The organism is Rossellomorea aquimaris (assembly GCF_003315075.1).
GTDB classification, from domain to species: Bacteria; Bacillota; Bacilli; order Bacillales; family Bacillaceae_B; genus Rossellomorea; species Rossellomorea aquimaris_C.
Genome location: NZ_QNRJ01000027.1, coordinates 1 through 41,961, shown reverse-complemented (window position 1 = coordinate 41,961; position 41,961 = coordinate 1). Strand labels below are relative to the sequence as shown.

Annotated in this window: 40 protein-coding genes, 1 other RNA gene and 2 other annotated features; of the genes, 4 read left to right on the top strand and 37 right to left on the bottom strand. The window is 43.1% G+C overall.

Annotation, left to right across the window (positions count from 1 at the left end; all coding sequences use genetic code 11):
• Positions 1 to 101: 101 nt before the first annotated feature.
• Positions 102 to 308 carry a DUF2536 family protein gene (locus DET59_RS19700; protein WP_113971303.1) on the top strand — a complete coding sequence of 69 codons (207 nt, stop codon included), beginning with the start codon at positions 102 to 104 and terminating at the stop codon, positions 306 to 308.
• A gap of 52 nt (positions 309 to 360) precedes the next feature.
• On the opposite strand, the gene DET59_RS19695 is transcribed toward DET59_RS19700, so the two are convergent.
• The 22 genes from DET59_RS19695 to cymR form a co-directional block, all read right to left on the bottom strand.
• Entirely contained in the window at positions 361 to 1,080 is a 720-nt protein-coding gene (locus tag DET59_RS19695) for a YrrS family protein (protein WP_113971302.1), read from the bottom strand.
• Positions 1,081 to 1,217: 137 nt separating this feature from the next.
• Positions 1,218 to 2,975: a peptidoglycan D,D-transpeptidase FtsI family protein gene (locus DET59_RS19690; protein WP_113971301.1), complete on the bottom strand. Its 1,758-nt coding sequence runs from the start codon at positions 2,973 to 2,975 to the stop codon at positions 1,218 to 1,220.
• A 99-nt stretch (positions 2,976 to 3,074) separates the two neighbouring features.
• On the bottom strand, positions 3,075 to 3,551 hold the full coding sequence (gene greA, locus DET59_RS19685; protein ID WP_113971300.1) for a transcription elongation factor GreA: 477 nt from the start codon (positions 3,549 to 3,551) through the stop codon (positions 3,075 to 3,077).
• Between the two features lie 178 nt (positions 3,552 to 3,729).
• The gene (gene udk, locus DET59_RS19680; RefSeq protein ID WP_044339568.1) at positions 3,730 to 4,365 is read right to left on the bottom strand and encodes a uridine kinase; all 636 of its coding nucleotides are present in this window, start codon (positions 4,363 to 4,365) and stop codon (positions 3,730 to 3,732) included.
• 5 nt (positions 4,366 to 4,370) lie between these two features.
• Positions 4,371 to 5,648 carry a peptidase U32 family protein gene (locus DET59_RS19675; protein WP_113971299.1) on the bottom strand — a complete coding sequence of 426 codons (1,278 nt, stop codon included), beginning with the start codon at positions 5,646 to 5,648 and terminating at the stop codon, positions 4,371 to 4,373.
• A gap of 37 nt (positions 5,649 to 5,685) precedes the next feature.
• The gene (locus tag DET59_RS19670; protein WP_113971298.1) at positions 5,686 to 6,615 is read right to left on the bottom strand and encodes a peptidase U32 family protein; all 930 of its coding nucleotides are present in this window, start codon (positions 6,613 to 6,615) and stop codon (positions 5,686 to 5,688) included.
• Positions 6,612 to 7,259 carry an O-methyltransferase gene (locus DET59_RS19665; RefSeq protein ID WP_113971297.1) on the bottom strand — a complete coding sequence of 216 codons (648 nt, stop codon included), beginning with the start codon at positions 7,257 to 7,259 and terminating at the stop codon, positions 6,612 to 6,614. The genes DET59_RS19670 and DET59_RS19665 overlap by 4 nt, the downstream gene beginning before the upstream one ends.
• A gap of 200 nt (positions 7,260 to 7,459) precedes the next feature.
• Entirely contained in the window at positions 7,460 to 8,599 is a 1,140-nt protein-coding gene (mltG, locus tag DET59_RS19660; RefSeq protein ID WP_113971305.1) for an endolytic transglycosylase MltG, read from the bottom strand.
• Between the two features lie 165 nt (positions 8,600 to 8,764).
• Positions 8,765 to 9,058: a DUF1292 domain-containing protein gene (locus DET59_RS19655; protein WP_113971296.1), complete on the bottom strand. Its 294-nt coding sequence runs from the start codon at positions 9,056 to 9,058 to the stop codon at positions 8,765 to 8,767.
• Positions 9,059 to 9,072: 14 nt separating this feature from the next.
• Entirely contained in the window at positions 9,073 to 9,489 is a 417-nt protein-coding gene (ruvX, locus tag DET59_RS19650; protein WP_113971295.1) for a Holliday junction resolvase RuvX, read from the bottom strand.
• A 3-nt stretch (positions 9,490 to 9,492) separates the two neighbouring features.
• Complete coding sequence (locus DET59_RS19645; protein WP_064092452.1) at positions 9,493 to 9,759, bottom strand: IreB family regulatory phosphoprotein; 267 nt, start codon at positions 9,757 to 9,759, stop codon at positions 9,493 to 9,495.
• A gap of 83 nt (positions 9,760 to 9,842) precedes the next feature.
• Positions 9,843 to 12,476 (bottom strand): alanine--tRNA ligase, encoded by a 2,634-nt coding sequence (alaS, locus tag DET59_RS19640; protein ID WP_113971294.1) that lies wholly within the window; start codon positions 12,474 to 12,476, stop codon positions 9,843 to 9,845.
• 66 nt (positions 12,477 to 12,542) lie between these two features.
• Positions 12,543 to 12,771, bottom strand: a binding site (T-box leader).
• 76 nt (positions 12,772 to 12,847) lie between these two features.
• Entirely contained in the window at positions 12,848 to 13,924 is a 1,077-nt protein-coding gene (locus DET59_RS19635) for an AI-2E family transporter (RefSeq protein WP_113971293.1), read from the bottom strand.
• Between the two features lie 108 nt (positions 13,925 to 14,032).
• Positions 14,033 to 14,173 carry a YrzQ family protein gene (locus tag DET59_RS19630; protein WP_113971292.1) on the bottom strand — a complete coding sequence of 47 codons (141 nt, stop codon included), beginning with the start codon at positions 14,171 to 14,173 and terminating at the stop codon, positions 14,033 to 14,035.
• A gap of 6 nt (positions 14,174 to 14,179) precedes the next feature.
• Entirely contained in the window at positions 14,180 to 14,365 is a 186-nt protein-coding gene (locus tag DET59_RS19625; RefSeq protein ID WP_034757353.1) for a hypothetical protein, read from the bottom strand.
• A 203-nt stretch (positions 14,366 to 14,568) separates the two neighbouring features.
• Entirely contained in the window at positions 14,569 to 15,570 is a 1,002-nt protein-coding gene (bioB, locus tag DET59_RS19620) for a biotin synthase BioB (RefSeq protein ID WP_113971291.1), read from the bottom strand.
• Between the two features lie 17 nt (positions 15,571 to 15,587).
• Positions 15,588 to 16,184 carry a biotin transporter BioY gene (locus DET59_RS19615; protein WP_113971290.1) on the bottom strand — a complete coding sequence of 199 codons (597 nt, stop codon included), beginning with the start codon at positions 16,182 to 16,184 and terminating at the stop codon, positions 15,588 to 15,590.
• Positions 16,185 to 16,359: 175 nt separating this feature from the next.
• A complete protein-coding gene (recD2, locus tag DET59_RS19610) occupies positions 16,360 to 18,753 on the bottom strand; it encodes an SF1B family DNA helicase RecD2 (protein ID WP_113971289.1) in 2,394 nt (797 codons plus the stop codon).
• Between the two features lie 17 nt (positions 18,754 to 18,770).
• On the bottom strand, positions 18,771 to 19,442 hold the full coding sequence (locus tag DET59_RS19605; protein ID WP_113971288.1) for a tetratricopeptide repeat protein: 672 nt from the start codon (positions 19,440 to 19,442) through the stop codon (positions 18,771 to 18,773).
• 172 nt (positions 19,443 to 19,614) lie between these two features.
• The gene (gene mnmA, locus DET59_RS19600) at positions 19,615 to 20,730 is read right to left on the bottom strand and encodes a tRNA 2-thiouridine(34) synthase MnmA (RefSeq protein ID WP_113971287.1); all 1,116 of its coding nucleotides are present in this window, start codon (positions 20,728 to 20,730) and stop codon (positions 19,615 to 19,617) included.
• 47 nt (positions 20,731 to 20,777) lie between these two features.
• Positions 20,778 to 21,920, bottom strand: a complete 1,143-nt coding sequence (locus DET59_RS19595; RefSeq protein WP_113971286.1) for a cysteine desulfurase family protein — start codon at positions 21,918 to 21,920, stop codon at positions 20,778 to 20,780.
• A 13-nt stretch (positions 21,921 to 21,933) separates the two neighbouring features.
• Positions 21,934 to 22,353 carry a cysteine metabolism transcriptional regulator CymR gene (cymR, locus tag DET59_RS19590; RefSeq protein WP_044339554.1) on the bottom strand — a complete coding sequence of 140 codons (420 nt, stop codon included), beginning with the start codon at positions 22,351 to 22,353 and terminating at the stop codon, positions 21,934 to 21,936.
• A gap of 211 nt (positions 22,354 to 22,564) precedes the next feature.
• Here cymR and DET59_RS19585 point away from each other — a divergent pair, with 211 nt between their 5' ends.
• Both DET59_RS19585 and DET59_RS19580 read left to right on the top strand, forming a co-directional pair.
• Positions 22,565 to 23,839: a replication-associated recombination protein A gene (locus tag DET59_RS19585; protein ID WP_113971285.1), complete on the top strand. Its 1,275-nt coding sequence runs from the start codon at positions 22,565 to 22,567 to the stop codon at positions 23,837 to 23,839.
• Between the two features lie 147 nt (positions 23,840 to 23,986).
• A complete protein-coding gene (locus tag DET59_RS19580) occupies positions 23,987 to 24,706 on the top strand; it encodes a protein-glutamine gamma-glutamyltransferase (RefSeq protein ID WP_113971284.1) in 720 nt (239 codons plus the stop codon).
• A 60-nt stretch (positions 24,707 to 24,766) separates the two neighbouring features.
• Here the strand turns inward: DET59_RS19580 and DET59_RS19575 are convergent, their stop codons facing one another.
• From DET59_RS19575 to DET59_RS19530, 10 genes are all read right to left on the bottom strand, one after another.
• Complete coding sequence (locus tag DET59_RS19575) at positions 24,767 to 25,717, bottom strand: ABC transporter permease (RefSeq protein ID WP_113971283.1); 951 nt, start codon at positions 25,715 to 25,717, stop codon at positions 24,767 to 24,769.
• Complete coding sequence (locus DET59_RS19570; protein ID WP_113971282.1) at positions 25,710 to 26,636, bottom strand: ABC transporter ATP-binding protein; 927 nt, start codon at positions 26,634 to 26,636, stop codon at positions 25,710 to 25,712. Before DET59_RS19570 ends, DET59_RS19575 begins: the two co-directional genes overlap by 8 nt.
• Positions 26,636 to 27,346, bottom strand: a complete 711-nt coding sequence (locus DET59_RS19565) for an ABC transporter ATP-binding protein (RefSeq protein WP_113971281.1) — start codon at positions 27,344 to 27,346, stop codon at positions 26,636 to 26,638. Before DET59_RS19565 ends, DET59_RS19570 begins: the two co-directional genes overlap by 1 nt.
• A 2-nt stretch (positions 27,347 to 27,348) precedes the next feature.
• Positions 27,349 to 27,723, bottom strand: a complete 375-nt coding sequence (locus DET59_RS19560) for a GntR family transcriptional regulator (RefSeq protein WP_113971280.1) — start codon at positions 27,721 to 27,723, stop codon at positions 27,349 to 27,351.
• A 3-nt stretch (positions 27,724 to 27,726) separates the two neighbouring features.
• Positions 27,727 to 28,506: a hypothetical protein gene (locus DET59_RS19555; protein ID WP_113971279.1), complete on the bottom strand. Its 780-nt coding sequence runs from the start codon at positions 28,504 to 28,506 to the stop codon at positions 27,727 to 27,729.
• A gap of 209 nt (positions 28,507 to 28,715) precedes the next feature.
• Positions 28,716 to 29,480: a tRNA threonylcarbamoyladenosine dehydratase gene (locus DET59_RS19550; RefSeq protein ID WP_113971278.1), complete on the bottom strand. Its 765-nt coding sequence runs from the start codon at positions 29,478 to 29,480 to the stop codon at positions 28,716 to 28,718.
• A gap of 200 nt (positions 29,481 to 29,680) precedes the next feature.
• A non-coding RNA gene (gene ssrS / locus DET59_RS19545) (6S RNA) lies at positions 29,681 to 29,870 on the bottom strand.
• A 70-nt stretch (positions 29,871 to 29,940) separates the two neighbouring features.
• Positions 29,941 to 31,707 carry an aspartate--tRNA ligase gene (gene aspS, locus DET59_RS19540; protein WP_113971277.1) on the bottom strand — a complete coding sequence of 589 codons (1,767 nt, stop codon included), beginning with the start codon at positions 31,705 to 31,707 and terminating at the stop codon, positions 29,941 to 29,943.
• A gap of 32 nt (positions 31,708 to 31,739) precedes the next feature.
• Complete coding sequence (gene hisS / locus DET59_RS19535; protein ID WP_113971276.1) at positions 31,740 to 33,014, bottom strand: histidine--tRNA ligase; 1,275 nt, start codon at positions 33,012 to 33,014, stop codon at positions 31,740 to 31,742.
• Positions 33,015 to 33,089: 75 nt separating this feature from the next.
• Positions 33,090 to 33,318, bottom strand: a binding site (T-box leader).
• Between the two features lie 70 nt (positions 33,319 to 33,388).
• Positions 33,389 to 33,571: an RNA polymerase subunit sigma-70 gene (locus DET59_RS19530; protein WP_397540966.1), complete on the bottom strand. Its 183-nt coding sequence runs from the start codon at positions 33,569 to 33,571 to the stop codon at positions 33,389 to 33,391.
• 195 nt (positions 33,572 to 33,766) lie between these two features.
• On the opposite strand from DET59_RS19530, the gene DET59_RS19525 reads away from it, so the two are divergent.
• On the top strand, positions 33,767 to 35,509 hold the full coding sequence (locus tag DET59_RS19525; RefSeq protein ID WP_181778245.1) for an N-acetylmuramoyl-L-alanine amidase family protein: 1,743 nt from the start codon (positions 33,767 to 33,769) through the stop codon (positions 35,507 to 35,509).
• 76 nt (positions 35,510 to 35,585) lie between these two features.
• Here the strand turns inward: DET59_RS19525 and dtd are convergent, their stop codons facing one another.
• The 5 genes from dtd to DET59_RS19500 form a co-directional block, all read right to left on the bottom strand.
• Entirely contained in the window at positions 35,586 to 36,026 is a 441-nt protein-coding gene (gene dtd / locus DET59_RS19520) for a D-aminoacyl-tRNA deacylase (RefSeq protein WP_113971274.1), read from the bottom strand.
• Between the two features lie 13 nt (positions 36,027 to 36,039).
• Positions 36,040 to 38,229 carry a RelA/SpoT family protein gene (locus DET59_RS19515; protein WP_113971273.1) on the bottom strand — a complete coding sequence of 730 codons (2,190 nt, stop codon included), beginning with the start codon at positions 38,227 to 38,229 and terminating at the stop codon, positions 36,040 to 36,042.
• Between the two features lie 290 nt (positions 38,230 to 38,519).
• Positions 38,520 to 39,032, bottom strand: a complete 513-nt coding sequence (locus tag DET59_RS19510) for an adenine phosphoribosyltransferase (protein ID WP_113971272.1) — start codon at positions 39,030 to 39,032, stop codon at positions 38,520 to 38,522.
• The gene (gene recJ / locus DET59_RS19505) at positions 39,023 to 41,386 is read right to left on the bottom strand and encodes a single-stranded-DNA-specific exonuclease RecJ (RefSeq protein WP_113971271.1); all 2,364 of its coding nucleotides are present in this window, start codon (positions 41,384 to 41,386) and stop codon (positions 39,023 to 39,025) included. Before recJ ends, DET59_RS19510 begins: the two co-directional genes overlap by 10 nt.
• Positions 41,387 to 41,507: 121 nt before the next feature.
• Positions 41,508 to 41,843: a LapA family protein gene (locus DET59_RS19500; protein ID WP_113971270.1), complete on the bottom strand. Its 336-nt coding sequence runs from the start codon at positions 41,841 to 41,843 to the stop codon at positions 41,508 to 41,510.
• Positions 41,844 to 41,961 lie beyond the last annotated feature (118 nt).

Genomic DNA, 41,961 nt, shown 5'->3' with positions numbered 1-41,961 from the left:
TATCTTGAGACGTCCAAGTAATAAAGAGAAGTTTCATTTATATGGAAGATTACCCGAGCTCTGAAATAGAGCCTAAACATAATATACGAGGAGGATAAAATATGAATATTTCATTTGACTTAATAGAAGATAAAGTAGAGTTTTTTGAAGCAGATAGCTTACGAACGTTGGAAAAGAAGGTGGATGAACAAATCCAGCATAATAAAGCGATCATGCTGAGCGTTCATCATGTAAATCATGCCGTTTCCATTGATGAGAATGGCAGAAGATTGTATAGCGCGGCGGTTCACTTTAAAGTAAAAAAATGATACAAAAAAGGCTCTTCCTAATTAGGAAAAGCCTTTTTCATTTCATCACATATTAATCTTTATCATTTTCCACTAATTCCTGTACTTTGGTAGGCTGCCATCCTTTGCCGTCCACCCATTGCAGATACACTCTGTATGGGGTTTTTGTATCTTTCGCTGTTACGGTAGCCATGGACTTCTGAGGTCCGCCATTTCCTTCGATAAACCAAACCGTCATATTCTCTTCGGGAATGCCCGTTGCATACGAGGTGGCCTTCACCTTTTCCTGCCAGTCGGCAGATCCCATATCATATGACGATACGTGCTCGCCTGATTGCTCAGTACCAATCGGCTTCCAGTTAGGATGCACCATGGTTTTCTTCACATTGGGTTCGTCACTATCTTCCACTTTTAATTCGCTTTGTTCTTCACCTTCTAATTTAACAGTGTCCTCTTCATCAGAAGCTTTGTCTTTTTGATTTTCTTCATCGCTTTTCTTTTCTTCGTCTTTTTTATCTTCATTTTCTTTTTCCTCAGATTTCTTATTCTCATCTAAAGAAACAGATTTATCGTCTTTTTCAGCATTCTTATTGCTTTTGTCTGAATCTTTTGTTTCAGTATTCTTTGTTTCTGTATCAGCAGCGTTAGATGATGCCTTCTCATCGCCGCCTCCCATCACTATTGTGGCTCCGACAACGACAATCAATAAAAGTACGACTGCAATCATAATGTTCAGTATTTTATTTGAATTCTTCTTGGATCGTTTATCTAATCGAGATTGGTATTTCGCCATTACGTTCCCTCCCTATTATCCTAAACATTTTAACATGACTAGAGGAAAAGAATAAAGCGAAACATTATCCAGCCCAGCTCGTTTCAGTTACTTTCATAAGAAAGGGAAAAAGGTCGCAGGACCATTGTACATCTTGGTTAATCATTCTCTAGATTATAAATGGCATCCACACTATCTTTGAATATCGGATAAATGCCGCCTTCATTTATTTTCACGTCCATGTTGACGGCAACGAGGGAGTATTTAGGATTTTCAAAAGGGAAATATCCTGCGAACCATTTATTGTACAATTCATTTTCCTTCGTTTCTTCTCCACGATAATTCCCTGTCTGGGCCGTTCCCGTTTTACCGGCAATGGTGTAGGCAGCTGTTTGCAGGTATGGGGCTGTTCCCTCTGGGGAGTTCACCACTCCTCTTAAATACTGCTGAAGCTTCATGGCCGTATAAGGAGTGATCGTCTCACCCTTAGCCTCCTGTTTAGGGAAGGAAAACATCTTCGTTCCATTTTGATACTCGACTGCCGATACGGCACTTACCTGATATTTTTCCCCTCCCCTCGCGATGGTGGCCATCATATTGGCCATGCCAAGGGGGGTGACTCGAACTTCTTTTTGTCCGATACCTGTTAAGGAAACAAGATTCGGATCCTCTCTGTCTGTCTCTGAGGTAAAGATTCTTCCAGCGCTTACTTGAAGCTGAGGAAAACTTTCATAATGAAAGACGTTTCCTTTCCAGGCAATATCCCCGAGCAGCCCAACCTTTTCAGCATATTCATCCAGAAGATGATCATCCTTTTCCGTTAGTTCATTCGCCAAATCCGCAAACGTTCGGTTACAGCTGACGGCAAGACTCGTCTTAATATTGATATTACCGTGTGGCTTTTCGGCTGGAGCCCCCCTGATGCCTTCATCACATGCAAACAGCCTGCTTTCATCCACCATTCCTTCGTCCATGGCTGCAGCGGCAACCACGGTCTTAAACACGGATCCGGGAATCAACGCTTTCAGCATGTAATTCGTTGCCCCTCCACTAAACGGGTCACGGCTTTTCATGGAAGGTCTTGATACACTGGCAACGATTTCACTCTTTTCAATATCAAGGAGCAGTAATCCTCCCTTTTGAATGTTATACGTATCGGCGACCTCTTCCAATGCTTTCTGCATCCTGGCATCGATTGTCGTTTTCACATTAAGGGGGTAGAAGGGATTGGCAGGGGCCAGATACTTCACGTCTACACCGAATAGCGGACCACCGATAGCATCCACATGATAGATCAGCTTTGCTTCTTCCTCTGCGACCAGCCACTCGTCAAAGCTTTCTTGAAGGCCGGACACGCCAATTTTCTGATTCGCTCCTTTTACTTTATCCGGATACCGCTTATGAAAGACCTCTGTATTTTCTCCTGTTACTCCGATCAGTTGTGAAGCAGGAACTTGAGTACTTTTGAACTTTTTTGTCAGCGCAAATACTCCCTGGATTTCAAGGCCATTAATGTCACTCATTTGGCTTTCCGTCAGCTGTAACGGCTCTTTTCCGCCAAAGATGATGGGTCCTTTCGCTTCCGCAAGCTTAGATAGGATGGTTTGAGGTGGCACATGGAGTATATCTGCCACTTTTTCTGCTGGCCAGTCCATTTTCTTCAGGAAAGGAAAAAGAACAAGAACATTTTTCTCCGCATACGTAAGTGGTTCCCCGTTCCGATCGAGAAACTCTCCCCGACCTTCATCGATCACCAATTGTTGCGTTCGTTGAGAGACACTTTCTTCCAGAAGATTGATTTGATGTTTCGAATAGGATTCTGTTTGAAATAATTGCAATTGCATCAGTCTACCTGCCAGCGCAAAAAGGGCAAGTAATAAAAAGATACTGAGTAACCTGATTCGTTTTCGTTTCATTTTGTCACCTCGTCCCCATTGTTGACGAGTTTTATGTGAAATAATCTTATTCGCACCATAAAAAAAGAAGAGACTCGATAATGAGTCTCTTCTACATGATCAGCTTACTTCTACAATCTTCACACTCATTTCTCCACCTGGAGTTTGAACGCTTACTTTCGCGCCTACTTTATGTCCCAGAAGGCTCTTCGCGATTGGTGAATCATTTGAAATTTTCCCTTCAAATGGATCCGCTTCTGCACTACCGACGATTGTGTATGTTTCTTTATCTCCGTCCGGCAGTTCAACAAACGTTACTTTTTTCCCTAATTGTACTGTATCTGAGTTCATATCATCTTCTTGAATGATTTTCGCATTGCGAATCATGTTTTCTAAAGTAGAAATACGACCTTCAACAAATGCTTGTTCATCTTTCGCTGCGTCATACTCTGAGTTCTCGGATAAATCTCCAAAGCTTCGGGCGATTTTAATACGCTCAACGACTTCTTTACGTTTAACCGTTTTCAAATTCTCCAGTTCTTTTTCTAACTTCTCTTTACCTTCTGCTGTCATCGGAAATACTTTATCTGTACTCATGACCCTCTTCACTCCTTCTTCTATCTAAGAGTTCCCCATACTCTTTATGTAAATGTTCCTTTGTTAACTATGTAAAGGTAGGGAATGGAGAGAGAATTCATTCTCTCTCCATTCCCTGCTTCTTTACAATGTGGGAAAATGTAAAATCTACCTATATGTCTTTATCTATGCTATCGTATTACAAAAATGACTTTTGTTCAAGAATAGTTTGAATTTTTGTTACCATTAAATCGATTGCTACGTGATTATGACCACCTTCAGGAATGATCACGTCAGCATATCGCTTCGTCGGTTCGATAAATTGATTATGCATAGGACGAACAACTGTAATGTATTGATCAATGACGGAATCAATGGAACGACCCCGCTCTTTAATATCGCGAAGCATTCTTCTGATGATGCGAAGATCGGCATCTGTATCTACATATAGCTTAATATCCATTAAGTTACGCAATCTTTCATCTTCTAATACTAAAATTCCTTCTAAAATAATAACATCTTTCGGTTCAACTAGAATCGTATCGTCAGAACGGGTATGCATTTTATAATCATATACCGGTTTATTTACGGGTTGATGATCTAAAAGACCGTGAAGATGTTGAATCAATAGATCATTATCAAAGGCCAATGGATGATCATAATTCGTTTTCAGACGTTCCTCAAAAGGTAGATTCGATTGATCTTTATAATAATAATCCTGCTGCAGCATTAAAATCGAATGACCTTGAAATTGCTCATAAATGGCTTTGGTAACACTTGTTTTACCTGAGCCGGATCCTCCTGCTACACCAATCACAACGGGTTTATGCTTCATAAGTATTAGGTGTTCTCCTTTCGCATCATGTTATCAGGATATACTCTCTGATGAACCTTGAATTTCACAATTTGTAATGGGTGACGTGCAACATCAAGCTCATTTCCTTTTTCATCCCACATCTTCTCGACAACTTGCGTAAAGTTTGAGATTTCAGGACCGAAAAATTCTACTTCTTGTCCTGTTTTGAAATGGTTTCTCTGTTGCAGGGTGACGATTTGCGTTTCTTCGTCGTAATCTAACACAAGTCCGACAAATTCATAATTTGTGTTTTTCTTATTATGAACACCAAACATTTGCTCCTTGAAGCCTGGCACTCCCTCAAAAAATGCTGGAGCTGTATCACGGTTCGCACATTTATCGAGTTCTTCGAGCCATTGTTGCTGAATCGTAAAATTATCGGGATCTTTACAGTATTCGTCAATCACTTTACGGTATACGCTTACGACAGTGGCTACGTAGTGAATGGACTTCATACGTCCCTCGATTTTCAGGCTGTCAATGCCCAATTCAATCATTCTCGGAATGGATTCAACCAGCTTTAAATCTTTCGGACTCATGGCAAAAGGAGCATCACCGTTTTCGTAAAGAGGATTCTCATTCCCTCCGTCCGCTTCATATAAGTCGTAATCCCAACGACATGATTGACAGCACCCGCCACGATTTGAGTCACGGGCGGTCATATGGTTACTTAATGTGCAGCGGCCGGAGTAGGCAATGCACATTGCCCCATGGATAAAGGTCTCGATTTCAATATCCACCTTTTCTTTCATTTCACGGATTTCGTCGCCGCTTGCTTCACGTGCCAATACCACTCGATCGAGTCCTTCTTCCTTCCAGAACTGAACCGCTTTCCAGTTTGAAAGGGACTGCTGGGTACTTAAATGCACCTCCACTTTTGGTGCGACCCTCCTGCATGTTTCAATGATGAGTGGGTCAGCGACAATAATTCCCGCAACTCCCGCTTCCTGAAGTCCACGCAGGTAGTCTCCGAGACCATCCATATTCTCATTATGGGCATAGATGTTGGTTGTTACATAAATTTTGGCGCCATAACCTCTCGCAAACTCCACACCCTCTTTCATTTGTTCGAGGGTGAAATTCCCGGCGTTTGAGCGCAGGCCGTATTCCTGTCCGCCAATATAGACTGCATCTGCACCGTAATGGACAGCGATCTTCAATTTCTCCAGATTACCGGCAGGAGCCAGTAACTCAGGTTTCTTCACAATGACACGTCTTCCATCTACTATCTTGGATATGGGTTTTTTCACAACCGTGGTCATCGTAACTCCTCCGTTCTGATCTATCTTCATTTCGTTCTTAATACACCGTTTCTTTAAAGAAAAATCCAGTATCCAATGGACGATTTTCAGGTTGCAGGCTCTTCGCTTCTTCCAAAAATCCGTCTTTTTTCTCGTCATATTGATCTTCGTCTTCTATATATAGATCAATGGCTTTACGATATAGTTTCGTTACTTCCAATATATATTCTGATGATTTCCGGACCCCATCGATTTTGAAAGAATCAATGCCGGCTTCGATCATTTCACCCAGTTCATCGACGATGCACATATCATTCGGACTCATAATATGGGTGCCGTTCTCATCTTCATAGATTGGGTATTTATTATGACGTTCTTCATCGTGCAGGAACATATTACGTTGTTCTTTACGGTTTTCAATCTCCATCGCCTTGCCTCTATACTCAAAATAATTACCTAGTAATGAGCGTTTTGATTGGAACATGCAGGTCATTCCGTGGACCTGGACCTCGATTTCAACCTCAGCATTTTCTTTCATCTCCACGATGGTATCCATGCTTAATTCCCGGGCCAGAACAGCGCGTTTCGCCCCTTTTCTGCCCCAATAATTACATGTATACCAATTGGTGGCGGTCGTTTCCGTGTTCCAATGAAGAGGCATATCCGGCGCCACTTCACGGGCAGCCATTAACACAGCAGGGTCACCGAACACGATCGCATCCGCACCGGCGTCTTTTAGAAAGGCAATATAGTCGTCAAGTTCAGAAATTTTATCATTATGGAAAAGGGCGTTCATGGCGACATACACTTTTTTACCAAGTTTGTGGGCCGCTTTGATCGCTTCGGCTACATCTTCTCTTGAAAACTCTCCTGCAAGCCTTAAGCCATACCTTTGTTCACCAACCATAAACGCATCCGCTCCCGCCAATGCCAACGGTTCAATATCACAAACAGAGACAGGGGTCACGAGTAATTCTGGTTTTTTCATGAGCGATCACCTCTTTTTTTACTGATGGCAATACCGTCTCCAACGGGTAAAATACTCGTATCAAATTGCCCATGATTCATGAGCCATTCATTATAATTCTTTAATTTTTTCACCATGTTCCGAATTCTTTTCTGTTCTACTTCTTCTTGGGCGACAAGTCCCTTAAACAAGACATTATCCGAGTAGACGACCCCTTCTTCTGACAGCATTTCAGAGTAGAGTTCAAAGAATTTAAGGTATTGTCCCTTGGCAGCATCGATAAATATCGCATCAAAAGGGCCGTGCTTTTCTACTTCTTCGCCGAGCTCCAAGGCATCACCGAATAAAGTTACGATCCTCTTACGGTCCTCTGAACGAGACAGAAAGCTCTGAGCTGCGTCGAACCTTTCTTCGTCCCGTTCAAGAGTGACGATCGTCGAGTGGGGAAGAGCCTCCGCCATCCTGAGAGCGGAATAGCCAATGGCAGTCCCGATTTCCAAGATGCGTTTCGGTTGTTGTATACGTAACATCCCCAGCAATGCTTCAATCCCTACCAGCTCCATAATCGGAACATTATGAGCTTCTGCATATTGCTCCATCTCAGCAAGTAGAGGGGGACGTTCTTTCACGATTGATTCTATATAGTGAATAACCTGTTCGTTCATAAATAAGCCTCACGATCATGTTCAAAAGTGGTCTCGGGAAACGATCCATTCTTTAGACAACATGAAAAGAAGAAAGCTACAATGAGCTTTCTACTTCACACACATCTTCATAAAGATATCGCCCGTATATAAAAATAACTTGTACTATTTTATCACATAGAGAAGAGGAAAGCGAATATTTCTTTCCTCTTCTCACCAGGCTATTCTTCTTTGTTTGTAATATACTTCGCCTTTTTCTCGTTATGTTCTTCTAATGTTTCAGAATAATAAACGGATCCATTGGAAGAAGCCAGGAAATAGTAATATTCTGTATCCTCTGGTTCTAAAGCCGCTTCAATCGAAGAGACACCGGCATTCGCGATCGGGCCGGGTGGTAACCCCTTCACTTGATATGTGTTATAAGGTGAATCCACTTCCAGATCTTTGTAGACGGTTCTTTTTTTATGTTGACCTAGTGCATAAAGCACCGTAGGATCGGTTTGAAGAGGCATACCTTCTTCCATACGATTATAGAAAACACTTGAGATTTTCCCTCTGTCTGCTTTTTCTGTTGCTTCTTCTTCAATGAGGGAAGATAACGTAAGAAGCTCATGAGCCGTGTATTCCCTATCTGCCATCGCTCCCTCATATTGAGCGAGGACTTCATTCGTTTGGGCAATCATCTTCGTTAAGATGGCTTCTAAAGAAGGCTTTTTCTCATAGAAAGGGTACGTCGCAGGATAGAGGTATCCTTCCAACGGACGTTTAATACCATCCTTTAATATTTCATCAGTTATCAATGCCGGATATTCCTGTTTTAATTGCTCGAGCCATTTCTTATCTTTTAATTTTTCTTCAATTTCGTCTTTTTTGTATGGGGACTTATCAGCAATAAGCTCAGCGATTTGGTCTAATTGCAGTCCCTCGGGTATGGTAATCTTGAATTCTGCTTTTCTCATTACCTTCCCTGTTTTTAAGCTATTCACAATTTCATTTAATGTCATGGAAGGTGTCAAGTCATAAGAACCTGCCTGAAAACCGGATTCATTGTTGAATTTGACATAGTATTTAAAAATCGTAGAATTCTTAACGATTCCTTCTTCCTCGAGAATGTTCCCGATGGATGTCACTCCAGAGCCTATGGGTATTTCGACTTTTACTGGTTTCGTATTGTCCGGATCGACGGGTTTTAATGCTGAATTCACATAAAGGTATCCACCAATGGCCGTTCCTCCAATAATAATGACAAGACAAAGAATGACAAGTCCTACTATTTTTCTAATGACCTTTGCCTCCTCTTGTCTTTCCAGCAGTTTTTTCATAAGTGTTTCTTTTATGTTTTTCTTTTTATCCAAAGCTATATTTCCCCCTTTCGAGCAAAAAAGCGGGATATCCGTCAAACGTAATTCGACATCATCTCCACTATTATACAATATTTTGCACAAAGTGAAACAGGGACCTGCAAAAAGGTGAATTTTTTGTCCCTTTTTGCGGTCCCTGTTCTGTATGAAACTATAGCTTACTGCTTATTCTGCGTCTTCTTCTTCTTCGTCTAAGAAAGTGTTTAACATTTCTTCGATCATGTCCCACTCTTCTTCTGTTTCAATCGGCTTTAATTCGCCTTCTTGTCCTTCGTCTCCCGGAAGGAAAGCAGAAGCGTGAATTTCGATTTCTTCTTCGTCGTTCTCATCTGCTCCCAGTGGATAGTATAGGACATATGATTTATTGAATTTATCTGATTCAAACGTGAAAAGAACCTCGCATAATTGTTCATTTCCTTGTTCGTCAACTACTGTAATTTGTTTTTCTCCGTGTTCCATGAACATTCACCTCATTATTTTTGGCTATCAAGATATCCTTGAAGGATCATCATCGCAGCCATTTTATCGATTACTTTCTTCCGTTTCTTCCTACTTACATCGGCTTCTAAAAGGACTCGTTCCGCAGCCATCGTACTCAGTCGTTCATCCCAGTATTTAACGGGAAGGGATAACTCTTGCTGAATTAAATCTCCATAAGCTTTAGACGCTTCTCCCCGGGGACCAATGGAGTTGTTCATGTTTTTAGGCAATCCGACTACAACTGTATCCACCTGGTACTCTTCGGCAAGTTCCTTTAATCTGTCGATCCGGAACACACCTTGATCTTCGTCAATCTTAATCGTTTCAATTCCTTGAGCGGTCCAACCAAGCTCATCGCTAATTGCGACTCCCACTGTTTTAGAGCCGACATCTAAACCCATTACACGCATGTATTATCCCTCTTTGTGCTGTTTCAAATACGATTTGACTAATTCTTCGATGATCTCATCACGTTCTAAACGGCGGATGATATTTCTGGCGTCTTGATGTCTGGGAATGTAAGCAGGATCTCCAGATAATAAGTACCCTACGATTTGATTGATCGGGTTGTACCCTTTTTCTTGAAGAGCATCATGAACCTGCAGGAGAACTTCCCTCACGTCATGCTCGAACGGCTCCTCTGAAAAATCAAACCGCATCGTTTTGTCAAAAGAACTCATTTTTAGCACCTCTCTTTAGGCTTGTCTTTTTGACAACCGAATTGTTAATCGTTACCTACATTGTACACCACTTTCACAAGGAGTTAAATGGATTTGACCCATTCTTCTACAATTTGCAGTGCTTCTTCAACTTTTTCCGGGTGTTTACCCCCGGCTTGAGCCATGTCCGGACGGCCACCGCCTCCTCCACCACAGCGTGAAGCTACTTCTTTAACAAGTTTTCCAGCATGATATCCTTTTTCGACTAAGTCCTTCGTAACTCCTGCAATGATCGTAACTTTATCGTCCCCAGTTGTTGCCAATACAATAACCCCGGAGCCCAATTTCAGTTTAAGATCATCCATCATGGTACGCAATCCATTGCTATCTCCAGCAGCCACTTTCGCGGATAGAACATTCACCCCGTCAATGACTTTGACTTGATCCGTTAAGCTACCTGCTTCTATGTTAGACAACTTTGCGGATAATGATTCATTTTCTCTTTGAAGCTCTTTCATTTCTACTAATAAAGAGTCAACGCGATTGATGACTTCTTTAGGATTCGCTTTAAGTTTGCCTGCTACTTCCTTCAGTTGAGAAACCTGTTCATTCAACACTTTATAAGCATTCTCTGCTGTAACAGCTTCAATCCTTCTCGTACCTGCTCCAATCCCGCTTTCAGACAGAATCTTAAATAACCCGATTTCAGACGTGTTCGATACATGACAACCACCACATAGCTCTAAACTATATTCTCCAATCGATACGACACGAACTTCTTCGCCGTATTTTTCTCCGAATAAAGCCATGGCACCCATCGCTTTAGCCTCTGATAAGGATTTAAGGGCTGTGTTCACTGAAATAGCCTTCCAAACCTTCTCATTGACGATGGTTTCGATTCGCTCAATCTCTTCCTGGGAAACAGAACCGAAATGAGAGAAGTCGAATCGCAGACGATCTGGTTCCACTAAAGAACCTGCCTGGTTTACATGATCTCCGAGAACATCTTTCAATGTCTGATGAAGGATGTGAGTAGCTGTGTGATTTTTCTCCACTCTTGTTCTGGATTCACGGGACACTTTAGCCAGCACCTGTGCATGCTGCTCTAACGTACCCTCTTCAACGATGGCAGAGTGAAGGTTTTGGCCATTAGGCGCTTTCTTGACGTTTGTCACCAACACTTTCACACCCATAGCTTCAATGTACCCTTTATCGCCGATTTGTCCGCCGCTCTCTGCGTAGAAAGGTGTCTGGTCCAGAATGAATTGACATTCCTGTCCTTTATCTACTTTAGGCTGACGCTCATTGTCAACCAGCAGTTCAAGAATAGTAGCAGTCGTTTCTAGAGTGTCATACCCTACGAAGCGACTTTCTACCGTGATGTCACTAAGGACTCCGCCCTGCACCTGCATGCTTCCTACATCCTGGCGAGCCGATCTCGCTCTTTCACGCTGGGCTTCCATCTCTTTATCAAAACCTTCATGATCCACTGTTAATCCTTCTTCTTCTGCATATTCTTCCGTTAACTCAACCGGGAAGCCGTACGTATCATACAAACGGAAGACATCCTCACCTGGAACGATCTTATTACCTGCAGATTTTTGTACCTTGATGATGGAAGAAAGAATTGCAAGCCCCTCGTTCAATGTTTCGTGGAAGCGATCTTCTTCATTTTTCACTACTTTTTGGATGAATTCCGCTTTTTGTTTCACTTCCGGATAGAAATCCACCATGATTTCAGAAACAACCGGGACCAATTCATACATGAATGGACGGTTGATTTCGATTTGTTTCGCAAATCGAACCGCACGGCGAAGCAGTCTTCTTAATACATAGCCGCGGCCTTCATTGGATGGAAGAGCTCCGTCACCGATGGCAAAGGAAACCGTTCTGATATGATCGGCGATGACCTTGAACGCTACGTCGAGGTCACTGTCTGTTCCGTAAGACTTACCGGAAATTTCTTCTGTCGCCTTTATAATTGGAATGAATAAATCGGTATCAAAGTTTGTCGGTACTTCTTGTACGACACATGCCATACGTTCAAGTCCCATACCGGTATCGATATTCTTCTTAGGGAGCGGAGTGTACGTTCCATCAGGGTTATGATTGAATTGTGAGAACACAAGATTCCATACCTCAAGGTAACGATCATTCTCTCCACCCGGATATAATTCAGGGTCTTCAGGATTGTCCCCGTATTCCGGCCCACGATCGTAGAAGATTTCTGTATTCGGGCCACTTGGACCTTCCCCGATATCCCAGAAGTTCCCTTCGATGCGAATGATCCGTTCAGCTGGTACGCCAACTTGTTTGTTCCAGATGTCAAATGCTTCGTGATCTTCAGGATGAATGGTAACAGATAGGTATTCAGGATCAAAGCCGACCCATTTTTTATCCGTTAAGAACTCCCAAGCCCATTCAATCGCTTCTACTTTAAAATATTCTCCGATCGAGAAGTTTCCAAGCATTTCGAAAAACGTGTGATGGCGTGCAGTTTTCCCTACGTTTTCAATATCATTTGTACGAATCGACTTTTGGGCATTCACGATCCTAGGATTTTGAGGGATGACACGTCCATCGAAATATTTCTTTAATGTCGCTACCCCACTATTGATCCATAAAAGGGACGGATCCTCATGTGGGACTAATGGTGCACTTGGTTCCACCCCATGTCCTTTTTCCTGAAAGAAATCTAAAAACTTCTGACGAATTTCTGCGCCTGTTAATTTGTTCACTTGAAACTTCCTCCTTTAATGATTATGTATGGTTAAAAAAGAATACAAAAAAGCCCTCATCCCTAAAACAGGGACGAGAGCTGTTTCTCGCGGTACCACCCTGGTTATGAATAAAGGAAAGCCCTTCCGCTTTTCTTATATTCATCCCTCAAAACACCTTAACGCGGATAGACGGCAGGCTTTACCTGCACTCAGGATTAGCATTCGGTTATCCTTCATCTGAAATCCCTTGCAGCCTGGGGGATTCCTCTCTGGTAGATGGGCTATAACCTACTCGGTCCTTCATAGCTTTCATTTTATACGAATACTTGTATATGTTGGATTATAGAAATATTCACTGTATTTGTCAATGTTGATTGTTATTTTTCCAGTTAATCTTCCCCTGCTGTATGAATGAAATGGGTTCGTCCATGTAAAATCGCTACTTTTACCACAGCTAAAAAAGGTACTGCCACAATCATGCCGATCACACCCCCTACTTCACCGCCAATGATAAGGGCAGCCATAATAAACAGTGGATGCATATGAAGGCTTTTTCCGACAATGAGGGGTGATAAGATATTCCCCTCCAGAAATTGAAGAATGACGACCATGATGACGACATATATCATCATATTGACGGAAATCGTACTTGCCACGATGGCTGCTGGAACGGCTCCGATAATCGGTCCGAAATAGGGGATTACATTGGTTACTCCAATGATCAATCCGAGGATCAGGGGATACTTCATACCAATCAACCAGAGCGTCAATGCTGAAAGTCCCCCAATGATCAAACATACTAAAAGCTGTCCCCGGATATAGCCTCCCAGCGATTCATCCACATCCTTTGAGAATGAAATAGCGCTGTTCCTCCATTTTTTAGGAGTAAGCTGCCACAGAAATTTTTTCACTTTCGTAATATCCTTTAATAAATAAAAGGACACGAAGGGAATGATCGCAACAAGCAGCAGGCTGTTCATAAACTTCATGACAGTAGCCAGAACGACTGCCACCAGTCCCGTCAACCAGGCTTCGACCCCGTCGATTCTTTCCTCTAATTGAGATTGTATTCCGTCAGGCCAAGTGGAGGTCTCACTTTGTACATAGTCCAGCCACCTCTGGTACTGTTTTGTAAATAGTGGCGCATTCTCTGATAAATCTTTCAGCTGATGTATGATGATCGGAGTTCCCTTATAGACCGCGTATCCCAATCCTCCGAAGAATAGGATGTAGATGAGCATGATGGCTATTCCTCTATGAATGCCCGCCTCATGGATTTTTTCTACTATAGGATGAAGCAAGTAGGCAATGAAGCCCCCTATCAAGAAAGGCAGGAGCGAAAAAAACAATACTTCGAGGACCGGATGCCATACAGGCTTTAATAAATAGAGAATATATAGGAATAAAGCAAGAATAAGGGCAATTGAAAGTCGGTACAACCATTTGGCATAGGGTCTCTTTTCCATCATCAACACCTCCTTCTCTTCTCTATTCTTCGAAGATAGAAGGGTGTTTTATTCATTCAGGTGTAAACATAAAAAAAAGACTGACCCGAAAGTCAGCCTTTTTAGCTGTTAAAAAAGTTTCTTTACTTGTTTACGAATTCGTTTCATTTGTCTTTGGTTCATCATATTGGATCTTTGTGAATAGATGGAAGCCGCAATTCCTGCTCCAAAACCAACGATGGATGCAAATGTTTTGTTCAAGAAAGACACCTCTTCCTAGCTTAGTCGGCGTTCTTCCTCATCAAACAAGTCGTCTAAGGAGCTCAGTGATCCATCCTCTTCCACTTGATGAGTATGAATGACTCCCTTTGACAAGGAAAGCTCTATATAGCAACCCCAACAATAATATTGGTTGATGCCGATCTTTCCGATATCTTTGCTCTGACAATTTGGACACTTCATCGGTAAGGTTCACCTCTATTACACCAAACCTGGTGTGTATTCCCTACCATCATGACCAATCCGAGCCCGTTTTATACTTGTTCAATGAGAATATCAGCCCAAACGATGTTTAATCACCGTTCTTATATAGTGTGGGATATTTTCTTGATTTCATAAGGAGTAACCTTTTCCAAAGCACCCACCTAAATTTACTTATTCGATTTTCATGATGTGGCCTGCTCCCTTACTTCCTTCACATAATCAACCTCAAACCCCAGATCTTCAAGCATTTGGTGGTCTGCTGTGCCTTCCTGGCCGGCTGTCGTTAAGTAATCACCAACGAAAATCGAGTTGGCCGGATAAAGTCCCAGTGGCTGTAAACTGCGAAGATTCACTTCCCGGCCCCCTGAAATCCGGATCTCTTTAGTCGGGTTGATGAAACGCATTAAACAAAGAACCTTCAAACAATATCTCGGATCGAGGTCGTTTGTTCCTTCAAGAGGTGTACCATCTATAGCATGCAAGAAGTTCACGGGAATGGAGTCGGCATCCAGCACCTTTAAACTGCGGGACATATCAACCACATCCTGCAATGTCTCTTTCATGCCGACTATGATTCCGGAACAGGGAGAAATCCCTTGTGCTTTCGCTTGTTCAACGGTATTCACCCTGTCTTCATATGTATGGGAAGTGGTGATGTTTTCGTGATGGTTCTCTGAAGTATTGATGTTATGGTTATAACGGTCCACGCCTGCTTCTTTTAGCCGTTTCGCCTGATCGTCTTTTAGTAAGCCTAAACATGCACATACTTTTAAATTATATTGCTCTTTGATTTCCTTTACTGCTGAAACCACATGATCGACTTCCCGATTGCTCGGGCCTCTTCCACTCGCCACAATACAATATGTTCCCACATTTAGCTGATGAGCATTTTCAGCTCCTTTTAGAATGGTCTCTTTATCCACCATTCGATATTTCTCGATCGGAGCATTTGAAACAATGGACTGTGAACAATAGCCGCAGTTTTCAGGGCATAACCCTGATTTCGTATTGATGATCATATTTAATTTCACTTTGTTCCCATAATAATGCTTACGAATCAAATAAGCGCTATGCAATAATTCCAGAAGCTCGTCATCCGGACTTTGTAAAATCGATAAAGCTTCTTCATTTGTGATTTCTTCTCCCTCGATCACTCCAAGTGCCAGTTCCTTCCACGTTCTCATGTGAAATCCCTCCCTTTTTAAGCCGCTCTTTTTATATTCTTAAATGTACTCTTCGATAGGACCGATTTCTCCAGGCGATGAGCCATCATTCCAGCACAAACGGCTAATATGATATCCTTCGGTAAAGGAACCACCATCCAGGCCCAGGCAAGTTTATAGGTGAATCCTTCAGGAGCTGCAGCCCAAAGCTTGTACGCTGCATACATCCAGTTCGTTCCGACCACGTAATTGACAGTCATCCCGACTAGTGCCGCGAAAATGTATACCTTGACTCCTTTATGTTTTTCTACGATTTTTCCTGTAATGTAAGCTGTGAAAATAAATGATACGATGAACCCGAATGTCGGACTCACAATAGAAGATAACCCTGCTCCAAATCGTGCAAATACAGGAACACCCACGAGTCCCACCAATGCGTACACTATCATGGAAATCGCCCCGATCCTGCTGCCAAGGATCGCTCCTGCTAAAATGGCGAAGAATGTTTGTAACGTAATGGGAACACCGCCCACTACCATAAAAGGTACGAATGTCGTGATGTTGGCACCAATCGCCATAAGTGCCACAAACATCCCTGCCAGTGTAAGATCGATTGTCCTTAATTTTCTGTTCATCTGTCTTCCCCCATCTCTCATTTTTCTACAAGATAAGGATATCGCTTTCAACAAATATATGTCAACTTTAATTTACTTCAAGTTAACATTAATCGTTATTATTAGAGACAGTAAACCAATAGAAAAAGGTCAACGAATGAATGGTTTCTACAGGAGAAATATTCATTCGTTGACCTTATGCTTTCATGAAATCATAGGGGCTGATGCCTTCCATTCCAATCATTGGATCCTCATTCAGCAGGGTTTCTTCAATGGGTAAGCCTTCATCAGGAGAGCCTGCTGTGTTCTCTTCAGCAGCGCTTAAACCTTTCAGTTTTTCGCTCAGGGTGGTTTTGCGGAGAAAATCATCTTCTCTCTCCACTCCAAGGGTAAAAGCATCAAGCTCTCCACAAAGAATGAGGAATTGCTTGCTCCTGGTGATGGCCGTGTATAGAAGATTTCTTCTCAGCATGCGATAATAGCTTTTCACGACAGGTAAAATCACAATGGGAAACTCACTTCCTTGTGACTTATGGATCGAGCAGCAATATGCATGGGTAATTTGCGTGAGATCCTGCCTTGTATAGGTGACCTCATTTCCTTCATATGAAACAATGATCATATCTTGCTTCTCGGTGTTTTCCTTTGCATAAAAGATCGAGACGATTTCACCGATATCCCCGTTGAAAACATTGCTTTCAGGCTGATTGACCAGCTGAAGCACCTTATCCCCAATACGATACTTCACATCTCCAAAGGCAATTTCTTTCCGGGTACCGTCATTGCTGTTGAAGATTTCCTGAAGGAGTTCATTCAACCGATCGATACCTGCAGGGCCACGATACATAGGAGCAAGGACCTGGATATCCTTTGGGGAGTACCCTTTTTTCTTCGCGTTCTCAACGATTTTTTGAACGACTTCGGATATTTGATTCGTTCTGCATGGGAAGAAGGATCGATCCTTTTGCTGTTTGGTCAGATCTTGAGGAACCTTTCCCCTTTTCATATAGTGAGCAAGCTCAATAATGGAAGAGCCCTCTTCCTGTCTATAAATATCCGTTAACCTGACTGTTGGCACCACTTCCGACTTCAATAGGTCCTTTAGTACCTGGCCGGGACCGACAGACGGTAATTGATCTTCATCCCCGACAAATATCACTTGAATATCCTCAGGCAGGGCCTTCAATAATTGATGGGCAAGCCATGTGTCAACCATGGACACTTCATCCACAATTAACAACTTTCCTTCAATCGCCCGTTCTTCATCACTCTGAAACCCTTCTTGACCGTTCCAGCCTAAAAGACGGTGAATGGTCATGGCAGGGAGGCCCGTGGATTCTGTCATGCGCTTAGCCGCTCGACCAGTCGGGGCTGTCAGCAAGACAGGGAAGGGTTCATCTTTGTAATCCTTGGGATCCAAGGAGCAGCCATGAAGATCAGCAAACAGCTCCACAATCCCCTGAATGACGGTCGTCTTACCGGTACCAGGTCCTCCGGTCAACAGGAGCATGGGGGACATTAACGCTGTTTCGATGGCTTCTTTTTGGGAAGGTGCGTATTGTACCCCCAGCCGGTCCTCGAGTGCTCCAAGTGACAGAAGAAATTCGGATTGAGGGAATTGGTCTTTGTATTGGGTTTGAGACATAATCTTTTCAATGTTTGTCACAATCCCTTTTTCAGAGAAGTAGAGAGAAGGAACATACACTTTTGTGCCTTCTCCAATGACTTTACTCTCTTCCTCCAAGGAAACCAGTTGACTGGATATTTCAGTGTAATCGACCTTTTCAGGCTGACTTTTCTCAAGGAGCTCCTTCACCGTTACAATGAGCTCTTCTGCTTCGAGATACACATGTCCCTGCTTCACACATGTTTGCTCAAGGGTGTATAAACAGCCTGCTTTGATCCGGTCAGGATGACTGCCTGTCAAACCGATCTTAGACCCGATCTCATCGGCCCGGGTAAAGCCGATTCCTTCAATATCTTCCACGAGCTTATAGGGGTTACTTTGAATGATTTCAAGTGCCTGCTCTTTATAGGCCTGATAGACCTTCATGGAAATTTGGGGTCCAAACCCCAGATCATTCAGCATGATCATGACCCGCTCCAAGCCTTGATGCTCGGAAAGCGTATCATAAATACTTTTCGCCTTTTCCTTTGGAAGCTTTGGAATTTCATCCAGGAGGCTTGGATTTTCGAGTATTTTGGTGATGGCATTTTCCCCGATGTGCTCCACTATCTTCTCAGCTGTTTTCTTCCCGATTCCTTTAAATAAATCACTTGATAAATAATGGACGACACCTTGTGTGGTTTGTGGGATTTCTTTCTTGAAATGCTTCGCATGAAACTGCATGCCAAACTTTGGGTGCTCTTGAAACCTCCCGTAAAACACATAGGTCTCATCTTCATGTATCTTGGGAAAATTCCCGGTTACGACTGCTTCTTTGTCTTCATAAGAATCATTCGTTTCGTCCACCCGGATCCGGACCACGGTATAAAGATTTTCCTCATTATGAAAAATGGTGACAAGGTGCCTTCCTTTTATATAGATTTCTTCCTCACCAAACAGCTTTAAAGAATCTTGCTGGCTCAAATCAGTGAACCCCCTAACTATTCACTTTGTTCATTTTTTAGCTTTTCGATCATCTTGATGCCATAGCCCGCCAGCATATGATCTGGTTGAACTTCGATTGCTTTGTTGAAATACATCAGTGCCATATCTGCATCATCCTTATGTCCTGCATAGGCAACCCCTAAGTTATAGTAAGCATCTGCATGAGTTGGATCTGCTTCCACTACTTGAGATAATTGCGCAATGGCTTCTTCGTATGCTTCGACCTTCGCCAAGCATAGACCTAACTGGAAGCGCGCCTCTATGTCCTCTTCATTCAGTTCGACACTTCGTTGTAAGTAAGGAAGTGAGAGCTTCGGCTGCTCTAATTGGAACAAGCTGACTCCAAGCATAAAATAAACGTCGGCATTTTCCATTCCTTTCGAAACAGCTTTCTCAAACTGATCCTTAGCTTCATCAAAGTTATTTTCATTAAAGTACAGGTTCCCCAGGGAATAGTAGGCTGCCCCCGCATTCTCGTCGATCGAGATTGCCCGTTCGAAAAACTTCTTCGCCTTTTCATTGTCTCCAACCGACATTAATACGTTCCCGAAATTAATATATCCGACAGGATCCTTAGGGTTTTCTTCGATGGCTTCAGTAAAAAGCTTCACAGCCTCTTCTACTTTTCCTTCTTGTAATAACTCGATTCCTTTTAAATTCTTATCCAATTCAAACACCTCTATATTGTTATGATTTATGTATGCCAGTTGAGTATTGATATTTATCGTTTCTAGTATAACATAAGGTACTCTCGATATTGATATACATCAATGATGAAAAAAGGACTGAGAGAAGAGAGGTGGTACATCTCTTCTTCTCAGTCCTTTTTTGTGTTCAGCCTTAACCTACATACGTAAGTTTCTTCTCGTCTTTATAAATGGTATCAATCGTTCCTCCACCCAGACACTCATCACCGTTGTAGAAAACAACCGCTTGTCCTGGTGTGACAGCACGGATAGGTTCATCAAAAATGACTTTCACCTTACCATCTTCTAATGGAATAACCGTTACGTTGTTATCATCCTGACGGTAACGGAACTTTGCCGTACAGGCGAATTCAGCCGGTTTCTCTCCATTTGAGGTCCAGTGGACATCGGTAGCGAGAATGGAATCTGAATAAAGGGCAGGATGCTCAAAGCTTTGACCTACAAAGAGCACGTTTCTTTCAAGGTCCTTACCGATGGCAAACCAAGGATCACCGGCTCCACCTATACCCAGGCCATGGCGTTGCCCGATCGTATAGTACATCAATCCATCGTGTTTTCCCATCACTTTACCGTCTAATGTTTCCATCGTTCCCGGTTGGGCAGGTAAGTAATTGCTTAAGAAATCTTTGAAGTTGCGTTCACCTATGAAGCAAATCCCCGTACTGTCTTTCTTGGTAGCAGTCGCAAGGCCCGCTTCCTTCGCAATTTCCCTCACCTTTTTCTTGTCGATGCCTCCTAGGGGGAACATCACTTTTTCAAGTTGATCCTGTCCTAACTGATTGAGGAAGTACGTTTGATCTTTATTGTTGTCGACACCGCGGAGCATCTTATATTCCCCATCACGATATTCCACCTGTGCATAGTGGCCCGTTGCCAGATAATCTGCACCAAGTTTCAGTGCATGATCAAGGAAGGCTTTGAACTTAATTTCTTTATTACACATCACATCCGGGTTTGGTGTTCTTCCCGCTTTATATTCATCCAGAAAATACGTAAACACTTTATCCCAGTATTGTTTTTCAAAATTCACAGCGTAGTAAGGAATACCAATTTGGTTACATACCCGAATCACATCGTTGTAATCTTCTGTTGCGGTACAAACCCCATTTTCATCGGTGTCATCCCAGTTTTTCATGAAAATCCCGATGACTTCATAGCCTTGTTGCTTTAATAATAATGCGGCCACAGAAGAATCTACTCCACCAGACATCCCAACGACCACTCTCGTATCCTTTGGTTCTTTTTTCACTAACGCCACCTCCTTATTCGTTCATTCGTCCGTATCAGACGACTTTCTTAATTTGTTAATCGCTTCACGATTTTTACGACTTCATGGGCAGTCCAGGCAATCTGCTCCTCCGTGTTCCCCTGACCAAAGCTGAAGCGGATGGAGTTCCTTGAATTCCCTGACTGTTTGCCAAACATCGCGACCAGTACATGTGAAGGCTCTATAGATCCAGCCGTACAAGCAGAACCGCTTGATACAGCAATACCTGACATATCCAAATTCACCAGCATGGACTCTACATCCGTGCCGGGAAAACTTAAGTTTAGCACATGGGGCAATCCATACTCAAGAGATCCGTTCTCCTCAAAATCAATGCCGGCTCCGGCTAACGTTTCTTTCAGTAAAACCTTGAAACGGGAGTACTGTGAATTCTTCTCTTCGATAGCTTTTCCAGCAATTTCCACAGCCTTCCCGAGACCCACAATGGCCGGGACGTTTTCTGTTCCTGCGCGACGCTTTCTTTCCTGTTCTCCCCCATATAATCCAGGCTGAACCTCCACGTTTTTGTGTGAATAAAGAAACCCAATTCCTTTAGGACCATTGATTTTATGACCCGAAACCGAAAGCAAATCGATTCCAAGCTCCTTGACGTCAATGTGTGTTAAGCCAAACGCTTGTACAGCATCAGTATGAAAGTAAGCTTGATGATTTTGTAGAAGCTTTCCAATCTCTTTAATCGGCTGGATCGTTCCTACCTCATTATTACCAAACATAATCGTAACAAGTATGGTATCGTCCCGAAGTTCCCTTTGCAGTTCCTCCATCGATATCCTGCCTGTACGGTCCACTGACAGATAAGTCACCTCAAACCCTTTGGATTCAAGAAATTCACACGCATGCAGTACAGCATGATGCTCAGTTTGTGTGGTAATGATATGATTTCCTTTTCCTTTATTCGCCTCGGCAGAACCGATAATGGCTAAATTATCCGCTTCCGTTCCACCGCTTGTAAAAATGATGTCATTGTAATCTGCATGAATACTTTGAGCGATGATGGTACGTGCACGGTCGACAAGATGACGTGATGCACGCCCAAAAGAATGAATGCTCGATGGATTACCAAAGGACTCCTTCATCACTGAAGTCATTTCTTCAATTACTTCAGGATGCATGGGAGACGTTGCAGCATGATCCAGGTACACTCTTTCCATTTTTCGTTACCTCCTAGATATAGAACATGTACGCATCGGATTCACCGTCATCTGAATGACTGGCCAAATCTTCGATCGTTGTGTTATCGAGTACTTCTTTAACGGCATCACGAATGCGGATCCATAGCTCACGCTTTGCCGGTTCCTCGTCTTCAATTCCTTCTACAGGGCTGATCGGCCCTTCAAGGATCCGGATAATATCTCCCGCTGTAATTTCAGATGGCTCATGTCCCAACACATACCCACCGTACGCCCCCCGGATACTTCTGACAAGACCGCCATTACGCAGTGGAGCGACCAGTTGCTCCAGATAATGTTCCGACAGCTCATGCTGCTGTGCGATCGTTTTCAGTGAAGTCGGCCCTTCACCATGGCGTTTTGCTAATTCAATCATAATCGTTAAACCGTATCGGCCTTTAGTTGATATCTTCATGTCCAGCACCTCTACTATATTTAATCACGTCACGTTCAGACGTATTTTTCTTCTGTATTGACTTTTGTTATTATAGCATATCCGCCCTATCACTGTGAAAGGGGCGGCTTCATTCACTTCCCACCCCTTTCCCAAAGCCACAATATTTCCTTATGAGAACCTCCTATGATAAAGTGAATTTAACTAGAACGTCAGTTTGGAGAGATGTTTCATGTCGATTAAACCACTTGCCTTTAAGATGAGACCGAGGACCATTGATGAGATCATCGGGCAGCAGCATTTAGTTGGAGAAGGGAAAATCATAGACAGGATGGTAAAGGCAAAGCAATTGTCATCCATGATATTATACGGTCCACCGGGTATTGGAAAAACGTCCATCGCGAGCGCCATTGCCGGAAGTACGAAATACCGGTTTAAAACTCTGAATGCCGTAACCAATAATAAAAAAGATATTCAAATCGTAGCCGAAGAAGCCAAAATGTCCGGGAAAGTGATCCTTCTTTTGGATGAGGTGCATCGCCTGGATAAAGGAAAGCAGGATTTTCTCCTTCCTTATTTGGAGAACGGGATGATCACATTGATCGGGGCCACGACGAGCAATCCCTACCACGCCATTAATCCAGCGATCAGAAGCAGATGCCAAATTTTCGAGCTGAAGCCACTTACGATCGATGAAATGAAAATCGCCTTGCACCGGGCCATAGAGGATGAAGAACGTGGATTAGGTGGATATTCACTCGATGTAACCTCTGATGCCATTGAACATTTTGCAAGCAGCAGCTTTGGAGATGTGAGGAGTTCGTTGAATGCATTGGAACTGGCTGTCTTGTCCACTTCACCGAATGAGGACGGTGTGATTTCTATTGATGTCAATATTGCAGAAGAGTGCCTTCAAAAGAAAAGCTTTTCTCACGATAAAGACGGTGACGCCCATTATGATGTCGTAAGTGCGTTTCAGAAATCGATCCGGGGAAGTGATGTGAATGCGGCTCTTCATTATTTAGGCAGACTCGTTGAAGCAGGGGATCTACCGAGCATCGCCCGCAGGCTATTGGTGATTGCCTATGAAGATATCGGCCTTGCCAACCCCCAAGCGGGACCAAGAACATTGGCGGCAGTCGAAACAGCTGAGAAAATCGGGTTCCCAGAAGCGAGAATTCCGTTAGCCAATGCGATCATCGAGCTTTGTCTCTCCCCTAAATCGAACTCGGCCATCACGGCCATCGACCTGGCACTCGGTGATATCCGCAAAGGAAAAAGCGGCGAGGTTCCGGATCACCTGAAGGATGCTCATTATCAAGGAGCCAAGGAACTGGGAAGAGGAATCGAATACAAGTACCCACACAGCTACGAATCGGGATGGGTACCACAAACCTATTTACCAGATAAACTTAAGAATGCTCAATACTATACCCCTAAATCGACAGGGAAATTCGAACAGGCGATTGCTCAGGTGTACGAGAAGATTAATAAACAAATGAAATAAATGAAATGTCATCAATATACAAACCTGCCGAAAAGGGATTCTGACTTTTAGGCAGGTTTATTTTAGGAATAAGGACTTTTTTAATGTGTCAATGCCATTTCTCTCCAACCTATCATACATTAGTAAAAAGGCCTGGAGGTGTATGGATTGATTATCATTGAAAATGGATTGTCAAGTAATGGGTTGACGAATCTATCACCTGTAGAAGAAAACATCGTTAAAGCGCTGGAAAGCAGTCCTACGGAGTATCGTTACCGTAACTTAGGTGAGCTCCGATTTGAGTTGAAGATGCGGGAACGATTCATTGTCAATGCAAGGAGCATGGATGAAGGTGACGCCAAATTCGCTGCATTTGAACACTCTTATTTCAACTCTACTTTTTGGATCAAGACCCCATACGGATATAGACTTCGCGACTCGAAGCTTCCATCAGAGGCCATTGAAGATATTTTCACAAATAGCTCTGCCTATAGCTTCGAATGCGTCACCAGCATTGTGCTCATATACTATAAATCCATCCTTGATATGATCAGGACTTCTTATTTCAATCAGCTGTTCTCCCCCCTTTTAGTGTGGGGTCACAATTATGACGATGATATGGGCATGGTCACCTATGAAGGAGTGGACTATATTCCAGGGGATGTATACTACTTCTCTAATCCCGACTATGACGATCCTATATGGATGGGGGAAAATTCGGTGTTTTTAAAAGAGGACCAGTATTTTGGTCACGGAGTCGGAATCATGACTCATGATGAAATGATAGAAGCTTTAAATACTCTTCGAAAAAAAGATGCCACCGAACCAGCCTTTCTCCTTCAACAAGTCACACGTTTGAAGTTCGCAGATTTATACCGGTATGCATAAAAGTGACGAACTCTGATGAGTCCGTCACTTTTTGTTTTCTATTTAGTTGTCCAGCTACGGCTATGCCGCCACATCCCTTTTATTAAAGACGATAAAGGCCAGCAGTTGGAAGATGATGAAGTAGATGATGAGCATGGTGATGGAGAAGCCCATGGTCATGCCGTCCACTAGCGGTGGTGTGAAACCTGTGTATTGAGTCAGATCCGTGTTGGCGAACAGACTGAATTTTGCCCAATCAAATCGAAGAGCGAGCAGGCTTGTTGCATTCGCCCCCACAAATAATAGAAACAAGGAGATTCCGATAGCCAGTGAGCTGCTTCTGAACACAGTTGAAATCATGAAGGCCATTGTAGCCATCATCACGACATCAATGGTTTTCAATAAGTAGGTTTTGATCAAGTACCCGACAATGTTCTGTTCGACTACCTTCCCATCCACATACGCCAGGTGGGTCGACTGATCTGTTCCACCAAATAATAGGAGGCCGATCAGGAACGATACGACGAATAATATAAGCAGCATGCTCATTCCATATAAGATGACGGTGAAATACTTCGATAGAAGGATCTTTGTTCTAGAAATGGGACGAATGAGCAAAAGCTTGATCGTACCCCAGCTGAACTCACTTGCGACAATTCCCGCTGCCACAATGATGGCAAACAGACCGACTACAAGTACGGAAAAGGCATTCGTTTCAACAAACGTCCAAACCGTTTCTTTCGCTTTTGGCTGAATGTCATTTTCAATACGATATTCATTTAGAGCAATTCTTCGTTCAGTGTCTTTCTCTATGAATTTGTTCATATTTGGATTTTCCGACAACATTTGTTTATCTGCTTCCACTTGTGCTGTGAGTTCCTGCTTCCAGTTTTCCGATTCCTTTGCTTTCCCGTCATCATACTTCGTAAAAGCGGCTGTCACCCCAATAATCAGAATAAGCAATCCGAGCATCACATACGTTCCGACCCGTTTAAATATTTTTGTCCATTCATTTCTAATGAGACTAAGCATGCACGACCTCTCCTTTTTCATTCGTGATTTCCAAGAATCGATCTTCCAGTGTCTTGGCAATCGGCATGACACTAAAGATTTGAACATTTGCATCCACAAGTGCCCGAATGACATTCGGTACTTGTTCCTTCGTTAAAGCGACCTGGACCTCCGAACCCTTCGTTTCATATTTGATTCCCGGATCGAACTTCTTGAGTACCGCCTTGATCTTTTCTGCATCATTCACCTCAAAATGGTAGACCTGTTCGGAACCTTCAATGAAATCACGTACCTGCTGTACATCCACAAGCTTCCCGGATTGGATGATCCCGATTCGATCGCACATCATTTCCATTTCAGATAATAAGTGACTGGATACGATGACCGCCATACCCTCTTCCTGGGCAAGCTTTCTGATATACGCACGAATTTCGCGGATACCGGCAGGATCCAGACCATTTGTAGGCTCATCGAGTATGAGGAGCTTCGGTTTATGGAGCAGACATTGCGCCAGACCCAAGCGCTGTCTCATCCCAAGGGAGTAGGTTTTCACTTTATCATTGATGCGGTCTGTTAATCCGACCAGTTCGATGACTTCCTTCATTCTTTCATCGGTGATTCCACTTTGCATGCGGGCAAAATGCTTTAAGTTCTGATACCCGGACATGAACTTATAGAGCTCCGGGTTTTCAACGATGGCACCCACATCCTTTATGGCACCTTCGAAATCTTTTTTGATGCTTTTCCCCGAAATCAGGACGTCTCCTTTTGAAATATTCATCAGTCCCACTATCATTCGGATCGTCGTCGTTTTTCCTGCTCCATTCGGTCCGAGAAAACCGAATACTTCCCCTTCATACACGTCAAAGGATAAATTATCGATAATGGTCTTGCCTTTAATGACTTTTGAGACATCCTGTAATTGCACAACCGTCTTCATCACTTCATCTTCCCTTCTTTTTTCGTTGTTTGTTTCAACCACTGCAGGACAGACAATCCTTCTATTTCTCTAAGCTCCTCTACCTGACAGTGGCCTTTCATTTCACCATCATGGATGATATACGCTTCATCCAGGATCCCTTCAATCTCATCGATTTCATGGGTTGCAATGATCACGGTTTGATTTCCGAAATCGATATAAGATAGTAGACCTTTGACAATGGAGTCCCTTACCATGGGATCCAATCCTGAGAATGGTTCATCAAGGAGCAGGACCTCTGTATTTCGGGACAGGGCAAGAACAAGCTTCAACCTGCCGCGATTCCCTTTTGATAAATGCTTGATTTTTTTCTTACTGTCCAGTTCCATGAATCCCACTAGCTCATGTGCCCGCTGTATATCAAAGTCGGCGAACTGAGAGGCGTAAAACCGGATCATCCCATCCACGGTGAATGCTTCATAAAACATATCCAGCTCTGTTAAATAAGCCACTTCACTGGCTCGTTTCCGGGTAATCGGCTTCCCGTTCATGGTCACTGTACCTGCATTAGGAAGGACTAATCCCGCGATCATCTTCAAAGTGGTCGATTTCCCGCTGCCATTTGGACCGAGCAGACCGTAAATCTTTCCCTTTTCGAAGTGAAACGACGTATTCTTCAAGGCCGATTCATTACCATATTTTTTGGTCACATCTTCAAATTTCACAACCAATCCTATTCCCCCCCTCTTTGGGCCAGATATCTCTCGACGCCTTTTATCATTTGCTCTTTTGTTAACCCAAGTTCTTTCATGTTCTTAATGAACAACTCGATTACTTCCTCTTGAACCTTTTCATTCAAAACAGAAAGAACCTCTTCCTTTTCCGTGACAAATGTTCCTTGCCCTCTCCTCGTCTCCACAATGTCCATCCTCTCTAATTCGCTATACGTACGCTGAATGGTATTAGGATTCACCCCGGATTGAACGGCCATTTCCCGGACAGAAGGCAGTTTGTCCCCGGGAGATAATTCTTTTCTTACAATCTCCCGTATGATTCGATCAGCTATTTGGAGGTATATCGGCTTGGAAGATGTATATTCTTCTGTCATGGCTTACACCTCAACCTTACGATCTAATAGCCAGCAGGCAATGATAAATACGATCATCATGACCATGCCTTCAAATACCAACGGCAGCAAGGGCAGCAGGATCATTTCAGGGTCAAAACCGGCATTCGCCTCGTTAGAACCAACCGAGAAGAAGACGCCCGAACTCACTTCAACTGTAAACGTATCGAAGAGGAATCTTTCCACCCATTCAATGCTCATAAGAAAGGCGACAACACTTTGATACACAATGATAAAACCAGCTACAAAGATCCATCGTATACTCTTGATGGATGGGTACTTTGAAAGTGAGTGGTAGAAAGTCCACAAGAAAATCGTCCACCCGGAAAAATATAGGCCAACTACTGTTACTCCTAGATTAAATAAGATACCTTCTTTGATTGGCCAATAGGAAAAAATAGAGTCTTCTGGGAAGACTGCCATGGTGATCACACCTAAAAGATCCACTATTAGAAGGGAGACCGTAGAGTATATAAAGGCAATGATCAGTTTCGGCAACAAAAGCATAAATCCACTATTAGGACTATGGAGCCAAAGTTGCGTCTTTCCTTCTAATCGAAGCATGGAGACGACAATACCCGGCAGAAACGCAATATGAAACACACCGATCATGATAATGAATATTTGAACGATTATAGGCTCGTTGACGAAGTTTCCGATCACCATTCCGATGATGTATATCAGAAAAATAATGGCAATCCAGCCATAGAACCAAACCTTGGAGGTTTTGAAGTCTTTCCAAAGAAGACCTTTAAAAGCGTTCATACTTGCACTCCTTCATAATGTGTTTTAGTGTTCTAGTTAGATAGTACACTATGACACATTATACCGTCAATACCTTTTTTCACCTAATTAATGGAATTAGTTTTCATAAATATGTACAGCGAGCTGGATAGAGAATTCACCATGCTGTATAGAGCATAGAAAAAGGACTGAATCCGAAAGTGGATCCAGCCCTTACCATTGCACAACCTTTATTTGTCTTTCACTCTCTTGATTTCAATATGCTTTAACAGCTCGTTCATCACATGACTGGCCGCAACAAGACCTGCAACCGATGGGACAAATGCGTTTGAAGATGGAGGAAGCTGCGCTTTACGAATCTTCGCATCATCATTCCCTACTTCTTTTCTGATTTCTTCACGGATGACGATGGGACTCTCATCAGAGAAAACAACAGTCACGCCTTTTTTAATGCCTTCTTTTTTCAGGCGTGTCCGGATCACCTTTGCGATCGGATCCGTGTGAGTCTTGCTGATATCCGCAATTTTGAAACGTGTCGGATCGGTTTTATTCGCCGCTCCCATGCTTGCGATCAATGGAATATCGCGTTTTAGACATTCTTTCATTAAATGTATTTTGTACGAGATCGTATCAGAAGCATCTATGACGTAATCCAATCCTTGATTGAAGAATTCTTCGTAGGTTTCTTCCGTGTAGAACATCTTTAAGGCAATGACTTCACAGTCCGGATTAATATCCTTGATGCGGTCTTTCATCAGATCGACTTTCGGCTGACCTACTGTAGAAAGCAATGCATGAACTTGACGATTCACGTTTGTAATATCCACATCATCTTTATCCACTAACACAAGACGGCCTACACCTGATCTGGCTAAAGCTTCGGCTGCAAAGGATCCCACTCCCCCGATTCCAAGTACCGCCACCGTACTATTCTTAAGGGTTTGAAGACCTTCCTTACCGATCGCTAGTTCATTTCGTGAAAACTGGTGTAGCAAAATAATCAACTCCATTATAAGTATTCAACTAGGTTTATACTGAATTAGAATAAAGGATACCGGAACGAAAATCAATATGAAATGTTGCCCTTCCACTTCGTATACCCTATTAAGAGAAGGTTTAGCCTCAACAAAAAAAGCCAGGCCATTTTCAGCCTGACTCTTCATTCTATGGGATCTTCATTTAAAATCATGTTTGGACGAGTCCCAATCGTGCCGTCGCCATCATTTCCTTCGTTTTGAACCCGCTCTCGGCAGGTGGGTGCTTTATTCCACTATTTGTTAGTCCTCGGCATGAGGCATGAACGCCTAGTAGAAACGTCAAGCTCCCGAAGTTTGAAGTGTTCGGTCAAAACTGTTAGGTAAAAACGTCGCACACATCAGGACTCGTTTGTGATTGTTTAAATAATATCATATCACCTTGATGATTTCAACGAATGACCCCCGGAACTTATTTACATTATTCTACATCCAACGACAAGGATAACTCTTTTAATTGAGCTTCACTCACTTCACCAGGAGCATCCGTCAAGACACAGCTTGCACTTGCCGTTTTAGGGAACGCAATGGTATCACGGAGATTTGTGCGTCCTGCAAGGAGCATCACTAAACGGTCCAGACCAAGGGCGATTCCGCCATGTGGAGGTGTTCCATATTCAAAGGCTTCCAATAGGAACCCAAACTGCTTTTCTGCTTCTTCTTTTGAGAAACCAAGTACTTTAAACATCTTTTCTTGAATATCACGCTCATAAATTCGAAGGGATCCCCCTCCAAGCTCGTATCCATTCAATACAAGGTCATAGGCTTCGGCACGGACCGAGGAAGGATCTGTCTCGAAACGTTCCAGGTCTTCTCTCACCGGCATCGTGAACGGGTGGTGGGCAGCGTAATAACGGTTCTCACCTTCATCATACTCAAGCAGCGGCCAGTCGGTCACCCATAGGAAATTGAATTTTGTTTCATCAATCAGCTTCAATTCTTTTCCTAATTTCATACGAAGGGCACCCAGTGCATCTGCCACTACTGATTTTTTATCCGCCACGAATAGCAATAGGTCTCCCGCTTCTGCATTCGCTGAAGCAGAGATTTGCGCAGCGTCCTCTTCTGTCACAAATTTGGAAATAGGTCCTTTTAAGCCTTCTTCTTCTACCTTTAACCAGGCAAGACCTTTTGCCCCGAAACGGGCCACAAATTCCGTTAAACCATCGATGTCTTTACGGGAATACTGGGAAGCCCCGCCTTTTACGTTGATCAGTTTCACCTGCCCGCCGCTTGCTACTGCGCCTGCGAATACTTTAAATCCGGATTCCTTCACGATTTCCGATACATCGATCAGTTCCATTCCAAAACGCGTATCCGGTTTGTCCGATCCGTAACGACTCATGGCATCATCATACGTCATTCTTTGGAATGGTAATTGAACATTCAGGTCTTTCACATCATTCATCAGTTTCTTCATCATGTCTTCTACAAGGGAAATGATTTGTTCTGTGTCCATGAAACTCATTTCCATATCAATCTGAGTGAATTCCGGCTGACGATCCGCTCGAAGATCTTCGTCACGGAAACAGCGTGCAATTTGGTAATAGCGGTCGAAACCGGATACCATCAGCAATTGCTTGAAGATTTGCGGTGATTGTGGCAGCGCGTAGAATTCACCTTGGTGAACACGGCTTGGCACTAAGTAATCACGGGCACCTTCAGGCGTACTCTTTGTTAAAATCGGTGTTTCCACATCCAGGAATCCATTTTCGTTTAAGAAGGTACGGAACGATGTCGTCAAATTATGACGCATTCTCAACGTTTCCATCATCGCTGGTCGGCGAAGATCTACGTAACGGTACTTCAAGCGGACATCATCCGACACTTCCATTTGATCATCGATCATGAAAGGAGGGGTCTTCGCTTCATTAATGATTTGAACCTCTTCTACATGAATTTCCACTTTCCCCGTTTTCAGGTTCGGGTTGACCGTTCCTTCTCCTCTTGCGACGACAGTACCCGTCACACTAAGTACATACTCATTACGGATTTTCTCCGCAAGGGCGAGGGCTTCTCCCGATAAATCCGGATTAAAGACGACTTGTACGATTCCCTCTCTGTCACGAAGGTCGATGAAGATTAATCCACCCAGGTCCCTTCTCTTTTGTACCCAGCCTTTAATCGTAATTTTTTCACCGATGAATGATTCTGTGATATCTCCGCAATACGCTGTTCTTTTTGTCATCTTGTTCTCCTCCTTGTCAAAATCAACGGGTTCTATTTACCAAGTTTGCCTTTCACATTCTCTACAAAACGATCAAGACTTACTTCTTCCTGCTCACCAGTAGACATATCTTTCAGGTTGATTTTATTTTCCTGTAATTCGTTGTCGCCAATGACGGCTACATATTTCGCTTCATAACGGTCCGCTGCTTTAAATTGACCTTTCACCTTTCGATCCAGGTAATCCTTCTCTGAAGAAATTCCCACCTGTCTTAAATCGTGAAGTAGCTTAACCGCGTAATCTTTTGCCTCTTCCCCCAATGAAACGATAAAGCAATCGACGCCCCGCTCGATTGGAAGTTCAACGTTTTCAGCTTCCAGTGCCGATAGTAACCGTTCGATACTGAAGGCAAAACCGATTCCCGGGGTTTCCGGACCACCGATCATCTCCACCAATCCATTGTAGCGTCCTCCGCCACAAAGGGTCGTGATGGCTCCAAAACCTTCTGCGTCACTCATGATTTCAAAGGCTGTGTGATTATAATAATCAAGACCGCGAACAAGAGTCGGATCGACTACGAATTCAACATCCATCCCGGTTAGGTGGGATTGGACTTTTTCAAAATAGGCTTTCGATTCATCATTCAAGTAATCGAGAATCGATGGCGCCGTAGACATCAATTCATGGTCACGGTCTTTTTTACAATCGAGAATACGCAATGGATTCTTCTCTAAACGATTCTGACAATCTCCGCAAAATTCATCGATTCTTGGTTTAAAGTGATTGATCAGCGCTTCTCTGTGGGCGTTTCGACTGCCCGTATCACCAAGACTATTAATGACTAACTTTAATTGAGTAAGTCCCAGTTTCTTGTAAATCCCCATCGCGAGTGAAATCACTTCTGCATCAATCGCCGGATCTTCACTTCCCAATGCCTCAACCCCGAACTGGACAAATTGACGGTAGCGGCCCGCTTGTGGCCTTTCGTACCTGAACATTGGACCGGAGTAAAAGAGCTTTGTCGGCTGATTTGGATACCCGAACATCTTATTTCCTACAAAGGAACGAACAACAGAAGCGGTTCCTTCAGGTCGGAGCGCCAAACTTCTGCCTCCGCGATCTTCAAACATATACATTTCTTTTTGAACGATATCCGTCGTATCCCCTACGCCTCTGGTAAACAACTCGCTCGCCTCAAATATAGGAGTGCGGATTTCTTTATACTGATAGGCATGGCAAAGATTCTTCGCCACTTCCTCTACATACTGCCATTTTTCTACTTCACCTGGTAGAATGTCCTGTGTACCTCTTGGAATCTGAATGGACAAGTTGATTTCCTCCTTTTATTAAAGCAAATTGATATTTATGTAAATAAAAAAAGCCCTCAGTCCCTTGTATATCATACAAGGGACGAGAGCTGTTATTCCCGTGGTGCCACCCTAATTGAAGTCTATAAGACCTCCACTTAGCCAGTTAACGCCTGGTACGTTCATCTCCTACTAAAGAAACTTTTTCAGAGAGAAACCTCCTGAGTGTTCATTCACTAAGTCACATTGTAGAAATGCTCTCAGCCAAGGCATTTCCTCTCTTTACACGTGGGTGTCAGCTACTATGCTCGATCAACGGTTTTTGTAAATGTTATTTTATTTCTATAATGATACGGATGCCGTCAGTTCATGTCAAGAGGTTAAAGAAAATTTCGTTACGATCTTTCCATTTTCTTTTTCAGTAGCTTAACTTCTTTCAACGATAACCCGAACTCGGAAGCAAGTTCCACATTTAAAGCATCTTTCTCACGTTCTAAAAACTGGTGAAAATCCACACCGAACAGCTGGTTATCGCCGTTTGCATTCATAAACCCTTTTTCACTTGACCTCAATTCCATCATCCTTTCCAAAACAATCCTTAACTCTATCATTTCCAATTACCTATTTTTATTTCGTTTTAAAGGAATTTAATTTTTTTTATCGTATTAAACCCATAAGGGATTTTTTTGATGAATCTTCGAAATCTTGATCAATATCTAAGTGAAAAGATCCGATATTACTATGGGTGTTTGTATTTCCAACAGGAGGTGAAGATGATTAAGAAGATAATAGCATCTATACTGATTGTGCTCATGATCATTCCTTTTCAGCCACTCGAAGCTGATTATGCACATGCAGAAGCCGGCACGGCCACGATCAGTGTTTCGACTCTGAATGTTCGTACGGGGCCAGGACTGAGCTATCCGGTTCTGACGAAGGTACATAGAGGGGAAGAGTACAGTATAGTAGACACACAAAATGATTGGTATAAGGTCAGGACCGATAGTGGAGAGGGCTGGGTAGCCGAATGGTTAGTCTCAGTAGAATCCGCTAGTTCCGATGTTTCTCCTAAACAGGAAGGACGTGTGAATACCGATGGGTTACGCGTCAGAAAAGGGCCCGGCACCTCTGAAGAAGTGGTGACGGTTTTAAACACCGGGGATAGAGTATCCATTTCCGACGAAGAGTCTGACTGGCTGTTCATCGAATGGGGAAATGGCAGCGGCTGGGTCCATGAGGACTACGTGTCGGAAAACAGCACCACTTCTTCCCCATCGAAAAAGAGGGAGAATGAAGAAGGGATCATCACCGACAACTCCCTGAATGTTCGAACCTCCCCCTCCCTTCAAAGTTCCGTCCTGGGAGTATTAAATAAGGGAGATCACGTAGAGGTAACAGGAAGTGTCAGCGGGTGGTACGAGATTCAATTTGGCAGCGACAAGGCGTGGGTGAACGATGCATATGTAGAATTCTCTTCGAGGGCCAATGACGATGAGCCTGCCTCCTCGTCCACAAATCTTGTAGGAATCATTACGGTTCACGGTTTAAATGTCCGTGACGAAACCTCTTTAAACGGGAGCGTCGTTGGAAAGGTTTCAAAAGGGGAGAAATATTCCTTATTAAAAGAGAAAAACAATTGGTATCAGATTAAACTCTCAAATGGGAAAAAAGGCTGGATTGCCGGTTGGTATGTCCAAAAAACCGTCACTGCCTCCGCCCATGAGAGTGAACCCACTTCAGAAAATGAAAACATCACAGTGCTTTACAATGGTACCAATATCAGAAGTGAAGCAAACGCCCGGGCAAGCGTCATCGAACGAGGCTCAAGTGGTGACACCTTCCCCGTTATCAGCAAAAACGGAGATTGGTATGAAATACAATTAGAAGACGGCAGTGCAGGTTTTGTTGCCGGCTGGGTGGTGTCCATCAGGTCCAGTACCGGGGAAAACACCACTCCTTCACGAAAGCGGAGCGGGGGCTTACAAGATAAGGTCGTGGTGATTGATCCCGGACATGGAGGCAGAGACAGTGGAACGACCGGAGCAAGCGGCACGTTGGAAAAGCTCCTTACCATGAGAACCGGGGAACTCCTTGCCGAAAAGCTAAAGAGCGCTGGAGCCAAAGTGGTCTTAACAAGGAAAAGCGATGAATATCTTTCATTACCATCCAGGGTATCATTATCTCATTATTATCAGGCTGATGCCTTTATCAGCCTACATTTTGACAGCATTCTTGATTCCTCTATCGTCGGCCATACTACTTACTATTATCAAGGTCGCCAGAAAGAACTGGCCGATGAAATTCATGGAAGCCTGGCAGATCGTTTACCGACGAAAGACCGCGGTGTACGAGTAGGAGATTATCACGTTGTCCGTGAAAACAATCAGCCGGCTGTCCTGTTGGAGCTGGGATTCTTAAGTAATCCGGCAGAGGAAGCCAATGTCAATACGCAGTATTTTCAAGACTTGGCGGCAACGGCTATCTATCATGGGTTAGGGGATTATTTTTCCGACTGATGCTGAAGAGAAAACCATATACGATATGAATAAAATAAGAAAAGCTGATCCTAAAAGTTGCAGGATCAGCTTTTCTTTATTTGCTTTCTATCATTAACGTAACAGGACCGTCATTTGTTAAATTCACGTCCATCATGGCTCCAAATACGCCCGTTTCCACTTTGATACCTTTTTCTTTTAATACCTTATTAAAGTAGTCGTAAACAGACTCTGCGTGATCGGGCTTCGCTGCACCCATGAAGTTTGGCCTTCTTCCCTTACGGCAGTCCCCGTAAAGAGTGAATTGAGAGATGGAGAGAATTTCCCCTACTACATCCAGTAATGAATGATTCATCTTCCCCTCTTCGTCTTCAAAAATACGCAGGTTCACTACTTTGTCCGCAACATAACGAGCGTCTTCTTCCGTATCTTCATGGGTAATCCCCACAAGCAATACAGCACCTGAACGAATGGCTCCCTTTACTTCTCCATCAACAGTGACGGAGGCTTCTTTACTTCTTTGCAGTACAACCCTCATAAAGAAATCTCCTTTAGTTCATGATTCTTCTTACAGCATAAATATCCGAAATTTGTTTAATTCTTTCCACGACTTTGTGTAAGTGGGAAATATTTTGAATCGAAATGGACATATTGATGGTTGCCACTTTATTTCGGTCGGATTTTCCGCTGACAGCCGATATATTCGTCTTCGTCTCGTTTACCGCCTGAAGCACTTCATTCAAAAGGCCTCTGCGATCGTAACCGGAGATTTCAATATCCACATTGTATTCCTTACGGTCATTTCTATCACTTTCCCATGACACTGGAATGAGACGCTGCTCTACTTCATCGGCCATTACGTTTGTACAGTCGGCACGATGCACAGAAACCCCACGGCCTTTCGTAATAAACCCTACGATCTCATCCCCGGGAACAGGGCTGCAGCAACGGGATAAACGGATAAGAAGATTGTCAATGCCCTCTACCTGGACACCTGCGTCTTTTTTACGCTTGACTGGTTGGGAATTCAATTCCTTCATCGTTTCTTCCAGGTTGTCTTCCTGTTCACGTTTCTTCCGGTCTTTCTCCGTTAAGCGATTGGCGATTTGAGCCGCCGTAATCCCGTTATAGCCAACGGCTGCATACATATCTTCTTCGTTTGAGAAGTTGAATTTCTCAGATACACGTTTAATATTTTCAGGATTCAGGATCTCTTTCACATCGAAATCTTGATTCTTGATTTCTTTTTCTACTAAATCCCGGCCTTTTTCAATATTTTCTTCTCTTCGCTGCTTTTTGAAGAATTGCTTGATCTTATTCTTCGCTTGAGACGTTTGTGCAAGCTTCAGCCAATCCTGACTGGGACCGTAAGAATGCTTGGACGTGAGAATTTCAATGATATCCCCCGTTTTCAACTTATAGTCAAGAGTGACCATCTTACCATTCACCTTGGCACCGATCGTTTTGTTACCGATTTCTGAGTGTATACGATAAGAAAAGTCAATCGGAACAGATCCCGACGGCAGTTCCAGTACATCCCCTTTAGGTGTGAACACAAAGACCATATCAGAGAAGAGATCAATCTTAAGAGACTCCATGAACTCTTCCGCATTGGCAGATTCGTTCTGGAACTCTAATATTTCCCTGAACCAGGAAAGCTTCTTCTCGAAGGAAACCGTTTCGTTTGCTTCTTTTCCTTCTTTATATGCCCAGTGTGCCGCTACACCGTACTCAGCAATTTGGTGCATTTCAAGCGTTCTGATCTGCACTTCAAGTGGATCCCCTTTAGGACCGATGACCGTTGTATGAAGAGATTGATACATATTTGGCTTCGGCATGGCGATATAATCCTTGAACCTGCCGGGCATTGGCTTCCAACACGTGTGGACGATTCCCAATACGGCATAGCAATCCTTGATGCTATCTACTACCACACGAACTGCCAATAGGTCATATATTTCATTAAACTGCTTGTTTTGAAGAGCCATCTTACGATAAATGCTGTAAATATGCTTGGGACGGCCGGAGATTTCCGCAGTGATTTTCACGTCGCCCAGCTTATCCTTAACCTCATTGACAACGTCATCTAAATACTCTTCACGCTCGGCACGCTTTTTCTTCATCAAGTTGACAATACGATAATACTGTTGAGGATTTAAATATCGGAGCGACGTATCCTCTAATTCCCACTTAATCTTCGAAATCCCTAAACGATGGGCCAAAGGAGCAAAGATTTCCAGTGTTTCATTTGCAATTCTTCGCTGCTTCTCCTGTGGCAAATGTTTTAGCGTTCTCATATTATGCAGACGGTCTGCCAATTTAATCAGAATGACACGGATATCCTGAGCCATCGCCACAAACATTTTCCGGTGATTTTCAGCCTGTTGCTCTTCCTGTGACTTGTATTTAATCTTTCCAAGCTTTGTGACCCCATCTACAAGCATGGCCACTTCGGCATTGAATGCTTCCTCAATTTCCCCAAGAGAAACACCCGTATCCTCCACTACATCATGAAGAAAACCGGCAGCGACGGTTGCCGGATCCATCTCAAGATCCGCGAGTATTCCCGCTACCTGGATGGGATGAATGATATAGGGTTCACCAGACTTACGGTACTGCTCACTATGGGCATCCCTTGCATACTCATAGGCTTTCTGGACCATCCCTACATGCTCATCGTTTAAGTATTCTCTTGTTTTATCAAAAACCTGTTCCGGGGTTAGTACTTGATCTTTAGCCATGATCAAAATCACCTTTGTATTTTAATATATTTCACTAGTGTTCGATTTTAATGATTGTTACTATTATCAAAAAAAAACAGGGTTATGTAAAGGGGTTAGAGTAAAATTCTCAGATTCCATCTATTTTCGTCGAAAATTGTCGATGGGAAAAAATCCGCATAATCCACATCTACCATCTATTTGACCCTTCCAAATAAAAAATAAGGGCTGACATTCAAAACCAGATGTCAGTCCCTTAAGTTAACAGTATATCACATAGTATATACGAATATGAGAATCGATAAACAATTTTAGTATTGCATTAATGTAAGAATATCATAGTTGTCAAGCTTGTCGCGGCCATCCAGGTACGTTAATTCGATTAAGAATGCTGTACCAGCGACAACCCCACCCAATTCTTCTACAAGCTTGATGGTTGCTTCGATCGTTCCACCAGTAGCAAGTAAGTCGTCTGTGATCAATACACGTTGACCAGGCTTAATCGCATCTTTATGGATCGTCAGAGAATCTTTACCATACTCCAAACCATATTCCTTCTGGATCGTTTCACGCGGTAATTTACCAGGTTTACGAACAGGGGCAAAGCCTACACCCAATGCATAAGCGACTGGGCAGCCGATGATGAATCCACGTGCTTCCGGTCCCACAACCAGGTCGATCTGCTTCTCTTTAGCATATTCGACGATTTGGTCTGTAGCATATCTATAAGCATCACCATTATCCATCAATGTTGTGATGTCTTTAAACTTAATTCCTTCTTTAGGCCAATCCTCAACGATCGTAACATATTGTTTTAAGTCCATGCTTTTACTTCCTCCTCAATTGTAACAGACTCTTCTATCCTTTCATTAAACCAAGTCCTCAACTCTTGATAGGAAGAATATAACAATTCGTTTTCAAGTTCGTATTGTTGTTGTTTCTTCTGATATGTTAGAGATTCAGAAAGATCTTTCTTGGTTTTCTCAGGATTGAGAGAAATAAATCCATTCACTATTGTAACAAACTTCAAATCAAAAAACACCTGTGACATGAAATCTATTGTTTCTTTTGACCAGCCTTTGTATTTCGCCAGGTCATCACCATGTTTATTTAAATCAAATGATCCACGCTTGGTTAAAAATCCATAGTACCATTTGAAATGCTCACGCGTTGGCATCGTACTGAAAAAATGATCTTCATCCTGGAAGAAATGGGCATAGATCCGGTGAGGTTGCCCTTTCTTCAAGAGCTCTTCAAGTAATGGTTTGGAAGTGGGCAGATCTAGAAGCACGAGGCTTACCTTATCGGTGGAAAATCCTTCAAGTGAAGAACCATCCTCAAGTAGCATCACTTCATCTTTTTCCAGATTCAGCTTTTCTAAAGTAGCCGGATTAAAACAAATGACTACTTTATTTTCTTCCGGGATAAGCCCATTCCATTTATGAACTTGTTTAATCCCGCGAACATCAAATAATTGCCAATGTTCAATTTTCACATCATGTAAAAACACCTGAGGCTTCTTGCGATTATTCCACTCGTTAATGGATAATTCACCAATAACAGAGGCATTCGAAAATGGGGTCATATGATCGGCCAGTTCTCCCAATCCAAACCCGACACCATCCACTTGTACGCCCTTATCTTCTAAGACCAGCTTCAAATGATTTTGTGCAGATCCGATTTTTTTATAGTGTCCGATGCTTACATTGTCCAAGATCCACTTCGGTTTAGGATTATGCATCCCAAAAGGTGCCAGAAGCTGAAGCTTTTCAATCGACTCTACGGAGATTTCGTCCACTGTAACAGAAGCATCGAGCTGTGTGACTGGTATAAAGTCCTCTTCCGTTAATTCAGACTGAGCCAACTCATTTAATCGGTTTCTGAACTCGGCTACATCGCCTAACTGTAAAGTCATACCTGCAGCCATGGGATGTCCTCCGAAATGCGGAAGGATATCACGGCAGGTTGATAAATTCTTGAACAAATCGAAACCTGCGATACTTCTTGCCGATCCCTTTGCCGTTCCTTTCTCGGAATCGAAACTAAGCACGATGGTTGGACGATAATACTTATCCACTAAGCGTGAAGCTACAATTCCGACTACTCCAGGGTTCCAGCCTTCTTTTCCAATGACAAGGACAGAGTGATCGTTCAAGGGAAATTCATTCTCTACCATCTCTACCGCTTCTTCTGTCATTTGCGATACGATCGCCTGTCTTTCTTTATTCAAGCTGTCAATCTCTTCAGCCAGGGCCTTTGCTTCCTCATCATCTTCTGTGAGCATAAGATCGACGGCAGGGTCTGCGTCCCCTAACCGACCGACAGCATTTATACGGGGAGCAATCATGAATCCAATGGATTCTTCCGTAATTTCCTGTTGTTGGGCGTTGGCAATCCGGCATAATGCTTTTATTCCCAAGCGGTTTGAAACCCGTAGCTTTTCAATCCCGCGCTTGGCCAGAAGACGATTTTCACCTCTTAATGGTACTAAATCGGCGATGGTCCCAATCGCAGCAAGATCAAGCAGATGGACAGGCAGCTCACCATAAAGGGCATGAGCCAGTTTAAATGCCACTCCTACTCCTGCCAGTTCTCCAAATGGATAAGTGGTCCCTTCGACCTTTGGATGAATCAAGGCAAAAGCCGGAGGCAATTCCGGTCCAGGTTCATGGTGATCCGTAATGATCAAATCGATTTCCAATTCCTTTGCCAATTTTGCTTCATTCACAGCGGATATTCCCGTATCTACTGTAATGATGAGCGTGAATTCCTCTTCCTTTGCCCAGCGAAAGGCACCTTCATTCGGGCCGTATCCTTCGCTGAACCGGTTTGGGATATAGAATTCCACCTCTGCACCCAGGTCCCTTAGCACTGTCATCAATACCGACGTACTGCTGACTCCATCGGCATCATAGTCGCCATAAACAAGAATCCTCTCACCATTTTCAATGGCTTTATGGATTCTTTCGGTTGCTTTTTTCATATCTTCAAAAAGAAATGGATCGTGAAATGAATCGCCTGTATCAAATAAAAAGTTCCGGGCTTCTTCTACATCGTCCAAGTCCCGGTTGATTAATAGTTTTGCCACAAGCGAAGGTACTTTTAATTCATTTGCCAGTTCTGATATTTTATGTTGATCTGATTCTGTCATCATCCAACGTGTTTTTGAGTTTAACATACGTTCACCCCTCAGCCTTACTCATTATACAAAAAGGAAGGGTTGGTTTCAATCTTAATAGAAGGAGGGTTTTTTTCTTATTCAATAAAAAAACAGCCTGGTGGCAAAACCACCAAGCTGTTTACTCCCCTGTTTCCCCTACTGAGCCGGGAGCACTCTTTTTCAAAGGGACTTTTTCGGCCTTTTCTTTATGCATTCCTTCAGCCTGTTCTCTTAACAATAAATTTTCTTTCTCTAGAGCCTTTACTTTTCGTTGGACGACGAATAATCGAAACAGTCCAACCGATCCGATAATGATTCCCCCCATAAATACAGATCCAAGTATGACTAAAATAAGAGGCCAATCAGCTTCACCAAAGAAATAATTGACGGTGACGGGGTCTACATTGATGACAGCGAAAACGGAAACCACCAATGCAAAGAAAATACCTAATAATAATGTCCACTGAAATTTCATGGGATTCCCCTCCTTATGATAAGCGTATTGTCAAAACTTTTATAAGAAATAGGTTATAAATTCCTATAATAGAGGGCTTTTTGAGCAAAAAAATTGCCACCCCCTGAAATCTGGAGAT

What these genes read in the sequence shown, in the direction of transcription:
- DET59_RS19700 (WP_113971303.1), top strand. Translation starts at nt 102, where the DNA reads ATGAATATTTCATTTGACTTAATAGAAGATAAAGTAGAGTTTTTTGAA.
- DET59_RS19695 (WP_113971302.1), bottom strand. Translation starts at nt 1,080, where the DNA reads ATGGCGAAATACCAATCTCGATTAGATAAACGATCCAAGAAGAATTCA.
- DET59_RS19690 (WP_113971301.1), bottom strand. Translation starts at nt 2,975, where the DNA reads ATGAAACGAAAACGAATCAGGTTACTCAGTATCTTTTTATTACTTGCC.
- greA (WP_113971300.1), bottom strand. Translation starts at nt 3,551, where the DNA reads ATGAGTACAGATAAAGTATTTCCGATGACAGCAGAAGGTAAAGAGAAG.
- udk (WP_044339568.1), bottom strand. Translation starts at nt 4,365, where the DNA reads ATGAAGCATAAACCCGTTGTGATTGGTGTAGCAGGAGGATCCGGCTCA.
- DET59_RS19675 (WP_113971299.1), bottom strand. Translation starts at nt 5,648, where the DNA reads ATGACCACGGTTGTGAAAAAACCCATATCCAAGATAGTAGATGGAAGA.
- DET59_RS19670 (WP_113971298.1), bottom strand. Translation starts at nt 6,615, where the DNA reads ATGAAAAAACCAGAATTACTCGTGACCCCTGTCTCTGTTTGTGATATT.
- DET59_RS19665 (WP_113971297.1), bottom strand. Translation starts at nt 7,259, where the DNA reads ATGAACGAACAGGTTATTCACTATATAGAATCAATCGTGAAAGAACGT.
- DET59_RS19655 (WP_113971296.1), bottom strand. Translation starts at nt 9,058, where the DNA reads ATGGAACACGGAGAAAAACAAATTACAGTAGTTGACGAACAAGGAAAT.
- ruvX (WP_113971295.1), bottom strand. Translation starts at nt 9,489, where the DNA reads ATGCGTGTAATGGGTTTAGATGTCGGCTCTAAAACAGTGGGAGTCGCA.
- DET59_RS19645 (WP_064092452.1), bottom strand. Translation starts at nt 9,759, where the DNA reads ATGAGTTCTTTTGACAAAACGATGCGGTTTGATTTTTCAGAGGAGCCG.
- DET59_RS19635 (WP_113971293.1), bottom strand. Translation starts at nt 13,924, where the DNA reads ATGGAAAAGAGACCCTATGCCAAATGGTTGTACCGACTTTCAATTGCC.
- DET59_RS19625 (WP_034757353.1), bottom strand. Translation starts at nt 14,365, where the DNA reads ATGAAGTGTCCAAATTGTCAGAGCAAAGATATCGGAAAGATCGGCATC.
- bioB (WP_113971291.1), bottom strand. Translation starts at nt 15,570, where the DNA reads ATGAGAACGTGGAAGGAACTGGCACTTGGAGTGATCGAGGGAGAAGAA.
- DET59_RS19615 (WP_113971290.1), bottom strand. Translation starts at nt 16,184, where the DNA reads ATGAACAGAAAATTAAGGACAATCGATCTTACACTGGCAGGGATGTTT.
- DET59_RS19595 (WP_113971286.1), bottom strand. Translation starts at nt 21,920, where the DNA reads ATGGAAAGAGTGTACCTGGATCATGCTGCAACGTCTCCCATGCATCCT.
- cymR (WP_044339554.1), bottom strand. Translation starts at nt 22,353, where the DNA reads ATGAAGATATCAACTAAAGGCCGATACGGTTTAACGATTATGATTGAA.
- DET59_RS19585 (WP_113971285.1), top strand. Translation starts at nt 22,565, where the DNA reads ATGTCGATTAAACCACTTGCCTTTAAGATGAGACCGAGGACCATTGAT.
- DET59_RS19575 (WP_113971283.1), bottom strand. Translation starts at nt 25,717, where the DNA reads ATGCTTAGTCTCATTAGAAATGAATGGACAAAAATATTTAAACGGGTC.
- DET59_RS19570 (WP_113971282.1), bottom strand. Translation starts at nt 26,636, where the DNA reads ATGAAGACGGTTGTGCAATTACAGGATGTCTCAAAAGTCATTAAAGGC.
- DET59_RS19560 (WP_113971280.1), bottom strand. Translation starts at nt 27,723, where the DNA reads ATGACAGAAGAATATACATCTTCCAAGCCGATATACCTCCAAATAGCT.
- DET59_RS19555 (WP_113971279.1), bottom strand. Translation starts at nt 28,506, where the DNA reads ATGAACGCTTTTAAAGGTCTTCTTTGGAAAGACTTCAAAACCTCCAAG.
- aspS (WP_113971277.1), bottom strand. Translation starts at nt 31,707, where the DNA reads ATGACAAAAAGAACAGCGTATTGCGGAGATATCACAGAATCATTCATC.
- DET59_RS19530 (WP_397540966.1), bottom strand. Translation starts at nt 33,571, where the DNA reads ATGGAATTGAGGTCAAGTGAAAAAGGGTTTATGAATGCAAACGGCGAT.
- DET59_RS19525 (WP_181778245.1), top strand. Translation starts at nt 33,767, where the DNA reads ATGATTAAGAAGATAATAGCATCTATACTGATTGTGCTCATGATCATT.
- dtd (WP_113971274.1), bottom strand. Translation starts at nt 36,026, where the DNA reads ATGAGGGTTGTACTGCAAAGAAGTAAAGAAGCCTCCGTCACTGTTGAT.
- DET59_RS19515 (WP_113971273.1), bottom strand. Translation starts at nt 38,229, where the DNA reads ATGGCTAAAGATCAAGTACTAACCCCGGAACAGGTTTTTGATAAAACA.
- DET59_RS19510 (WP_113971272.1), bottom strand. Translation starts at nt 39,032, where the DNA reads ATGGACTTAAAACAATATGTTACGATCGTTGAGGATTGGCCTAAAGAA.
- recJ (WP_113971271.1), bottom strand. Translation starts at nt 41,386, where the DNA reads ATGTTAAACTCAAAAACACGTTGGATGATGACAGAATCAGATCAACAT.
- DET59_RS19500 (WP_113971270.1), bottom strand. Translation starts at nt 41,843, where the DNA reads ATGAAATTTCAGTGGACATTATTATTAGGTATTTTCTTTGCATTGGTG.